Genomic DNA, 57671 nt, shown 5'->3' with positions numbered 1-57671 from the left:
ATCCGCTGACCCGTCACTATCGACGTTTACTGATCCATCAGGGGGCGCTGGCTGGCGTGCTGCTGCTGGGTGACTGCCGCAGTGCGGCAACCTTTACCGATTTACTGGCAACGGCTGCGCCCGCCCACGCGGACTGGCTGTTCGATCGTTTCACAACGCAACCGCAGGTTGCAGGACAGAACGCTATGACAAAACCTACTCTGGTGGTGGTTGGGCACGGTATGGTCGGCCATCATTTCCTCGAAGACTGCGTTAACCGCAATTTGCATCAGCAGTATCAGATTATTGTTTTTGGCGAAGAGCGCTATGCGGCCTATGACCGCGTGCATCTGTCGGAATATTTTGGCGGACGCAGCGCGGACTCGCTTTCGCTGGTGGCGGGGGAGTTCTTTGCCGATAACGGTATAGAGCTGCGCCTCTCGCAGCAGATTGTCGCTATCGATCGTGATGCACACGTTGTGCGTACCGCCAGCGGCCATGAAACCCACTGGGATAAGCTGGTGCTGGCGACCGGCTCGTACCCGTTCGTACCGCCCGTTCCGGGCAGCGATCTGCCGGGTTGTTTTGTCTACCGCACCCTCGACGATCTGGACAACATTGCGGCCCATGCGGCAGGCTCTCGCCGCGGCGTGGTAATTGGCGGCGGCCTGCTGGGGCTGGAGGCGGCGAATGCGCTTAAGCAGCTAGGGCTGGAAACCCACGTGGTGGAGTTTGCGCCGAACCTGATGGCGGTGCAGCTCGACAGCGACGGTGCGGCAATGCTGCGCAGGAAAATTGAGGCGCTGGGCGTAGGGGTACACACCAGTAAATCGACGACGGAGATTGCCACCGCAGACGACGGGCTGGTGCTGCGTTTTGCCGAGGGTGAACAGCTGGAAACGGACATGGTCGTCTTCTCTGCCGGTATTCGTCCGCAGGACGCGCTGGCGCGCAACAGCGGGCTGGCTATTGGCGAGCGCGGCGGGATCTGTATTGACGACGGCTGCCGGACCTCCGATCCGGACGTGCTTGCCATCGGGGAATGCGCGCTGTGGGAGGGGAAAATCTTTGGCCTGGTGGCCCCGGGCTACCAGATGGCGCGCGTGGCCGCCGCTGTGCTGGCGGGTGAGGAGAAGCGCTTCACCGGCGCGGATATGAGTACCAAACTCAAGTTGCTGGGTGTGGATGTGGCGTCGTTTGGCGATGCCCACGGGCGCACGCCGGGGGCGCTGAGCTACCAGTGGACGCACGGGCCGCAGCAAATCTACAAAAAAATTGTGGTCAGTCACGACAGCAAAACCCTGCTGGGTGGCGTGCTGGTGGGCGATGCCAGCGAATACGCCACGCTGGTGCAGATGATGCTTAACGGCATCAGTCTGCCAAAAGAGCCGGAAACGCTGATCTTACCCGCGTCGTCAGGCTGCACGCCAAAAGCGCTGGGCGTGGCGGCGCTGCCGGAAAGCGCGCAGATCTGTTCGTGTCATAACGTCAGCAAAGGGGATATCTGCCTGGCGGTAAGCGCGGGCGCAACGGATATCGGCGCCATTAAGCAGTGCACCAAAGCGGCGACCGGCTGCGGAGGTTGTAGCGCGCTGGTGAAGCAGGTGATGGAGTTCCAGCTTGCGGAGCAGGGCGTGGAGGTGAAAAAAGATATCTGTGAGCACTTCCCGTACTCGCGTCAGGAGATATACCACCTGGTGCGCGTCAACCATATCCGGACCTTCGACCAGCTTATCAGCCGTTACGGACAAGGGCACGGCTGTGAGATCTGTAAACCGCTGGTGGGATCAGTGCTGGCCTCCTGCTGGAACGAATACCTGCTGAAACCGGCGCATCTGCCGCTGCAGGACACCAACGACCGCTACTTTGCCAATATTCAGAAGGACGGAACGTATTCCATCGTGCCGCGCATGCCTGCCGGGGAAGTGACGGCCGACGGGCTGATCGCCATAGGCCAGATTGCGAAACGCTATAGCCTTTACAGCAAAATCACCGGCGGACAGCGTATTGACCTGTTTGGCGCCACGCTCGAACAGTTGCCGGAAATCTGGCAGGCGCTGGTGGAGGCCGGATTTGAGACCGGTCATGCGTACGGGAAATCCCTGCGCACGGTGAAATCCTGCGTCGGGTCGACCTGGTGTCGCTATGGCGTGCAGGACTCCACCGGCCTTGCGGTCAAACTGGAGCATCGCTACAAGGGGTTACGTGCGCCGCACAAAATCAAAATGGCGGTCTCCGGCTGTACCCGTGAGTGCGCAGAGGCGCAGAGCAAAGACGTGGGGGTGATTGCCACGGACAAGGGCTGGAACCTTTATCTGTGCGGCAACGGCGGGATGAAGCCGCGCCACGCGGATCTCTTTGCCAGCGATCTGGACGACGAAACGCTGATCCGCACCGTTGACCGTTTCCTGATGTTCTACATTCGCACGGCAGATCGTCTGCAACGCACCAGTACCTGGATGGATAACCTGGAAGGCGGCCTCGACTATCTGCGCGAGGTGATCCTGAACGACAGCCTTGGGATCGCCCACGAGCTGGAGCAGGAGATGGCCCGGGTGGTGGAGACCTATCAGTGCGAATGGCAAACCACCCTCAACGATCCTGATCGCCTGGCGCTGTTCCGCACCGCGGTGAATGTCCCTGCCGCGGCGGAGAGCAAGCGCTGGCAGGAAATTTGCGGCATCAATGATATCCCCGAGCAGGCGGGCATCGGCGCGCGGCTTGGCCGAAAACCGATTGCGCTGTTCCGCTTTGGAACGTCCGTTTATGCCCTGGACGACCTGGAGCCGGGCAGCAGCGCGAACGTGCTTTCGCGCGGCATCCTTGGCGATGCAGCGGGCGAGCCGGTGGTGATTTCCCCGCTTTACAAGCAGCGCATACGTCTGCGCGATGGATGTCAGGTGGAGAACGGCGAACCCGTGGTGCGCGCCTGGCCGGTAAAAATTGAAAACGGCAAGGTTTGGGTTGGAAGCCAAGAGCTGGTGATGCGTGCGGAGGCCTCATGACGGAAACCCGTACAACGTGCCCTTACTGCGGGGTGGGCTGCGGCGTGGTCGCCAGTGTGGAAGATGGCGCGGTAAGCATTCGTGGGGATGAAACTCATCCGGCGAACTTTGGTCGCCTGTGCGTAAAAGGATCTGCCCTCGGGGAAACGACGGGGTTGCAGGGACGTCTGCTGCGCCCGGTTGTTGACGGCATGGAGGTGGCATGGCCGCAGGCGCTGGGTGAAGCGGGCGAGCGGCTACGGAAGATCATCACCGAATGGGGGCCGCAGGCGGTGGCGTTTTATGCCTCCGGCCAGCTGTTGACCGAGGATTACTATGCGGCCAACAAGCTGATGAAAGGCTTTATCGGGGCGGCGAACATTGATACCAACTCGCGGCTGTGCATGTCGTCGGCGGTGGTGGGCTACAAACGCGCCTTCGGTGAAGACATTGTGCCGTGCAGCTACGAGGACGTGGAAAACAGCGATCTGGTGGTACTCGTTGGCTCAAACGCGGCCTGGACGCATCCGGTGCTGTATCAGCGGCTGGTGCAGGCAAAACGCAGCAACCCGCAGATGAAAGTGATCGTGATCGATCCGCGCAAAACCGCCACCTGCGATGTCGCTGACCTGCATCTGGCGCTTAAGCCCGGCAGCGACGCCGGGCTGTTTGTGGGATTGCTCAATCTGATTCAGGGTAGCGGCGAGTGGCCGATTCCTCACGTGGCCGCGTTTTGCGATCTGCCTTCAGACGAGATTGGCACCTTCTACGACTGGTTTGTCACTGCGCCACGCGCGATCACGCTCTACACCATGGGGATCAACCAGTCCTCCAGCGGCAGCGACAAGTGTAACGCCATCATTAACGTGCATCTTGCCAGCGGGAAGTTCAACCGTTCGGGCTGCGGCCCGTTTTCGCTGACCGGACAGCCAAACGCCATGGGCGGGCGGGAAGTGGGTGGGCTGGCGAACCAGCTGGCGGCGCACATGAACTTCGAGCCGGACGATCTTTCGCGTGTGGCGCGTTTCTGGGGAACCGAGCGGCTGGCACAAACGCCGGGGCTGATGGCGGTAGAGCTGTTTGACGCGATTGCCCGCGGCGAAGTGAAGGTGGTGTGGATCATGGGCACCAATCCTGCCGTGTCACTTCCCGACAGCCACGCGGTGTGCCAGGCCCTGGCAGCCTGCCCGCTGGTAATAGTATCTGAGGTGATGCAGGAGACGGACACCAGCCGGTTTGCTCATATCCGTTTTCCCGCCCTGGGCTGGGGCGAAAAAGACGGAACGGTGACCAATTCCGAGCGGCGTATTTCGCGCCAGCGCGCGTTTCTGCCTGCGCCGGGCGAGGCCAGACCGGACTGGTGGATCATCGCCCGGATCGCAGAGCAGCTCGGTTATGGCGATGCCTTCGCCTGGGAACACCCTCATGAGATATTTTGTGAACATGCGGCGCTGACGGCGTTTGAAAATAACGGCGAACGGGCGCTAAACCTGCGCGAACTGGCGTCGCTGTCGCGAGAGGCGTGGGACGAGCTGGCGCCTTATCAGTGGCATGCCGGTGATTTCCCGCAAAGAAATCTTGTACCGGTTGATCCTTCCTCGCATGGGGCAGGCGTCGACGAATTGTACCCCTTGATACTGAATACCGGGCGGATCCGCGATCAGTGGCACACCATGACGCGCACGGGGTATGTTCCGCGCCTGATGCAGCATATCGATGAGCCTTTTATTGAGATGAACGCAACCGATGCGGCGCGCGCGGGGCTGACTGACGGCCAGCTGGCGCGGATAAGTTCCCCGCGCGGGGTCATGGTTGCCAGAGTACGTATCTCTACCGCACAGCGTGCGGGCGAGCTGTTTGCGCCGATGCACTGGAACGCGCAGTTTGCCCGGCAGGGGAAGGTCAACGCGCTGGTGGAAGGGCGGATTGATGCCTGGTCCGGCCAGCCGGAGAGTAAACAAACCGCGGTGAGGATCCTGCCCTGGCTACCCGCCTGGCAGGGGGAGCTGTATGCCCGCGAGTTGCCAGCGCTGCCGCTGTCGGTCTGCTGGTGGCGTAAAGCCTCACGTCTGACGGTGGCGGGGGAGCAGCCGTTGCTGTCGTGGGTCATGGCGTACGCCAGCGGTCGGGGCTGGCAGTTACAGGTGGCACAGACGGGAGAACGCAGCAGCGTGCTCGCCTGGCATCACGGCGAGCTGATGCTGGGCTACTGGGAGGGCCATACGCTGCCGGCGCTGGCGCATGCGTTTATTGAACAAGCCTTTGCTGCTGCGCCCGTACAACTTGCTGAACGCCACGCGCTGCTGCACGGACAACGGCCGGGCGAAGATGCCGATCCCGGGCGAATTATCTGTAGCTGCTTTAGCGTGGGTGAAAATACGATACGTAAGGCGATAGCCGGAGGCTGTAATTCTGCCGCAGCGCTGGGCGTGAAGCTGCGTTGCGGTACGAACTGCGGCTCCTGCCTGCCGGAGCTGAAAGGGCTGTTGGGATAATAGTGTAAAGGCGTCAGGTGGCGGCTTCGCACCGGCACGAATTTGTAGGTCGGGTAAGGCGAAGCCGCCACCCGACAATTCTGTTCAGGATATTCCTGAAATTTCTGTTAAGACTGGTTTTCAGGGCTTATGGCGTTAACATAATAAGTGTTTGTTCATAAACACAGGTTCTGATTGACGACGTTGAAGGCTGTATCGTCCCGCATCCATTTTTTGCTGTTACTCCCCCTTCTTACGGCTGGAGCCGTTCACGGTGCGCCGAAATCCTTCGTGCAGCAGGCGCAAAACCCGTTTGATAATAACGGCGATAGTCTGCCGGATCTTGGTATGGCGCAACCGACTACCGAAGGCGAAAAGCACCTGGCTGAAATGGCAAAGGCCTTCGGTGAAGCCAGTATGATCGATAACGGCCTGACGGCCGGGCAGCAGGCGCGACAGTTCGCGTTTGGCAAGGTGCGGGATGCCGTCAGCGGGGAAGTCAACGAGCAGATTGAATCCTGGCTTTCCCCCTGGGGTAACGCCAATGTCAATGTACTGGTGGATGACGACGGTAACTTTAACGGCAGCAGCGGAAGCTGGTTTATCCCCTGGAGCGACAACACCCGCTATCTGAGCTGGAGCCAGCTTGGCCTGACGCAGCAGACAGACGGGCTGGTGAGCAACGTCGGGATCGGGCAGCGCTGGGTTGCCGGAAACTGGCTGCTGGGCTACAACACTTTTTACGACAACCTGCTGGAAGACAACCTGCAACGTGCCGGACTGGGCGCAGAGGCGTGGGGCGAAAACCTTCGCCTGTCGGCCAATTACTACCAGCCGTTCGCTGGCTGGCAGCCGCGTTCCGACATCCGGGAGCAGCGCATGGCGCGCGGGTACGACGTAACGGCCAAAGCCTGGCTTCCCTGGTTTCATCACCTGAACACCAGCGTCAGCTTTGAACAGTATTTTGGCGATAACGTCGATCTGTTTAACAGCGGTACGGGGTATCACAACCCGGTTGCGGTCAACCTGGGGCTGAATTATACCCCCGTTCCGCTGGTCACCCTGACGGCTGCCCATAAGCAGGGGGAGAGCGGCGTTAGCCAGAATAACCTCGGGCTGAAGCTCAACTATCGCTTTGGCGTGCCGCTGGCGAAACAGCTTTCCGCCGGGGAAGTGGCGGCGACGCGCTCGCTGCGGGGCAGCCGCTATGATTCACCTGAGCGTGATAATCTGCCCGTGATGGAATTCCGTCAGCGTAAAACCCTCTCGGTCTATCTGGCCACGCCGCCGTGGGATCTTAAGCCAGGCGAAACTGTGATGCTGAAGCTGCAAATTCGCAGCACGCACGGTATCCGTCAGATCCACTGGCTGGGTGATACCCAGGCGCTCAGCCTGACCTCACCGGCAAACAGCAACAGCAGCGATGGCTGGAGCATAATCATGCCCGCCTGGAACGACGCGGAAGGGGCGAAAAACGAATGGCGGCTTACGGCCGTGGTGGAAGATAAGGATGGGCAGCGTGTCTCCTCCAATGAGATCACGCTTTCCGTGGTGCAACCGCTCGTCGCAATGCCTGCCGACGATCCACGGTGGAAGTTGCTGCCGGATGAGTAAGTTAAAAAATGCGCTCCTGATGCACCCAGACGGCGGCTTCGACGCGGGATTTTAACTTCATTTTCTTCAGCATGTGTTTGACATGCACTTTGACCGTGCTCTCGGTGATGTCCAGACGGCGGGCGATCATTTTGTTCGGCAGACCCTGAGCAATCAGCTTCAGAATGTCGCGCTCGCGCGGAGTCAACTGGCTGACGTCACGGTCAGACGTGGCGCGGTTCGCACGCAGGCTGGCGGCCAGTACCGGCGTTAACGCTTCACTCAGCACCATCTCGCCTGCGGCAGCCTGTTGCAGCGCCTTGAGCAGATCTTCCGGCTCCATATCTTTCAGCAGATAGCCGTCTGCCCCCCGCTTGAGGGCGGTGACCACGTCTTCTTCATGGTTTGAGACGCTGAAGACCACCACCCGGCCAGAGAGGGATTTCTCCCGCAGCTTGTCGAGGGTTTCCAGGCCATTCATGCCCGGCATGTTGAGATCGAGCAAGATCAAATCAGGATCGAGCGATTCGGCAAGTTCAATACCCTGTTCGCCGTTGCTGGCTTCCCCGACGACGGTGATATCGGGCGCCATGCTGACAAGCTGTTTAACGCCAGTGCGCAGCATCGGATGATCGTCAATCAACAGGATCGATGCCGGTTCCTGATTAGTCATGGTTTTCTCCTTGAGCAGTTATGAGGGGCTTTTCGGGTATAAAGGTGACCACGACTTCGGTGCCACCTGACTCTCCCCGGCGAACCTGGCAATCACCGCGCAGGCTTTGCGCGCGGTCTCGCATGATAATTAAACCATAATGGTTCGTTCGTTCGGCATTTTCCGGCACGCCGCGACCGTTATCCTGAACCCTGAGCTTCACCTGATTATCCTGGCAACTGACGGTGACCGTAACGGCCGTTGCCTCGGCATGCTTGAGCACGTTGCTCAGGGCTTCACGGGCAATTTGCAGCACATGGATCGCCTGGTGAGAAGGGACAAAACGCGGCGGCAGCTGGTAATCCAGCTTCACCGGGAGGCCCAGCCGGGCGCTAAATTCCTGGCAGCTGGATTCAAGCGCCGGGCGCAGCCCCGGCTCGGTGAGCTGCAAACGGAAGGTGGTCAGCAGCTCGCGAAGCTGAACCCATGAGGTGTTAAGCTCGTTGCGGATCTGGCTGAGCAGCTGTTTGTTGCTTTCGGGCATGCCTTCGTCCTGCATTTGTAGGCAGCTCACCTGCATCTTCATGCAGGAGAGGGACTGGGCGATAGAGTCGTGCAGCTCGCGGGCGATGGTGGCGCGCTCCTCCATAACAATCAGCTGCTGCTGCTTCTCCTGGTGGCGATCGAGCGCGAGGGTGGCCGTGAGCTGCTCAACCAGGGTATCCACAAGCTGCTGCTGGTCGTGGCTGAGATGACGCCCGGCGGGCAGGGTTGCCAGCAGAATGCCGTACTGGGTATGGCTGTCCATCAGCCGCCACTTGAGGGTCGTGCCGCTGGTGGTCAGCGGAGGCAAGCCGCGCGGGCACAGATGACACCCTTTATCGTCGCATGAGATGTCTGACTGACAGGTAAATTCCTGGTGGTTTTCTTCGTCTTCAACGTCGTAAACCCGTAGCTCAAGATCGCGGAGCAGGGTCAGGTTTTGCAGGCCGTTCAGGACCGGCGAGAGACGCTCGCAAAGCGGCACCTGCATATGCAGGCGACGGTTCGCCTGCCACAGGAAAGAGAGGATCTCGTTTTTCTGCTCAAGCCCGGCGGTTTTCTCCTGGACGCGTTTTTCCAGTACCGCGTAGCTTTCCGAGAGTTCAGCCGACATGGTATTGAGCGCCTCGCCGAGCATCGCCATTTCGTTACGCCCGCTGATGTGCGTGCGTTGGGTAAAATCGCGCTGTGTGACGGCGCGGGCCATCGCCAGAAGCTGTTTCCAGGGGTTCAGCAGCCGCGCGCGCAGCCAGATAACCGTGAAAATCAGCAGCAAACCCATAAACAGCGCCATCGCGCGGTGAACCATCACCACACGGTCAATGCGTAACTCTGTCGTGCGATCGAAAGAGCTGACAAGATGGTCGATGCGTGACACAAACCCGGCGACATCCTGCGCGACCGTTTCCCGATTTTCCGCCCGCTTTAGCCCGGGCGCCAGCTGGGTGTGCCAGTAGCCCTGAAGCGCCTTAAGCTGAGATTGTTGGCCGTCACGAATAGCGGCTCTTTCCAGTTCAGGGCTGAATGCGGTACGCTCCATTTCGTCGATAAGCGGCTGGTCAGCCTGCGTCAGCGGAACCGACGCCAGCAGCCGGTAACTCTGCATGCGTAGCGAGCCTGCCTCGTTGATGGCATGCGCATTACCCTGTACGCCCTGTACCAGCCAGCCAGAAATAGCCATGCCGGTCACACCGATAGCGGTGGACAGCAGAACGATAAGCGCCAGCTGGTTAACCAGCGTTAGCGGAGATAAACATCTTTTTAACATAGAGTTGACGGGCTCCTGACGTGACCTGCTTGCAGGAATGGCGCTATTCTGGTGCATACCCCGGAGTATACCCATACCAATAAAGGATTACCTCTAAATTGCCGGAGGGGTAATGGTTAGTGGGTGGACGAAGCAGGGATGCGTCAGCACCGTGAAAAACCACACCTTTTTTACGTTTTGCATCTACTCATTAAGAGTGATGGCTTTTTTTTCGCCGCAAAACCTCCCACTTTTCCTTTGATTTATATCAACTTACCGCCGCCCTAAAGCCCTAATGTTTGCAGCATCATTCGAGAATCAGAGGTGTCTATGAGTCACTCTTCCGCTCCCGAAAGGGAAACTGGTGCCGTAATTACAGACTGGCGTCCAGAGGATCCGGCGTTCTGGCAACAGCGCGGCCACCGTGTAGCAAGTCGTAATCTGTGGATTTCCGTTCCATGTCTGTTACTGGCGTTTTGCGTCTGGATGTTGTTCAGTGCGGTTGCGGTTAACCTGCCTAAAGTGGGCTTTACCTTTACCACCGATCAGCTGTTTATGCTGACCGCGTTGCCGTCGCTTTCAGGCGCACTGCTGCGCGTTCCTTACGCGTTTATGGTGCCGGTCTTTGGTGGTCGTCGCTGGACGGCTTTCAGTACCGGGATCATGATCGTGCCGTGCGTGTGGCTCGGTTTTGCGGTGCAGGATACCTCTACACCGTTTAGCGTGTTCGTGATTATCTCTCTGCTGTGCGGCTTTGCGGGGGCGAACTTTGCGTCCAGTATGGCAAACATCAGCTTCTTCTTCCCGAAAGCGAAGCAGGGTGGTGCGCTGGGCATTAACGGCGGTCTGGGTAACATGGGCGTGAGCGTGATGCAGCTGATTGCTCCGCTGGCGATCTCGGTCTCCATCTTTGCGGCGTTTGGCGGCGGCGGTGTGACGCAGCCCGACGGTTCAGTGCTGTTCCTGCAAAATGCCTCCTGGATTTGGGTACCGTTCCTGGTGGTCTTTACCCTGGCGGCATGGTTCTTCATGAACGACCTGTCCGCGTCCAAAGCGTCCCTGAGCGAGCAGCTGCCGGTTCTGAAACGTGGCCACCTGTGGGTAATGGCACTGCTGTATCTGGCGACCTTCGGCTCGTTCATCGGTTTCTCCGCAGGCTTTGCCATGCTGTCGAAAACCCAGTTCCCGGACGTACAGATCCTTCAGTTTGCCTTCTTCGGTCCGTTTATTGGCGCGCTGGCACGTTCGCTGGGCGGGATGATCTCCGACCGTCTGGGCGGAACGCGCGTTACGCTGGTGAACTTTGTATTGATGGCCATCTTCTGTGCACTGCTGTTCCTGACGCTGCCTGCGGGTGGTGAGGGAGGTAACTTCTTTGCCTTCTTCGGCGTCTTCATGGTGCTGTTCCTGACCGCCGGGCTGGGCAGTGCGTCTACTTTCCAGATGATCTCTGTCATCTTCCGCAAGCTGACCATGGACCGCGTGAAAGCGCAGGGCGGGAGCGACGAGCAGGCGATGCGTGAAGCCGCCACCGATACCGCTGCGGCGCTTGGGTTTATCTCTGCGATTGGCGCGATTGGCGGCTTCTTTATTCCAAAAGCGTTCGGTATCTCACTGGATCTGACCGGCTCTCCGGCGGGTGCGATGAAGGTATTCCTCGTCTTCTATATCGCCTGTGTGGTCATCACCTGGCTGGTATATGGCCGTAATACCAAGAAAAACAAGTAAGCTTGATTATCCGTTTGCGCGGCCTGAGTGCCGCGCTTTTTTTAATCGCTAAATAGTTACAACATACTAATAGCGTTTCCCGTAGTCGCACACAGGTAACGCTGTGATCGCCATCGCTTTACAGGTGTCTCTACCCCTTAATACCTAAGATGTTAAATTTTGCTCCGCTTATTGTACGATAAATAAAATATATCCATATAAATCATTAAGTTAAAAAATATTAACAGCTACCGCTTTGGTGGTATTTGATCTAATCCCCCCCTCAGAGACCCCCCTCCGTCTTGATCGTTATCAATTCTCACCATCTTTCATAGCGTTACCTTCGCTGCAAATCAGCAATGTCGATTTAGAGAGCCACAGGCTCCACACAGGAGATACCCGATGAGCAAATTTTTGGACCGGTTTCGCTACTTCAAACAGAAGGGTGAAACTTTTGCCGATGGGCACGGCCAGGTTCTGGATACCAACCGGGACTGGGAAGACGGTTACCGTCAACGCTGGCAGCATGACAAAGTTGTCCGTTCTACCCACGGTGTAAACTGCACTGGCTCATGTAGCTGGAAGATTTTCGTTAAAAACGGTCTGGTGACCTGGGAAATGCAGCAGACCGACTATCCGCGTACCCGTCCGGATATGCCGAACCATGAACCGCGCGGCTGCCCGCGTGGGGCCAGCTACTCCTGGTATCTCTACAGTGCCAACCGTCTGAAATACCCGCTGATGCGTAAACGCCTGATGAAAATGTGGCGTGAAGCGAAAGTGCAGCACAGCGATCCGGTTGATGCCTGGGCATCCATCATCGAGGACGCCGACAAAGCGAAAAGCTTCAAACAGGCGCGTGGTCGCGGTGGTTTCGTTCGTTCTTCCTGGAAAGAGGTGAACGAGCTGATTGCGGCCTCCAACGTCTATACCGTGAAAACTTACGGTCCTGACCGCGTGGCAGGCTTCTCGCCAATCCCGGCAATGTCGATGGTCTCTTACGCCTCCGGCGCGCGCTACCTTTCACTTATCGGCGGTACCTGTCTGAGCTTCTACGACTGGTACTGCGACCTGCCGCCAGCGTCGCCGCAGACCTGGGGCGAACAGACCGACGTGCCGGAGTCCGCTGACTGGTACAACTCCAGCTACATCATCGCCTGGGGCTCTAACGTTCCGCAGACCCGTACCCCTGATGCGCACTTCTTTACCGAAGTACGTTACAAAGGGACCAAAACCGTCGCGGTGACCCCGGACTACGCCGAAATCGCCAAACTGTGCGACCTGTGGCTGGCACCGAAACAGGGTACTGATGCCGCCATGGCGCTGGCGATGGGCCACGTCATGTTGCGTGAATTCCACCTCGACAAGCCAAGCCAGTATTTCACCGATTACGTGCGTCGCTACACCGACATGCCAATGTTGGTGATGCTTGAAGAGCGTGACGGCTATTACGCCGCTGGTCGTATGCTGCGTGCTGCGGATCTTGTGGACGCGCTGGGTCAGGAAAACAACCCGGAGTGGAAAACGGTCGCCTGCAACAGCAACGGCGAGCTGGTGGCGCCAAACGGTTCTATCGGCTTCCGCTGGGGCGAAAAAGGCAAATGGAACCTGGAACAGCGTAACGGCACCACGGGTGAAGAGACAGAACTTCGCCTCAGCATGCTGGGCAGCCAGGACGAAATCGCCGATGTCGGCTTCCCGTACTTTGGTGGTGAAGGTTCCGAGCACTTCAACAAGGTTGAGCTGCAAAACGTTCTGATGCACAAACTGCCGGTTAAGCGCCTGCAACTGGCGGACGGTTCTACCGCTCTGGTCACTACGGTCTACGATCTGACCATGGCGAACTATGGCCTGGAGCGCGGTCTGAACGACGAAAACTGCGCGACCAGCTATGACGACGTGAAGGCTTATACACCAGCCTGGGCGGAGCAGATCACCGGTGTGCCACGCGCCCAAATCACCCGTATCGCCCGCGAATTTGCGGAAAACGCAGACAAAACTCACGGTCGCTCCATGATCATCGTCGGTGCCGGTCTGAACCACTGGTATCACCTCGATATGAACTATCGCGGCCTGATCAACATGCTGATCTTCTGCGGCTGCGTCGGGCAGAGCGGCGGCGGCTGGGCGCACTACGTGGGCCAGGAAAAACTGCGTCCGCAGACCGGCTGGCAGCCGCTGGCGTTTGCCCTTGACTGGCAGCGTCCGGCTCGTCACATGAACAGCACCTCCTACTTCTATAACCACTCCAGCCAGTGGCGCTACGAGACGGTGACCGCGCAGGAGCTGCTGTCTCCGATGGCGGATAAATCCCGCTACAGCGGCCATCTGATTGACTTCAACGTGCGCGCTGAACGCATGGGCTGGCTGCCGTCTGCACCGCAGTTGGGCACTAACCCGCTGCGCATTGCGGAAGCGGCGAAGAAAGCGGGCATGTCACCGGTGGACTACACCGTGAAATCGCTGAAGGATGGCTCAATCCGTTTTGCGGCAGAACAGCCTGAGAACGGCAAAAACCATCCGCGTAACCTGTTCATCTGGCGCTCCAACCTGCTGGGTTCGTCCGGTAAAGGCCATGAGTACATGCTGAAATACCTGCTCGGTACCGAAAACGGTATTCAGGGTAAGGATCTCGGCAAGCAGGGCGGCGTGAAGCCAGAAGAAGTTGAATGGAAAGACAACGGTCTGGACGGCAAGCTGGATCTGGTGGTAACGCTGGACTTCCGTCTGTCCAGTACCTGCCTGTACTCCGATATCGTGCTGCCTACCGCCACCTGGTACGAAAAAGACGACATGAATACGTCGGATATGCATCCGTTTATTCATCCGCTGTCTGCGGCCGTTGACCCGGCGTGGGAATCAAAAAGCGACTGGGAAATCTATAAAGACATCGCGAAGAAATTCTCCGAAGTCTGTGTAGGGCACCTGGGCAAAGAGACCGACGTGGTGACGCTGCCAATCCAGCACGATTCCGCTGCCGAACTGGCGCAGCCGCTTGACGTGAAGGACTGGAAAAAAGGCGAATGCGACCTGATCCCGGGCGTGACCGCGCCGCACATTATTCCGGTTGAACGTGATTACCCGGCAACGTACGAGCGCTTTACCTCTATCGGTCCGCTGATGGAGAAGATCGGTAACGGCGGTAAAGGCATCGCCTGGAACACCCAGAGCGAAATGGACCTGCTGCGCAAGCTCAATTACACCAAAGCAGACGGCCCGGCCAAAGGCCAGCCAATGCTGAACACGGCAATTGATGCAGCGGAAATGATCCTGACCCTGGCACCGGAAACCAATGGCCACGTGGCGGTGAAAGCGTGGGCGGCTCTGAGTGAATTTACCGGCCGTGACCATACGCATCTGGCGAAGAATAAAGAAGAAGAGAAAATCCGCTTCCGCGATATTCAGGCTCAGCCGCGCAAGATTATCTCCAGCCCGACCTGGTCTGGCCTCGAAGATGAACATGTGTCCTATAACGCCGGATACACCAACGTTCACGAGCTGATCCCATGGCGCACGCTCTCTGGCCGTCAGTCTCTGTATCAGGATCACCAGTGGATGCGTGACTTCGGTGAAAGCCTGCTGGTTTACCGGCCGCCAATCGATACCCGCTCCGTGAAAGCGGTGATGGGGGCGAAATCAAACGGTAACCCTGAGAAGGCGCTGAACTTCCTGACGCCGCACCAGAAGTGGGGTATCCACTCCACCTACAGCGACAACCTGCTGATGCTGACGCTGTCACGCGGGGGGCCGATCGTCTGGATGAGCGAAGCGGACGCCAAAGATCTGGGTATCGAAGATAACGACTGGATCGAAGTGTTCAACAGCAACGGTGCCCTGACGGCACGTGCGGTGGTGAGCCAGCGTGTACCAGCCGGGATGACCATGATGTATCACGCGCAGGAACGTATCGTTAACCTGCCGGGTTCAGAGATCACCGAGCAGCGCGGCGGTATTCACAACTCTGTGACCCGTATTACGCCGAAACCGACGCATATGATCGGCGGCTATGCCCAGCTGGCCTACGGCTTTAACTACTACGGCACTGTAGGATCAAACCGCGATGAGTTCGTGGTGGTACGTAAGATGAAGAATATTAACTGGTTAGATGGCGAAGGTAATGACCAGGTACAGGAGAGCGTAAAATGAAAATTCGTTCACAAGTCGGCATGGTGCTGAATCTGGATAAATGCATCGGCTGTCATACCTGCTCAGTCACCTGTAAAAACGTCTGGACCAGCCGTGAAGGTATGGAGTACGCCTGGTTCAACAACGTGGAAAGTAAGCCGGGCACCGGCTTCCCGACCGACTGGGAAAACCAGGAGAAGTGGAAGGGTGGCTGGATCCGTAAAATCAACGGCAAACTGCAACCGCGCATGGGTAACCGTGCGATGCTGCTCGGTAAAATCTTTGCTAACCCGCATCTGCCGGGCATCGACGATTACTACGAGCCGTTTGATTACGACTATCAGAACCTGCACAACGCGCCGGAAAGCAAACACCAGCCGATCGCCCGTCCTCGCTCGCTGATCACCGGTAAGCGCATGGACAAAATTACCAGCGGTCCAAACTGGGAGGAAATTCTGGGCGGCGAGTTCGAAAAACGCGCCAAAGACCAGAACTTCGAGAACATGCAGAAGGCGATGTACGGCCAGTTCGAAAACACTTTCATGATGTATCTGCCGCGCCTGTGCGAACACTGCCTTAACCCGGCGTGCGTGGCGACCTGCCCAAGCGGCGCCATCTACAAGCGTGAAGAAGATGGCATTGTGCTGATCGACCAGGACAAGTGCCGCGGCTGGCGTATGTGCATCACCGGCTGCCCGTACAAAAAAATCTACTTTAACTGGAAGAGCGGTAAGTCTGAGAAGTGTATCTTCTGCTACCCGCGTATCGAAGCCGGTATGCCGACCGTCTGCTCAGAGAGCTGCGTAGGGCGTATCCGCTACCTCGGCGTGCTGCTGTACGACGCGGATGCGATTGAAAATGCCGCAAGCACCGAGAACGAGAAAGATCTGTATCAGCGTCAGCTGGACGTCTTCCTCGATCCGAACGATCCGAAGGTGATCGAGCAGGCGCTGAAAGACGGTATTCCGCAGAGCGTGATTGACGCCGCACAGCAGTCCCCGGTGTACAAAATGGCGATGGACTGGAAGCTGGCGCTGCCGCTGCACCCGGAATACCGCACGTTGCCGATGGTCTGGTACGTGCCGCCGCTGTCTCCGATTCAGTCTGCGGCTGACGCAGGTGAACTGGGCAGCAACGGCATTCTGCCGGACGTGGAAAGCCTGCGTATTCCGGTTCAGTATCTGGCCAACCTGCTCACCGCAGGGGATACCCAGCCGGTGCTGCTGGCGCTGAAACGTATGCTGGCGATGCGTCACTTCAAACGTGCGGAAACCGTTGACGGCGTTAACGATACCCGCGCGCTGGAAGAGGTCGGCCTGACCGAAGCGCAGGCGCAGGAGATGTACCGCTATCTGGCAATCGCTAACTACGAAGATCGTTTCGTGGTGCCGAGCAGTCACCGCGAGCTGGCTCGCGAGGCCTTCCCGGAGAAAAGTGGGTGTGGCTTTACCTTTGGCGACGGTTGCCACGGGTCAGACAGCAAATTCAACCTGTTCAACAGCCGCCGCATCGACGCGATGGATGTGACCAGCAAAACGGAGCCGCACCAATGATTGAACTCGTCATTGTTTCGCGTCTGCTCGAGTACCCTGATGCTGCGCTTGTGCAGCATCAACAGGAACTCTTTGATGCACTCGCGTCATCTGAAAACCTGGATAAAGAGGATGCCCAGACGCTGGGCATTTTCCTCCGCGACCTGCTGGCGCGCGATCTTCTTGATGCGCAGGCGGACTACAGCCAGCTGTTTGACCGTGGTCGTGCCACGTCTCTATTGCTGTTCGAACACGTTCACGGTGAATCCCGCGACCGTGGTCAGGCGATGGTGGATCTGATGGCCCAGTACGAGCAGCACGGTTTGCAACTCGACAGCCGCGAGCTGCCGGATCACCTGCCTCTGTACCTGGAATATCTGGCGCAGCTGCCGAAAGAGGAAGCGCTGGGCGGGTTGCAGGACATCGCTCCCATTCTGGCGTTGCTCGGCGCACGTCTCCAGCAACGTGAGAGCAATTATGCTGTCCTGTTCGATCTGCTGGTGAAACTGGCTAACGCCTCGGTTGACAGTCAAAAAGTGGCGGAAAAAATTGCGGATGAAGCCCGTGACGACACCCCACAAGCACTGGATGCCGTCTGGGAAGAAGAGCAGGTGAAATTCTTTGCTGACCAGAGCTGTGGCGAATCTGAAATCTCCGCGCATCAGCGTCGTTTTGCCGGAGCGGTGGCTCCGCAATATTTGAATATCTCTAACGGAGGACAGCACTAATGCACTTCCTGAATATGTTCTTCTTTGACATTTACCCGTATATCGCGGGCACCGTGTTCCTGGTGGGAAGCTGGCTGCGTTATGACTATGGCCAGTACACCTGGCGTGCTGCCTCCAGCCAGATGCTGGATCGTAAAGGGATGAACCTGGCGTCAAACCTGTTCCACATCGGGATTTTGGGTATTTTTGCCGGTCATTTCCTGGGGATGCTGACGCCGCACTGGATGTACGAAGCATGGCTGCCGATTGAAGTGAAGCAGAAGATGGCGATGCTCGCCGGTGGCGCCTGCGGCGTGATGACCCTGGTGGGTGGGCTGCTGCTGCTGAAACGCCGTCTGTTCAGCCCACGCGTGCGGGCTACCACGACCGGAGCGGACATCCTGATCCTCTCCCTGCTGATGGTGCAGTGTGCGCTGGGTCTGCTGACCATTCCATTCTCTGCGCAGCATATGGACGGCAGCGAGATGATGAAGCTGGTGGGATGGGCGCAGTCTGTCGTGACCTTCCGCGGTGGTGCCTCTGAGCATCTGGACGGCGTGGCGTTCATCTTCCGCGTTCACCTGGTGCTGGGTATGACCCTGTTTGTGCTGTTCCCGTTCTCTCGCCTGGTGCACATCTGGAGTGCGCCGGTGGAGTACCTGACGCGCAAATATCAGATCGTGCGTGCTCGTCGCTGATTCGCTGTATTGATACAACCCCGCATTTGCGGGGTTTTTTTTGTCCTGGAACCAGGGTTTCGTGCGGATGCCGGGTGGCGGCTGCGCCTTACCCGGCCTACAGACCCTATTTGTAGCCCCGGTAAGCGAAGCGCCACCGGGGAAAACAGGCAGGGAAGGATTACTCCCGGCATCGAGAAATATGGAGCATTGTGCTTGAGTGAGTGCTTAAGAATCTGGAAGTGATGGTGGTGGGGGAAGGATTCGAACCTTCGAAGTCGATGACGGCAGATTTACAGTCTGCTCCCTTTGGCCGCTCGGGAACCCCACCAGGGGTAATTCATATTTTGAGGTAAAGCTGGAGATGGTGGTGGGGGAAGGATTCGAACCTTCGAAGTCGATGACGGCAGATTTACAGTCTGCTCCCTTTGGCCGCTCGGGAACCCCACCACGGGGTAATGCTTTTAACTGGCCTGCTTCCTGTTGGAAGCGGGGCGCATCATATCAAATGAGACGCCCCTGTAAAGCATTCCTTTAGGAAAATGAAGCTGTTTGCCTGCTTTTTATCCGTAAAGGCGTAAAGCTAATCAATTCATTTTCCGAAGGATTAAAGAATAATCGTTCTGTTGCCGTACACAAAGACGCGCTGAGCAAGTACCTGATAAAGCGCACGGCTCAGTACGTTCTTCTCAACGTCACGGCCAGCACGCATCATATCTTCTGCCGTGTAGGTGTGATCCACGTGGATCACGTCCTGCATGATGATTGGGCCTTCGTCCAGATTATCATTCACGTAGTGCGCGGTTGCGCCAATGATCTTCACCCCACGCTCGTACGCCTGGTGGTACGGACGCGCGCCAATAAAGGCTGGCAGGAAGGAGTGGTGGATGTTGATAATTTTGTTCGGGAAGCGCGCCACGAAGGATGGCGTCAGCACGCGCATGTATTTTGCCAGCACCACGTAGTCCGGGTTATGTGCTTCAATCGCAGCAGCCATCAGGTTGTCGTGCTCTTCGCGGGTATGACCTTCATGGCTGACCAGTTCAAACGGAATGTCGAAACGTTCAACCAGCGTACGCAGCGTCTCGTGGTTGCCAATGACGGCGGCAATTTCGACGTCCAGGCCACCGTAATTGGCTTTCATCAGCAGATCGCCCAGGCAGTGCGCCTCTTTGGTGACCAGAATGACAATGCGGCGACGACCCGCCGGGTTTAGCTCGCGCACCGAGCCTTCCGGCAGGGCGCTGTCCAGATCGGCAAGCAGGGTTGTGTCGTTGAAAATACCTTCCAGCTCGGTACGCATAAAGAAGCGACCGGTACGGTGGTCAACGAACTCGTTGTTCTGCACGATATTCAGTTCATGCTTGTAGCAAATGTTGGTAATTCGTGCGATCAGTCCTTTTTGATCGGGACAGATAGTGCGCAGAACTTTACGTTGTAATGATTGCATCGCCGGGAAATCCTGTTTATGTATTTGCGAAGTCTGAGTTGTCAGGCATTACTGCCGCAACACTTTTTAAATTTTTTTCCTGAACCACAGGGGCAGGGATCGTTACGACCGAATTGCGGACGTGTGCCGTCAATATAATACCATTGCCCGCTGTCCTTTAAGAACCGTGAGCGTTCAATGATGGCGCCGGGTTTGTTTTGTTCGCTAAAGCGGGCGACAAAACTGACATAGCCCTCGTTGGCATCGCGGCCGGGAGCGGCATCAAAGACGGTAAGGCCCAGCCAGACGGTGTTGGCAAATCCGGCTTCAATCTCTTGCCGAAAATCGGCAGCATCACAGGACGGATGCCAGGTTTTAATCAGGTAGTCTGCGTTTTTGATCACAAAAGCAGTATACCGCGAGCGCATAAGGTGTGACGGGTCTGGTGCAACCTGCTCGCCAGAAAGATATCGCTGGCAACATAGGCTATACTCCAGAGCGCTACCACAGGGGCAGAGTTGAGACACGATTCTCTTCCTGGAACAAAAAATAAGGCGTTAAACGCTTAAGGTAGCAATATGTTAACTGAGCAGGTGCGTTGACGCTATGTCGGGAATCCAGGGGAAGTAAAACAGGGCTAATGAGAAAGGTAAAAATTGGACTGGCGTTGGGCTCAGGTGCAGCCCGGGGTTGGTCACATATTGGCGTTATCAATACCTTAAACCAGATGGGGATTGACGTTGATATTGTCGCAGGATGTTCTATCGGGTCGCTGGTCGGATCCGCGTACGCCTGCGGTAAGCTCCCGCAGCTTGAAAGCTGGGTGCGCTCCTTTAGTTACTGGGATGTACTGCGCCTGATGGATCTCTCCTGGCAGCGTGGCGGCCTGCTGCGCGGCGAACGCGTATTCAATCAGTTTCGTAAGATAATGCCCCTCGCTGACTTCAGCCACTGCCAAATGCCTTTCGGTGCCGTTGCAACCAACCTCAGTACGGGCAGGGAGTTATGGCTCACCGAAGGGGATATTCATCTCGCCGTTCGCGCATCCTGTAGCATGCCTGGGTTAATGGCGCCTGTGCCTCATAATGGCTACTGGCTCGTTGATGGTGGCGTGGTGAATCCTGTCCCCATCTCTCTGACGCGCGCCATGGGGGCAGATATCGTCATTGCAGTGGATTTACAGCACGACGCTCACCTTATGCAGCAGGATTTGATGCCGGTTAATCTTCAGAGCGATGATGCGGAAGAAGAGAAACTTGCCTGGCATGCGCGTTTACGCGGCAGAATAGGGCGCCTGACTGCCCGTCGCACGGTGACCGCGCCGAACGCCATTGAAATCATGACGACCTCCATTCAAATTCTTGAGAATCGCCTGAAGCGAAACCGTATGGCTGGCGATCCTCCGGATATTCTTATTCAGCCCTATTGTCCACAAATCTCTACCCTTGATTTCCACCGGGCTGAGGCCGCCATAGCAGCGGGCTCGTTAGCCGTCGAAAAGAAAATAGATGAACTGTTGCCTTTTGTGCGTACAGCACGTTAAGCACTTTTTTGATTACTTCAGCAAAATCTGACAGGCGATAGTACCAATAGCATGCCACTATTGAGTAACTGTCAGCCAGGGGAGGAACCATGACACAGCCATTGGCCGGAAAACATATTTTGATAGTAGAAGACGAGCCCGTTTTCCGATCGCTACTGGATTCGTGGTTATCCTCACTGGGTGCAACCACGTCCCTTGCCGAAGATGGCGTCGAGGCACTGGAAAAAATGGCCAGCATGGCGCCTGATCTGATGATCTGCGATCTCGAGATGCCGCGCATGGACGGATTAATGCTGGTGGAAAACCTGCGTAACGAAGGTTATCAGACACCGATACTGGTGATCTCGGCAACCGAAAATATGGCGGATATTGCTAAGGCGTTGCGTTTGGGTGTGCAGGATATCCTGCTCAAACCGGTTAAAGATTTAAACCGACTGCGTGAAACGGTGTTGGCCTGCCTGTATCCCAATATGTTTAATTCCCGGGTGGAAGAAGAAGAACGTCTTTTCCAGGACTGGGATGCTTTAGTCAGTAATCCGCTCGCGGCCGCGAAGCTGCTTCAGGAACTTCAGCCGCCGGTGCAGCAAAATATCTCTCATTGCAGAGTAAATTATCGCCAGCTGGTAGCGGCTGACCAGCCTGGACTGGTGCTGGATATTGCGCCGCTATCAGATTCCGACCTCGCTTTTTATTGCCTGGATGTTACCCGAGCGGGAGATAACGGCGTTCTGGCGGCCTTATTACTCCGTGCGCTGTTTAATGGATTGCTACAGGAACAATTATCCCATCAGGGGCAACGACTTCCTGAGTTAGGCAGTTTACTAAAACAGGTCAACCAACTTTTTCGCCAGGCCAATTTGCCGGGGCAGTTCCCGCTTCTGGTTGGCTATTATCACAGCGGGTTGAATAACCTTATTCTGGTCTCTGCTGGATTAAATGCCACGCTGAATACCGGCGAACACCATATACAGGTGAGTAACGGTGTGCCGTTGGGAACGTTGGGTAATACTTACCTTAATCAAATTAGCCATCGCTGCACCTCCTGGCAGTGCCAAATTTGGGGTGCCGGTGGGCGGTTACGCTTAATGTTGTCCACGGAGTAAGCAGTCAGATTTTATTTTTCAGATTGCTTTACCTGTGTTTTTGCTGGCAGTGCTACTATCGCTGCAAGTTTCATGCGTATTTGTCTTAATTGATCGGCAACGCGTTCTTTTCAGACCCGTATTAGTGGCTGAGACTGTATACTCAACGCGTTATTCAATGCATAAAAGTTCAAAACTTGAACAGTTCAGGAGAATTTCAATGGCTGCCCTAAATTCGAAAGTCAGAAAGGCCGTTATCCCGGTGGCGGGATTGGGTACCAGGATGTTGCCAGCGACGAAGGCAATCCCAAAAGAGATGCTGCCTCTGGTTGATAAGCCATTAATCCAGTATGTCGTGAATGAGTGTATTGCGGCAGGTATCACCGAAATTGTGCTGGTGACGCATTCATCTAAAAACTCTATCGAAAACCATTTCGATACCAGTTTCGAACTCGAAGCAATGCTGGAAAAACGCGTAAAGCGCCAGCTGCTGGAGGAAGTGCAGTCTATTTGCCCTCCACACGTTACCATTATGCAGGTTCGTCAGGGCCTGGCGAAGGGCCTGGGACACGCAGTATTGTGTGCACATCCGGTAGTGGGTGATGAGCCGGTCGCGGTTATTCTGCCCGACGTGATCCTTGATGAGTATGAGTCCGATCTTTCCCAGGAAAACCTGGCGGAAATGATTAAACGCTTCGACGAAACCGGCAGCAGCCAGATTATGGTTGAGCCAGTCGACGATGTGACTGCTTACGGTGTGGTTGACTGCAAAGGTGTTGCCCTGCAACCTGGTGAAAGCGTACCAATGGTTGGCGTTGTTGAAAAACCTAAAGCGGACGTCGCGCCGTCTAACCTTGCTGTCGTTGGCCGTTACGTACTGAGTGCTGAAATCTGGGCGCTGCTGGCCAAAACGCCTCCGGGTGCGGGCGATGAAATCCAGCTGACGGATGCTATCGATATGCTGATCGAGAAAGAGACCGTGGAAGCCTACCATATGAAAGGTAAGAGCCATGACTGCGGTAATAAGCTCGGTTATATGCAGGCATTCGTCGAATATGGCATTCGCCATAACAGCCTGGGTGAAGAATTTAAAGCCTGGCTCAAAGGTAGCGTGGGTATTAAGTAATAAACTCACGGACCAGTGAACAAGACCGGTGTGGCGATGCCCACCGGTTTTTTTATGCCTGTCGATCCGTAATTGGCTGGAGATTGTCAAGGACGTTAAATAGTGAGCCAGGCAATATGACAGAATGTAAGGAGATGTTTGGGGAATATTATGGGCATAAAAAATCCCGCATTAAGCGGGATTTTTCAGAATCTTTCCAGATTAATCCTTGATCAGGAAGTCATCCAGTTGTTTACCTTGTTCGTCCATAGCTTTCTTGATTACAGCAGGAGTACGACCCTGGCCGGTCCAGGTTTTCTCTTCGCCGTTCTCGTCGATGTAGCTATATTTAGCAGGACGTGCTGCGCGTTTTGCTTTGGTACCGGTTTTAGCCGCAGCCATGCTGTTCAGCAATTCGTTTGGATCGATACCATCGGCAATCAGCATTTCGCGATACTGTTGCAGTTTACGTGTACGTTCTTCGATTTCAGCCGCTGCTGCGCTTTCTTCTTCACGACGTTCGTTAACGACAACTTCTAATTTTTCGAGCATCTCTTCAAGCGTTTCAAGGGTACATTCTCTTGCCTGCGCACGAAGAGTACGGATGTTGTTCAGAATTTTAAGTGCTTCGCTCATTGTAGTAATCTCAAACTTATAATGGGGGTGGGTTTGTTGTCCTAATAATAGAGCGTTAATTTCACTTGTGCAATAGGTTGGAATGTAAGGAATTCAAAAAATACAAAATTAATGACGCTATTATTAATTACGCTAACTTAAATTTCATTGTTTGCTGGGGCGATGAGATATCGTTTCAAACGGCAAAAGCGCGTCATTTGCATGTTTGTTTTGTGACTTTTACCTCAGGAATTATAGTTGCGGTTGATAAATATCAGCCTTTCGTATTACTCCGGCTAAGCGCAGCGAACAGAAGAATAGTTAATAAATAGTGAATTTTAAAGATTGCAGAAGCCACTATAAAAAGAAGTGTTATCTCCGGTGTCGAGCTCGCCTTATTGTCCGTGCTAAAAGCCTTTACTGTCTGTTTTAACGCATTATTTTGCGCTATCAACGAAGAGTTTATTGGTGCAGAACAGCCTGGAGCACGCAGCCCGCCGCTGATGACAATACAAAATATGGTACAATGATCCATCGGGAATATTACACATTGATTAGGGTTCTTCGGCCAATGGCACAACTTTATTTCTACTATTCGGCAATGAATGCAGGGAAATCGACGGCGTTACTGCAATCCTCATACAATTATCAGGAGCGGGGGATGCGTACCGTTGTTTATACCGCCGAAATCGACGATCGCTTTGGGGCAGGGAAGGTAAGCTCAAGAATAGGGCTCTCGTCGCCTGCAAGGCTGTTTAACCCTGAAACGGACCTGCTTGAGGACATTCGTGCCCAGCATGCCTCTAAGCCTGTCCATTGCGTGCTGGTAGATGAAAGCCAGTTCCTGACCCGCGAGCAGGTCCATGCGCTTTCAGAGGTCGTTGATGAGCTGGATATTCCCGTTCTTTGCTATGGATTACGCACTGACTTTCGCGGTGAGTTATTTGCCGGTAGCCAGTATCTGCTCGCCTGGTCGGATAAGCTGGTTGAGCTGAAAACTATCTGCTTTTGTGGCCGCAAGGCAAGTATGGTTCTTCGCCTGGACCAGTCGGGCAAGCCTTATGCTGATGGCGAGCAGGTGGTGATAGGGGGCAATGAACGTTATGTCTCGGTCTGCCGCAAGCATTATAAAGAGGCGCTGGCTGTAGGCTCGCTGACGGCGTTACAGGGCGACAATCGCAAATAAAAAAAATGTCTTACGGATCCTCAGATATAAAAAAACCCGCCAGCGGCGGGTTTTTTTTCACACTGTCAATCAAGCATTTTTCTTCGCTTTCTTGTCAGCCTTTACAACTGCGGGGATGTCAACTTTTACGGCAGCGACATCGCTTTCAGTGAAGTTACGACCGTAATAGGTATCCAGCAGGATCTGTTTCAGTTCGGAAATCAGTGGGTAGCGCGGGTTAGCACCAGTACACTGGTCATCGAATGCATCTTCAGACAGCTTATCTACGTGAGCGAGGAAGTCAGCTTCCTGAACGCCTGCTTCGCGGATAGATTTAGGAATACCCAGTTCAGCCTTCAGGCTTTCCAGCCATGCCAGCAGTTTCTCGATCTTCGCTGCAGTACGGTCGCCCGGTGCGCTCAGACCCAGGTGGTCTGCGATTTCAGCGTAGCGACGACGAGCTTGCGGACGGTCGTACTGGCTGAATGCAGTCTGCTTGGTTGGGTTGTCGTTGGCGTTATAGCGGATAACGTTGCTGATCAACAGGGCGTTCGCCAGACCGTGAGGAATGTGGAACTGTGAACCCAGCTTGTGCGCCATGGAGTGACAGACACCCAGGAAGGCGTTAGCAAATGCAATGCCCGCGATGGTTGCCGCACTGTGTACACGTTCACGAGCTACAGGGTTTTTCGAACCTTCGTTGTAAGAAGCTGGCAGGTTTTCTTTCAGCAGTTTCAGTGCCTGTAAAGCCTGACCGTCAGAGAACTCAGAAGCCAGTACGGAAACGTAAGCTTCCAGGGCGTGAGTTACCGCATCCAGACCACCGAACGCACACAGTGATTTCGGCATTTCCATGACCAGGTTGGCGTCAACGATAGCCATATCTGGAGTCAGTGCGTAGTCAGCCAGCGGATATTTCTGACCCGTTGCGTCATCAGTCACAACAGCAAATGGCGTCACTTCTGAACCGGTACCGGAAGTGGTGGTGACGGCGATCATTTTCGCTTTCACGCCCATTTTCGGGAACTTGTAGATACGTTTACGGATATCCATAAAGCGCAGCGCCAGTTCTTCGAAGTGGGTTTCCGGATGCTCGTACATGACCCACATAATTTTCGCGGCGTCCATTGGGGAACCGCCACCCAGTGCGATGATCACATCAGGTTTGAAGGAGTTAGCCAGTTCAGCGCCTTTACGTACAACGCTCAGGGTTGGGTCAGCTTCAACTTCAAAGAAGACTTCAGTTTCGACGCCAGAAGCTTTCAGAACAGAGGTGATCTGGTCTGCATAGCCATTGTTGAACAGGAAACGGTCAGTCACGATGAGCGCACGTTTGTGGCCATCAGTAATCACTTCGTCCAGCGCGATTGGCAGAGAGCCGCGGCGGAAGTAGATAGATTTCGGAAGTTTGTGCCACAACATGTTTTCAGCTCGCTTAGCAACGGTTTTCTTGTTGATCAGGTGTTTTGGACCAACGTTTTCAGAGATGGAGTTACCACCCCAGGAACCACAACCCAGAGTCAGGGAAGGTGCGAGTTTGAAGTTATACAGGTCACCGATACCACCCTGAGAAGCAGGGGTGTTGATCAGAATACGTGCCGTCTTCATCTTCTGACCGAAGTAAGCAACACGCTCTGGCTGGTTATCCTGGTCGGTGTACAGGCAAGAGGTGTGGCCGATACCGCCCATCGCCACCAGCTTCTCTGCTTTTTCTACCGCGTCATCGAAATCTTTCGCACGGTACATTGCCAGTGTCGGGGATAGTTTCTCGTGAGCAAACGGCTCACTTTCATCAACGACTTTCACTTCACCAATCAGAATCTTGGTGGTAGCAGGGACGCTAAAGCCGGCGAGTTCAGCGATTTTATACGCTGGCTGACCTACGATAGCTGCGTTCAGTGCACCATTTTTCAGAATCACGTCCTGAACGGCTTTCAGTTCTTTACCTTGCAACAGGTAGCCGCCGTGGCTGGCGAAACGTTCACGAACGGCGTCGTATACCGAATCAACCACGACAACAGACTGTTCAGATGCACAGATAACGCCGTTATCGAAGGTTTTTGACATCAGCACAGAGGCAACTGCACGCTTGATATCTGCCGTTTCGTCGATCACAACAGGAGTATTACCTGCGCCTACGCCGATGGCTGGTTTACCGGAGCTGTATGCTGCTTTAACCATACCAGGACCGCCGGTCGCCAGGATTAGGTTAATGTCCGGGTGATGCATCAGGGCATTGGACAGTTCAACAGAAGGTTGGTCGATCCAACCGATCAGATCTTTTGGCGCACCCGCAGCAATGGCAGCCTGAAGCACGATATCCGCTGCTTTGTTGGTGGCGTCTTTCGCACGTGGATGCGGGGAGAAAATGATTGCGTTACGTGTTTTCAGACTGATAAGAGATTTGAAGATGGCGGTAGAGGTTGGGTTAGTGGTTGGAACGATACCGCAAATAATGCCGATGGGTTCAGCGATAGTGATGGTGCCAAAAGTGTCGTCTTCTGACAGCACACCGCAGGTTTTCTCATCTTTATAGGCGTTGTAGATATACTCTGAAGCAAAGTGGTTTTTGATCACTTTATCTTCAACGATACCCATACCGGATTCGGCAACGGCCATTTTAGCGAGAGGGATTCGAGCATCTGCAGCAGCCAGAGCGGCCGCGCGGAAGATTTTATCAACCTGTTCTTGGGTGAAATTGGCATATTCACGCTGGGCTTTTTTCACGCGCTCGACGAGGGCGTTCAGTTCAGCGATATTGGTAACAGCCATAATGCTCTCCTGATAATGTTTAAACTCTTTTAGTAAACCAGCGCTCGATACGTCTGACAGTATAGTCAGAGCCGATCCCACTTGCGTAACACACAGTAAAACAAAGGATTACTCACTGCTTCCGCTCACTAATTTACTAAAAGAGCCTTACCTTAGCATCATACCTTTTTGATAGGTGATCTCCCTGGCGGCGTAATCAAGATTACTCACTTCTGAGTACGAAAATTATGATCAAGATCAATTTTGTCCTAAGCTGATACCTTTCAGCAGGGTTATTTTGTGCTAATTATTCCAGTGTTAAATAATTAAGTAACTATTGGAAGTGGCGCTATCATTGAGTATACAAATGTTTAACATCATGAATTGATAACGTTTTAGAACAGATTTCTGGTGAAGTGTGCGGCTAAAAAGCGTATCTTCAGCGCGGATTTATCATTACACGCTGTCTCTCCCTGACCATGCTCAATTGCGGAGCTTAATGTGATTCAAACGCTCTTTGATTTCCCTACATATTTCAAGTTTTTTATTGGCTTGTTTGCCCTGGTCAACCCGGTAGGGATTATCCCTGTCTTCATCAGTATGACCAGTTATCAGACAGCCGCCGCGCGAAATAAAACCAACCTGACGGCAAACCTGTCGGTGGCGATTATCTTGCTTACGTCTCTTTATCTGGGGGACGCCATTCTTCAGGTCTTCGGCATCTCGATTGATTCGTTCCGAATAGCAGGCGGGATCCTGGTGGTGACGATTGCCATGTCGATGATCAGCGGCAAGCTGGGGGAGGATAAACAGAATAAGCAGGAAAAATCAGAGACAGCTATCCGCGAGAGCATCGGCGTGGTGCCACTGGCACTGCCGCTGATGGCGGGCCCGGGGGCAATCAGCTCTACCATTGTATGGGGAACACGCTATCACAGCCTGATGCACCTGATTGGCTTCTCTGTCGCCATTGCCCTGTTCGCACTTTGCTGCTGGGGCGTATTTCGTATGGCACCATGGCTGGTTCGCTTGCTGGGACAAACGGGCATCAACGTGATTACCCGTATCATGGGTCTGTTGTTAATGGCGTTAGGCATCGAATTTATCGTTACCGGTATAAAAAGTATATTCCCCGGATTAGTACACTGACTTTCGTTTGAAAGAGCGGAGCCAGCGGCTCCGTTTTTTTACGTGAATATCAGCAAATCATATCAATAAAGTTGAAATACGCACCAGCCATAATAAGTTCTACTAATAACCCTCTTTTGTTGATTTTCAAGAGGTTGTTTATTTTCAGTTTGCTTCTCTGCCCATAAATCCTTCAAACGCTCTGTTATTTTACTCACATGATACTCTGGGGCTTGCTGACAGATAACCGAAATGATATTAGTAATTTCGACGCTGACCCAGACGAATGTGCTAAATAATAACCAGATGTTAAATTTTCGTGAAAAATCGTTCGAATTTGTCATGTCATCGCACCAGTCCCGAGAGAACTCTACAACTGAATGTATTGTAAGGGTTTTACTTGTTTTTGGCGTGAAAGGTGGTCGGCGGCATAGCTACGCCTGACTCCGTAAAAGAGAAATGCTTAACAAATTTGCAAAATGTATTGGCGAGAGTTGGCACCATTTGGTACTTTCCGGCCTTATATTTTGCGGCATTAAACAAGTTGATGAGAACTATTTTCATATAGACCTCACTTAAGCTTTCCAGCACACCTCACTGACAGGGGAGAGGTGTAAAGAATCGACGCAAGATCGCCGTACGAGCGGTCAGTAATAATGAAGTCGATGATAGCAAGAAGTAAAAAAAGAACCTGACAGCAGCAAAAAAAACTCCTGCGCTGTACAGGCCCCAACAGGGGATTACACAACTGGCGAAGGCCAGTCATAATAATGAGTGGAGTATCAACACAATGTCCATCATCACAAAAAAAAGTCTGGTAGCGGCGGGGATTTTTACTGCGCTAATCGCGGGCAACGCTGCAATGGCTGCGGACGTTCCTGCTGGTGTTCAGCTGGCTGAGAAGCAAACGCTGGTACGTAATAACGGTGCGGAAGTGCAGTCTCTTGATCCGCACAAAATTGAAGGTGTTCCAGAGTCTAACGTTAACCGCGATCTGTTTGAAGGTCTGCTGGTGACTGACGTAGACGGCCACCCGGCTCCGGGCGTGGCGGAAAAATGGGACAACAAAGATTTTAAAGTCTGGACCTTCCATCTGCGTAAAGATGCCAAATGGTCTGACGGTACGCCGGTTACCGCCGAAGATTTCGTCTATAGCTGGCAGCGTCTGGCGGATCCGAATACCGCCTCCCCGTACGCGAGTTACCTCCAGTATGGCCATATCGCCAATATTGATGACATCATCACGGGTAAAAAGCCAGTAACCGACCTGGGCGTAAAAGCCATCGATGCCAACACTTTTGAAGTGACGTTGAGCGAACCTGTTCCGTACTTCTATAAGTTGCTGGTTCACCCGTCCGTTTCTCCGGTACCAAAATCCGCGGTAGAAAAATTTGGTGAAAAATGGACGCAGCCTGCGAATATCGTGACCAACGGTGCATATAAGCTGAAGGACTGGGTCGTTAACGAGCGTATGGTGCTGGAGCGCAACCCGCAGTATTGGGATAATGCCAAGACGGTTATCAATCAGGTCACCTACCTGCCAATCTCTTCTGAGGTAACGGACGTAAACCGCTACCGCAGCGGCGAAATCGACATGACCTATAACAACATGCCGATTGAACTGTTCCAGAAGCTGAAAAAAGAGATCCCGAAAGAAGTTCACGTCGATCCGTATCTGTGCACCTACTATTATGAAATTAACAACCAGAAAGCACCGTTCACCGACGTACGTGTTCGTACCGCACTGAAGCTGGCTCTGGATCGCGACATTATCGTGAATAAAGTGAAGAATCAGGGCGACCTGCCGGCTTACAGCTACACCCCGCCTTACACCGACGGTATGAAGCTGGTTGAACCTGAATGGTTCAAATGGTCCCAGGAAAAACGTAATGAAGAAGCGAAAAAGCTGCTGGCTGAAGCGGGCTATACCGCCGACAAGCCGCTGACGTTTAGTCTGCTGTACAACACCTCCGATCTGCATAAAAAACTGGCTATTGCCGTCGCGTCAATCTGGAAGAAAAATCTCGGCGTGAACATGAAGCTGGAAAATCAGGAATGGAAAACCTTCCTCGATACGCGCCATCAGGGAACCTTTGACGTGGCACGTGCAGGATGGTGTGCGGACTATAACGAACCGACCTCATTCCTGAACACCATGCTCAGCGACAGTTCGAACAATACCGCACACTATAAGAGCCCGGCGTTTGATAAGCTGATTGGCGATACCCTGAAAGTGGCAGATGACGCCCAGCGCGCCGATCTGTACGCGAAATCAGAACAACAGCTCGATAAAGACTCTGCGATCGTTCCGGTTTACTACTACGTTAACGCCCGCCTGGTGAAACCATGGGTAGGGGGTTATACCGGTAAAGACCCGTTGGATAATATTTCCGTTAAGAATCTTTATATTATCAAGCATTAATGGCAATACGTGGGGCGAGCGAGCTTGCCCCACTGTGTCTATTTTGTAACATTCATCAGGCACACGCCAGAAGGTACGGGCAATGTTGAAATTTATCCTGCGTCGCTGTCTTGAAGCGATTCCAACGTTATTTATTCTAATTACAATTTCCTTCTTTATGATGCGTCTTGCGCCGGGCAGTCCTTTTACCGGTGAACGCACGCTTCCGCCAGAAGTTATGGCCAACATCGAAGCGAAATATCATTTAAACGATCCTATCACCACGCAGTACTTCAACTATCTGAAGCAACTTGCACACGGTGATTTTGGTCCGTCATTCAAATATAAAGACTATTCCGTTAACGACCTGGTGGCGTCCAGCTTCCCGGTATCGGCTAAATTAGGGGCTGCTGCATTTATCCTGGCCGTTGTTCTCGGTGTCACTGCGGGCGTTATCGCCGCACTAAAACAAAATACCCGATGGGATTACGCCGTAATGGGGGTCGCAATGACCGGGGTGGTTATCCCCAGCTTCGTTGTCGCGCCGTTGCTGGTCATGATATTCGCGATAACCCTTAAATGGCTGCCCGGGGGCGGCTGGAATGGCGGGGCGCTGAAGTTCATGATATTGCCGATGGTGGCATTATCTCTGGCCTACATTGCCAGTATCGCCCGTATTACGCGTGGTTCAATGATTGAAGTCCTGCATTCGAACTTTATCCGTACCGCCCGAGCGAAAGGGTTGCCGATGCGCCGGATTATTTTCCGTCACGCTCTCAAGCCTGCACTGTTACCGGTGCTCTCCTATATGGGTCCTGCATTCGTCGGCATTATTACGGGTTCAATGGTGATTGAAACCATTTATGGCCTGCCGGGCATCGGGCAGTTGTTTGTTAACGGGGCGCTTAACCGAGACTATTCGCTGGTGCTGAGCCTGACGATCCTCGTGGGCGCGCTGACCATTCTCTTTAATGCCGTTGTCGATGTGCTGTATGCCGTTATCGATCCGAAAATCCGTTACTAACTGGAGCACGCCATGATGTTGAGTAAGAAAAACAGCGAGGCGCTGGAAAACTTCAGTGAAAAGCTGGAGGTCGAAGGTCGTAGCCTTTGGCAAGACGCCCGCCGTCGTTTTATGCATAACCGTGCCGCCGTTGCCAGCCTGGTCGTGCTGGTGCTTATCGCGCTGTTCGTAACCCTGGCACCAATGCTCTCTCAGTTCACCTATTTCGATACGGACTGGGGCATGATGTCCAGCGCGCCGGATATGGAATCCGGGCACTATTTCGGTACCGACTCCTCCGGGCGTGATTTGCTGGTGCGTGTGGCGATTGGCGGCCGTATCTCCCTGATGGTTGGCATCGCAGCGGCGCTGGTGGCGGTAATTGTCGGCACGCTTTACGGTTCGCTTTCCGGTTACCTCGGCGGGAAAGTGGACTCCGTGATGATGCGTATGCTTGAAATCCTGAACTCCTTCCCGTTCATGTTCTTCGTCATTCTGCTGGTGACCTTCTTTGGTCAAAATATCCTGCTGATCTTCGTGGCGATCGGGATGGTGTCCTGGCTGGATATGGCGCGTATTGTGCGCGGCCAGACGCTGAGCCTTAAACGTAAGGAGTTTATCGAAGCCGCACAGGTTGGTGGCGTTTCTACCGCCAATATTGTGGTGCGTCATATCGTTCCTAACGTGCTGGGCGTGGTGGTGGTATACGCCTCCCTGCTGGTGCCAAGTATGATCTTGTTTGAATCTTTCCTGAGCTTCCTGGGATTAGGTACGCAAGAGCCGTTGAGTAGCTGGGGCGCTCTGTTAAGTGACGGCGCAAACTCCATGGAAGTGTCACCGTGGTTACTGCTGTATCCGGCGGGCTTCCTGGTCGTCACCCTGTTCTGTTTCAACTTTATCGGCGATGGCCTGCGTGATGCCCTCGACCCGAAAGACCGTTAAGGAGCGCCGTCATGACCATTATTGAAACGGCAACCGCGCCACAGGCGCAACAGCGGACCAGCGCACTGCTGGACGTTAAAGACCTCCGCGTGACGTTTAAAACCCCCGACGGTGATGTGACTGCCGTTAACGATCTCAACTTCGACTTGCGTGCCGGTGAAACGCTGGGCATTGTGGGCGAATCCGGTTCCGGTAAATCCCAGACCGCATTCGCGCTGATGGGCCTGCTGGCGTCAAACGGCGTGATAGGGGGTTCGGCGACGTTTAACGGGAAAGAGATCCTGAATTTGCCGGAACATGAGCTGAACAAACTGCGCGCCGAGCAGATTTCAATGATTTTCCAGGATCCGATGACCTCCCTGAACCCCTATATGCGGGTGGGTGAACAGCTGATGGAAGTGCTGATGCTCCACAAGGGGCTGGGCAAAGCCGAAGCGTTTGAAGAGTCCGTCAAAATGCTGGATGCGGTGAAAATGCCTGAAGCACGCAAGCGCATGCGCATGTATCCGCACGAGTTCTCCGGCGGTATGCGTCAGCGCGTCATGATCGCGATGGCATTGCTTTGCCGGCCAAAACTGCTGATCGCTGATGAACCAACCACCGCTCTCGACGTGACCGTCCAGGCGCAGATCATGACGTTGCTGAACGAGCTGAAGCGTGAGTTCAACACCGCCATCATCATGATCACCCACGATTTAGGCGTCGTTGCCGGGATCTGCGACAAAGTGTTAGTCATGTATGCAGGCCGCACGATGGAATACGGTAATGCCCGCGATGTGTTCTACCAGCCAGCCCACCCGTACTCTATCGGGCTGCTGAATGCCGTACCGCGCCTCGATGCGGAAGGGGAGTCGCTGCTGACTATCCCGGGCAACCCGCCAAACCTGCTGCGTTTGCCAAAAGGCTGCCCGTTCCAGCCACGCTGTCCGCATGCGATGGAAATCTGTAACAGCGCACCGCCGCTGGAAGCGTTTGCCCCAGGCCGTCTACGCGCCTGCTTTAAGCCGCTGGAGGAGCTGGTATGAACGCAATCGACGAAAAAAGAAATGTGCTGCTCGAAATCGCTGACCTGAAGGTCCATTTCGATATCAAAGGCGGTAAACAGTGGTTCTGGCAGCCTGCCAAAACCCTGAAAGCGGTGGATGGCGTCACGCTACGCCTGTACGAAGGGGAGACCCTGGGCGTGGTGGGCGAATCCGGCTGCGGCAAGTCGACATTTGCGCGTGCGATCATCGGCCTGGTGAAAGCCACCGACGGGAAAGTGGCCTGGCTTGGCAAAGATCTGCTGGGGATGAAGCCGGATGAATGGCGCAATGTGCGCAGTGATATCCAGATGATTTTCCAGGATCCTCTGGCGTCCCTGAATCCGCGTATGACCATTGGCGAAATCATTGCCGAGCCGCTGCGCACCTATCATCCGAAGATGCCGCGCCAGGAAGTTCGCGATCGGGTGAAAGCGATGATGCTGAAGGTGGGTCTGTTGCCTAACCTCATCAACCGCTACCCTCACGAGTTTTCCGGCGGTCAGTGCCAGCGTATCGGTATCGCACGCGCGTTGATCCTTGAACCGAAACTGATTATCTGTGATGAGCCGGTTTCGGCGCTGGACGTTTCCATCCAGGCCCAGGTGGTTAACCTGCTACAGAAACTGCAACGGGAAATGGGGCTGTCGCTGATCTTCATCGCCCACGATCTGGCGGTGGTAAAACACATTTCAGACCGTGTGCTGGTCATGTATCTGGGCCACGCCGTGGAACTGGGCACGTATGATGAGGTGTACCATAATCCGCTGCACCCTTATACCAAAGCGCTGATGTCTGCGGTTCCCGTTCCGGATCCCGATCTGGAAAAAAATAAAACCATTCAGCTTCTGGAAGGTGAACTGCCTTCGCCAATCAACCCGCCTTCAGGCTGCGTATTCCGTACGCGATGCCCAATAGCCGGGCCGGAATGTGCAAAAACACGGCCGGTTCTGGAGGGCAGTTTCCGACATGCGGTTTCCTGCCTGAAAGTAGACCCGTTATAATCGCAAGGGCTGACATGATGTCAGCCCTTATTTTTTCGAGGTTAATGTGTCGCGATTATTCACGTCGGCCCGTCAGCGGCTTTATCACCTTTTATTTGATCCAGAAACGGTTTCCGGTCGCCGTTTCGAGGGTCTGTGTGGCTTATTTGCACTGATTAGCGTCATTATTATCTTTATCGAATCCGGTGCCGGAACGCAGTACCACATGACGTATGAGGAGTGGCACGTTTTTGTCTGGCTGGAATTGATCGTCACGCTGGTGTTTACCGCAGAGTATGTGCTGAGGGTCATTAGCTGGCCAAATCCGGCGAAATACGTTTTCAGCTTCTGGGGATTTATTGATTTAGCCACTATCCTGCCGCTGTATGTCATGTGGCTGTGGCCTGAGATCAGCCTGAATTATGTGTTTGCCTGGCGCGCAATGCGGGCGATTCGTGTGTTACGAATTTTGAAGCTGCTGCGCTTTATGCCGTCGCTGAGGGTTTTTTGGGTCGCCATTGTCAGCGCCCGCCACCAGCTTATTCTCTTCTATTCGTTTATTGCTATCGTGATGATCGTTTTTGGCTCCCTGATGTATTTAATCGAAGGGCCAAAATACGGGTTTACCACGCTTAATGCGTCGGTTTACTGGGCTATCGTCACGGTGACCACCGTGGGCTATGGCGATATTACACCGCATACGCCGCTCGGACGTATTGTGGCATCGATTCTTATTCTGATCGGTTATTCGGTAATAGCGATACCGACGGGGCTAATTACCACCCATATGAGCAGCGCCTTCCAGAACAGCAAGCAGCAACGCAAATGTCCGAATTGTCAGCAGGGAAATCATGAACCCGGGGCGCGGTTTTGTCACCGCTGTGGAAATGCCTTGCCGGATTAAATAAAAAAGGCTGCGCGGGCAGCCTTTTTTATTATTCGCGCCAGAGAATATGGCACAGCTTATGGTCTTTCTCGCGGCACAGCAGGACGCGGGCAAAGATGTCGTTAATTTCTCCGCCGTCTTCATCTGCCAGGCCAATTACCACCTCAGCGAAGAAGTCCGGGTTGAGATCAAAATCGACGTGTTCGGCCCAGTCTTCAGACGGATCGAACAGCTCAGCACCGCCACGCTCTTCAAATTGCAGGTTGAAAAGAATGACGTCAGCAGGGTCGAGATTATCGACCGCCAGCTCGAGAAAAATATCGTAGGCCTGTTCGAGCGTTTCGTCTTCGGTCAGGCGATTGTTCAGATCCATTTCCATGATGACTACCTGTTAAACATCGTTGGGCACGTTTTACAGCAACGGACTAAAGAAGTAAAACAGTCGTTCGGCAATTCGCTGCCACAGCGGACGTTTCGCCCACAGTCTGGCGTCCAGCAGGCGTGAGCGGGAGATATAATCATCCTGAACCGCCGCCAGATCGCCGCCGAAACCGGCGTCATCAATGACCAGCGTAATTTCAAAATTCAGCCACAGACTGCGCATATCGAGGTTGACGGTACCCACCAGGCTCAGCTCTCCGTCTACCAGCACGCTCTTGGTGTGTAACAGACCGCCTTCGAACTGATAGATTTTAACGCCCGCGGCCAGCAGCTCACTAAAGAACGCGCGACTTGCCCACCCGACCAGCAGCGAATCGTTCTTGCGCGGCATAATAATGCTCACATCCACTCCGCGCTGTGCCGCTGTACAGATGGCGTGCAGAAGGTCGTCGCTGGGGACGAAATAGGGCGTGGTCATGATCAGATATTCCCGCGCTGAGTACGCGGCGGTAAGCAGTGCCTGATGGATCAGATCTTCCGGGAAGCCAGGACCGGAGGCGATAGTGTGGATAGTGTGCCCGCTGGCTTCCTCAAACGGCATGATATTGCCATCCGGCGGCGGGGGAAGAATGCGTTTACCGGTTTCAATTTCCCAGTCGCACGAATAGACGATGCCCATAGAGGTTGCCACCGGGCCTTCCATGCGAGCCATCAAATCGATCCATTGCCCCACGCCGGAATCCTGTTTAAAGAAGCGGGGGTCGACCATGTTCATGCTGCCGGTGTAGGCGATATAGTTATCGATCAGAACCATTTTCCGGTGCTGACGAAGATCCATGCGGCGCAGAAAGACGCGCATAAGATTCACTTTCAGCGCCTCGACCACCTCGATACCGGCGTTGCGCATCATGCCTGCCCACGGGCTACGGAAAAAGGCCACGCTGCCGGCGGAGTCCAGCATCAGGCGGCAGTGGATACCGCGACGTGCAGCGGCCATCAGCGATTCGGCGACCTGGTCCGCCATGCCGCCCGGCTGCCAGATATAAAACACCATCTCGATATTATGCCGGGCGAGCTGGATATCACGGATCAGCGCCTGCATCACGTCATCGGAAGAGGTCATCAGTTGCAGCTGATTGCCTTTTACCCCAGCAATGCCCTGGCGGCGTTCGCACAGCTTGAACAAAGATGCGGCCACGCTGCTGTTCTCTTCGGCGAAGATATGCTTGCAGGCTTTAAGGTCGGCAAGCCATTTTGCCGTGGAGGGCCACATGGCACGGGCGCGTTCGGCCCGGCGTTTACCCAGATGAAGTTCACCGAAAGAGAGATAGGCGATGATGCCCACCAGCGGCAGAATGTAGATAATCAGAAGCCAGGCCATGGCGGAAGGCACCGCTCTGCGTTTCATCAGAATGCGCAACGTCACCCCGGCAATTAACAGCCAGTATCCTAAAATGACCAGCCAACTCACCACGGTGTAGAAGGTTGTCATAAATAAAAAATCCTTTTGAAAGCGTATTGTTATGAGTTTACGCATCAGGATTCATCTGGCAAATAAAAACGGCAGATAAAAGCGCTGGTTTGCCGCCTGCTTAGGCATATAATGGCATCTCTGTTAGAGAAAGAGTTGTAGACATGAAGCGCAGTAGAACTGAAGTAGGGCGCTGGCGCATGTTGCGACAGGTGAGTCGTCGTAAGGCTCGTTGGCTGGAAGCACAATCCCGCCGCAATATGCGTATCCACGCCATCAGAAAATGTGGCCTGAACAGACACCGTAACGCGCTGCTGTTCGCGGTCCAGGATATCTGAAAAGCATGAGGGGCACCGTAAAGGTGCCCATTAAACATCCAGACTATTAATCTTTGCAGTCTCCTCCCGTCTGCTTTCCACGATATACTACGTCCCCATAACGTCATGATATTAAAAGATGAATCCTTATCTCTGGATTTTTATTGCACTTTTGGCGCTGGATGCGCTCAGGGAAGGTTTAGGACTTTCGTCATTTTCCTCATTGGCAGATTATGTTTTTGCGTGGGGAATACATTGGCTTTATTAAAGGAAAAAAGGATGAACGTAAAAGTGATGGCAGCACTCTTCGGGATTGCAGTATTAAGCGGTTGTGCCAGTAGCAAAACCTCACCCGAACGGCACGCGTTTTATTTCGTGTCGCATCAGTCCAGCTTTACTGGCGGCAATTACACCTCCAGCGTGCAGAAAAATTATCACCTGAACGTAGCGCAGTTCCGCGAGCTTTATGCCCGGGGCAAAGCTGACCGTGCGGAAGGGCGGACTCAGGCTGAAGCCAGTGAATACGCGCAAAGCATTCGCGATCAGCTGAAAGAAAATGCGAAGTCGCAGGAATTGTACGCAGGCAACGCGAAGGATAAATGGTCTTCGGACATGGACAGTAAAGACGCCATATTATTTGGTAACGAACTGGCCGCGACTTATCTTGATGGTTATAACGGCGTACAATAGCGCAACTGATTCAGGGGATACCGTAATTACCGGTATCCCCGCTGTTTTTGAGCAAAAGGAGTGAGACGTGTTTGCGGAGTTTGGTGTACTGAATTTCTGGACCTATGTTGTCGGCGCATTTTTTATCGTGCTGGTTCCAGGACCGAACACCTTGTTTGTGCTGAAAACAGGGATTGGCCACGGCGTTAAGAAAGGCTATCTGGCAGCCACCGGTGTGTTTATTGGTGATGCCGTGCTGATGTTTCTGGCCTGGGCGGGCGTTGCCGCGTTGATCCAGACCACTCCGGTATTATTTAATATTGTCCGCTATCTTGGGGCGTTTTATCTGCTGTGGCTCGGCGGAAAAATGCTCTGGTCCGTTATGACACGTCAAAAAAATGCGCACGAAAGTAGCGCCGAACCGGCAAGCGCGATCCTTAAGCGTTCGCTGGTGCTGAGCCTGACGAACCCGAAAGCGATTCTCTTTTACGTATCGTTCTTCGTGCAGTTCATTGATGTCAATGCGAAGAATACCGGCACGTCGTTCCTGATCCTCGCCACAACGCTTGAGCTAATCAGCTTCATGTACATGAGCTTCCTCATTTTCTCAGGCGCGTTTGTCACGCGTTACCTGAAAACCAAAAAGAAACTGGCGAAGCTGGGGAACGGGTTGATAGGCCTGCTGTTTGTTGGATTTGCGGCGAGGCTGGCGTCGCTGCACTGAATGAAGAAAAGGCTCCTGAGGGAGCCTTTCATTTCAGAACACTTTTTTATACGGGCGAACCGTGACTTTCTCGTACACGCCGGCTGCGACGTACGGGTCTGCTTCTGCCCAAGCCTGCGCGGCTTCCAGAGATTCAAACTCGGCAATCACCGTGGAGCCGGTAAAACCCGCTGCTCCCGGATCGTTGCTGTCAACGGCAGGCATCGGGCCTGCGGTCAGCAACCGACCTTCATCCTGTAGCAGCTGTAAACGCGCCAGATGGGCAGGGCGAACGGAAACACGTTTTTCCAGAGAATCAGGTACATCTTCAGCGTAAATCACATAAAGCACGGCAAAGCTCCTTAACCGGTAAAAGTGACATTTACGTTATGTGAAAGCACAAATGACTGCAATGTAAAGATAATAACAATGTTAAAACCCTGATCTGGATGCCCCTTTTTTGCCCTCTTATACGCTTAAATTGCGCCAGGACAAAGTGTCTTATTGAATATGATTGCTATTTGCATTTAAAATCGAGGTTCGGTTTTTTAACGTTGATGATTATGACTTCGATGACCCTTGATTTACCTCGCCGCTTTCCATGGCCGACGCTGCTTTCCGTCGTTATTCACGGTGCTGTCGTGGCGGGTCTGCTCTATACCTCGGTTCATCAGGTTATTGAAATGCCAGCGCCAGCGCAGCCAATTTCTGTGACCATGGTATCGCCCGCGGATCTTGAACCGCCGCAGGTTGCGCCGCCGCCGCCACAGCCCGTTGTTGAACCCGAGCCGGAACCCGAGCCGATTCCTGAACCGCCAAAAGAAGCGCCGGTGGTGATCCATAAGCCAGAGCCGAAACCTAAGCCGAAGCCAAAACCCAAGCCGGTCAAAAAGGTGGAAGAGCGTCCGAAACGCGAAGTGCGTCCGGTTGAGCCACGCACCACGCAGCCGGTTGAAAATGCCGCCCCGTCACGTCCGCTGATGAGTAACACCACGACCGCGACAAAACCGACGGTAACGGCGCCAGCGGGCCCGCGCGCGCTGAGCCGTAACCAGCCGCAGTATCCGGCACGTGCTCAGGCGTTACGTATTGAAGGGCGTGTACGGGTGAAATTCGACGTTACGGCTGATGGACGTGTGGATAACGTGGAAATCCTGTCCGCACAGCCGGCGAATATGTTTGAACGCGAAGTTAAATCGGCCATGCGCAGGTGGCGTTATGAAGCCGGTAAACCCGGCAATGGGTTGATTGTAAATATTGTCTTCCGCCTGAACGGCGGGGCACAGATGGAATAAAAGAAGCCTCCGCAAGGAGGCTTTTTTTTACCTGAGGATCAGCTCCGTGGGAGCTGGCGGGGCTTACCGTCGCTATCCACTGCCACGTAGATGAACAGGGCCTCCGTCGCCTTATAGCGCTGACCAATCGGTTCAGAAGAGACTTTTTTCACCCATACTTCAATGTTAATGGAGATAGACGTATTGCCGCGTTTTACGCAGCGTGCGTAACAGCACACCACGTCCCCCACCGCGACAGGGCGCAGGAAGGTCATGCCATCGACCCGGACGGTTACCACGCGCCCGTGTGCAATCTCTTTTGCCAGGATTGCACCGCCCATATCCATCTGCGACATTAACCAGCCGCCAAAAATATCGCCATTGGCATTCGTATCCGCAGGCATTGCCAGTGTGCGTAAAACCAGTTCGCCCTGTGGGGCGTCATTTGTTGTCATTGTTTTTAAACTCGTAACTGAAGACTTCAGGCGGGATGCTACTATGATTTCTGGCTGGAGAGAATAGGGTTAGCGCCCGCAGCGCGGGCGCCTGAAGGTCAGAAGGACATGGTTACGCCAGCGTAATAGGCGCGGCCCGGTTCGTTATAGGTAGATGCACCGTCATTTTCACGGTAAATCTGCTTGTCAAAGAGGTTGCTGATGCCGGCGTTCAGGCGCAGGTTTTTGGTCAGCTGATAGTTACTGCCGATACCCACGATGGAATACGCGCCGATCTCTCTGTTGGACATCGCATTTTCCTCTTTGCGGATTTCAGCGTTTTCTCTGGGCTTCTGGCGGCCGTACATCGTCCAGCTTACGTTGGCTGAAAGCTTGCTGTTAACCTCCCAGTCCAGCATGGTGTTGACGGTATATTTGGGGATAATCGACAACGGATTACCGGTGTCTTTACTTTCAGACTGAATCATATACGTCGCATTAGTACGCCAGGTTAGCGTGTCGCGAATAACAGGGACGGTGAGGTTGCCTTCCAGCCCTTCAACAACGGCCTTACCGCCGTTCTCCCATTGCAGGATATTTGCGCCGCTGCTTGTCTGCCCCAGCACGTCCGTTCCTGAAACGATCTTGTTTTTGTAATCATTGCGGAACCAGGTAATTCCAGCCTCGTAGCCTTCCAGGGCAAAGGCCAGGCCGATCTCTTTGTTCACGCTTATTTCCGGATCCAGATCCGGGTTACCTAACAGGTAACAGCTTCCTTCGGAAACGTTATTCGGGCAGCCATTACCGCGGGTGGAAAGCAGATAGCCTTCGCTGGATTGATACAAGTTTGGCGCTTTAAATACCCGAGCGATACCCGCTTTAACCTTGAACATATCACCCAAATCCTGAGAGAGGTTCAGGCTCGGACTCCAGTTGCTGCCAAATTGATTGTGATAATCAAAGCGGAGCCCTGGGATCAGGTTGGTGCCCTGACGCGCTTCAATATTGTCCTCAAGATAGATGCCGGTGAGGTCAGCGCTGTTTTTGCTGTTGCGCTCAGAAGCCGTGCCGGGAACGCCGTTAATCACTTCTCCCGACACATTTGTCGACTGCATTGAGGCCGGATCGTTCAGTTCATCACGGTTCCATTCTGCACCCACGGTTAGCGTCTGTTCGACCAGCCAGAAGAAAGGAATGTTCAGTTCACCCGTTGAACGGTATGATTCCAGCCGGCTGGTATCGTATTTATCGCTATTGATCATCCCTTCAACTTTGCCCGTAGAGCCTTCTTCCAGTCGGGTGTTGTTGGTCTTTTCATAATAAACCCCGAACTTTGACTGACCCCAGTCCCAGATGCCGTTGTGCGTAATGCCATAAGACTGGCGGTACATTCGGTTGGTTTCGTGACCATACAGGGACGACACCAGACCGTCAGGGCTGACGTTGCTGTTGCTGTATTGAGTATCACCCGCGTAGATATTGCCCTGGCGGCTGTAGCTGTAGTCGAAATCGATAATCTGCTGTGGCGTGAGTTTCCAGGAGAGCAGGGCATTAATGTCCTTGTTACGTACGCCCTCTCGCCCGGCGGCGTAAGAGCCGTTTTGCGCGGTGTTGATGTCCTGAGCATCTGCGTCGGTTTTGTTGATGTTCCCGTACAGGCGCATCGTTAACGCATCGCCCGCGAGGGGGCCGCTCAGATCAAAATTAGCGCGTTTCGTCGCCCCCTCTTTATCATTTTCAGGCTGGTTAGTGTACAGGGAGAGGGAGCCGTGCCAGTCGTTGGACGGGCGTTTGGTAATGATGTTGACGACGCCGCCGGCAGCCCCCGAACCATAGCGGGCGGCAGCTGGTCCCCGGAGCACTTCAATACGCTCAACCATCTCTGGCGGAACCCAGTTGGTGTCCCCGCGGGTGTCGCGCTCCCCGCGCCAGCTGTAGCGCACCGAGTTACGTGACGTCACCGGCACACCGTCAATCAGAATCAGCGTGTTCTCTGGCCCCATACCGCGGATGTCGATCTGACGGTTGTTACCACGACTGCCTGTCGCGCTGTTTCCGGTGAGGTTAACCCCGGGCATTTTGCGAATAATTTCCGAAAGATCGTTAACCGGTGGATCCTTTTCTATGTCCTTTGCCGTGATGATGGAAACCCCCGGCTGTTGCTTTAGGGCCTCTTCAGCGGTTGCCTGAACGACCATTGTTTCACCATCGGCGAGAGGATCTTCCGCTGCGTGCGCGCTCTGGTATAGCGTTGAAAGAATGGCGAGCGTAAGTGTAGCCGGGGCAAATCTTATTATGTTATTCATCAACTCATTTCCATTTGTTAAAAATGCGATGAAGAATATTAATGATAGTGATTCTCATTACAATAAAGCGACAGCAATCTCCATAAAATCTTCATGATTCAGTCATTTTCGCAGGAAGGTTGTGGAGAAAAGGGAAGGCGGGAAAAGAGGCCAGACCGCGTGACGATCTGGCCAGAAGGATCAGTGCTTGTCATCCTGCGGCATGTGGCGATAAATATAAACGCCGCTGAGTAGGGTGAAGATAAGGGTCAGCGCCGTCAGGCCAAACACCTTGAAGTTGACCCAGATATTCTGCGGCAGCCAGAATGCGATATAGATATTCGCCAGACCACACAGAATAAAAAATAGCGCCCAGGCGATATTCAGACGCCCCCACACAGCCTGCGGCAGCGTCAGTTCTTTCCCCAGCATGCGCTGGATCAGCGGCTTCTTCATCACCCACTGGCTGATGAGCAGCGCGCCCGCAAACAGGCCGTAAATCACTGTGACCTTCCATTTGATAAATTCATCATTGTGGAAGAACAACGTCAGACCACCAAACACCGCCACCATCAGGAAAGTGATGAGCGCCATCTTTTCAACTTTGCGATAGCGAACCCAGCTGTAAATCAGCACCACAGCCGTTGCCACAATCAGCGCCAGCGTGCCGGCATAGATGTCGTACAGCTTATAAAAAGCGAAAAATACGATCAGCGGTAAAAAATCAAGAAACTGCTTCATTCTGCGATCCCGGTTACTGACGAATTAACATGTACAGGCGGAACAAATAGACCAGCAGTACAGCTGAAATCAGATTGCTCAGCGTATTGGCGACAACCGCGCCGACGTTTGGCGTTAATACCGCAAAATTCGGCGCAAACAGCAACAGTAGAGTCTTGGCCAGCAACCAGCTGATAACGGCCGGGGCGACCAGACGCATATTCGCCCACGCGAGCCTTATGCTGCTGCGCATGGCGGTGAAAATACCCATTTTGTCCTGCACAACCATTACTGGCGCAAATGAAAGCACGATAGCCAGCAGCACGCCCGGAACGACAACCAACATTATCCCCATCTGGACCAGCAGCGTGGTCAGGAAGATGAGGATAAACAGTTTCGGCAGCACCGGAGCACTGGCCCCGATGGCACGTAACGCGCTGACGCGTTGGCCGGCAGACACCAGCTGGATCATCAGCAACACGCCACCCGCCAGAATGGCGTTGCCGATCAGCCCCGAGAAGGTAGATGCCGCAGATGCACGCAGCAAGATTTGCTGTTGCTCTGGCGTCATATTCTGCACAAGGTCAAATAACCCTGCGCTGCCTGCAAGATGATCCCCCTGGCTCAGCGAGGCAATCTGTTCATCACTGGGTGAGAACGCATGACCCAGCACCACCGTAATAAAGGCGCACAACAACGCGATCAGTAAAAAAGTAACGAACTGATTGCGGAAAAAATTTCCCGTGTCACGGTAGACAGACTTCGCCGTGATAGACATGCACTCTCCTTGAGTATTGCAGGTGTTAATTAGCCGGCAATTGTACACCGGATAACACGCTGGTGGCAGCATCAAGGCTTGTATGGAAAAGCATATCTTTGTAAAGCGGCGGTAATCCATAGCGGGCGCGGGCGCGATTGCATGCCTCATTGACCTGTCCATCCTCTCCCGACATCGCGAAAGTGCGGCACGGGCTGGGGCGATCCGCGTAAATGGAACAGCGGGTGGATACCCCAGGTTCACCTTGCAGTGCCACACAGCGGCTCTGTTTTTGGTTGGTGCCGCGCATGCAACGCAGGAAAGGGGTCAAGGGTTCAGTGAGATCAACCGGAACGGTGCCGCCGCCATCGCTGGCTTCAGCCCAGTAGAAAGAGACTCGAAAATACGCACAACAGGCTCCGCACGTCATGCACGGGTTATGATCACTCATGGCACACCTGCAAAAGTAGAACGCATCAAATCAGATTGTGAGAGCGATAAATTATCCAGCCGCTACAGGAAGCGCAAGAGAGGAAAAACAGAAAATTTTTTAACTATGAAATGCCAAAAATTGACGCGGTAACAACTTATTGCTTTATGAGGCGTCACCAAAAATTAACCTAGATCAATGAATGTTAACTTACTGGTTTTAATGTGATCTGTGTTAGATCACTTATTACTCATTTGTGAGTATATTCTCCTCCGCAATTAAAACCACAACGATGGAGCGGATATGAAAAAATTAGCGGTGGCAGCCCTTATCTTAAGCAGTCTCTCTGGCGGCGCGTACGCGCATGAAGCAGGTGAATTCTTTATTCGTGCCGGTTCGGCAACGGTGCGTCCAACGGAAGGTTCCGACAATGTACTGGGTATGGGCGGGTTTAGCGTCAGCAATAACACCCAGTTAGGCCTGACATTCACGTATATGGCTACGGATAACATTGGCGTTGAGCTTCTGGCCGCCACGCCATTCCGTCACCGCGTCGGTTTAGGGCCGACCGGGGACATTGCTACGGTGCACCATTTACCACCAACCCTGATGGCGCAGTGGTACTTCGGCGATTCCAGCAGCAAGTTACGCCCTTATATTGGTGCAGGCGTTAACTACACCACCTTCTTTGATGAGAAATTTAACGATACCGGTAAAGAGGCTGGGCTATCCGATCTCAGCCTGAAAGACTCGTGGGGCATGGCGGGGCAGGTTGGTCTGGATTATCTGATTAACCGTGACTGGCTGATCAACGCCTCGGTCTGGTATATGGACATTGATACAGACGTGCGCTTTAAAGCTAGCGGTGAGCAGCAGAGTATCAGTACCCGTCTGGATCCGTGGGTATTTATGTTCTCAGCGGGTTATCGTTTCTGACAGAAGATATATCCCCGGTCAGCCGGGGATTGCTGTATGGTGGTTGTTCCACATACCTGGCTGGAGGGGATATCCCCAACATCAAATTTGAATGTCCGGTTTGTGCAGGTAAACAGTTTCAGTTCACGACGTTCAGCCCAGCACATAGCCTACCTCACGGTGCTATCTGTTCCGTTTGCGGAACACGTCTCACCACTCATTCATGCCTGCCGAAACTCAGACGACGACGGTGGCCAAAGCCAGTAAACTAGATAAGGCCTCTGAGAGGCCTTTTTCGATCGTGAAATCACTTCTGAATTAAATAACGAATCGTTGGTCCGTCCTGCTGGATATCCAGCACGGTATAGCCGTGATTTTTGGCATCAAGCGGAATGTTATTGATCGACTGGGGGCAATCGCTCACCACTTCCAGAATTTCACCTTTCTTAAGCTGCGGTAACGCCTCAAGCGTGGCAACGGCCGGGTAAGGGCAGGGTTCACCCACCATATCGAGACGATAATCAGGCACGATCTCTTTCATGCGGCATTCTCCTGAGTTTCAGTTTTGACGGTGGCACGCCGGAAGAAGCGCTTTTCTTGCGCAATAACCAGTAAGAAGGCGATAAGCAGCAGGGCGTAGGTCACCATGAGCCCCCCGAGTGGACCAAAGGTATTCAGCAAATTGACCCTGTCCCAGTTGGTTGCCAGTACTGGAGAGACGTCATCCCAGTAGTACGCCAGGAGGGTTGAGCCAATCACGTTACCCAGACCAACCCACCAGTAATGCACCTGGCCTTCCACGGCGCGATACATCCAGCCAGTTTCGCACCCGCCCGCCAGTACGATGCCAAAACCAAACAGCAGCCCGCCAATGACCGCATTAGGACCGGCCCACATGATTTTCGGCTCAACGCCGAGCTGAACATAGCTAAAGATCCCGATCGCGCTCACGGCCATCCCGGCAATAATGGCTTTCGCCATCATGGTACGTCCGGTGATCCACATATCGCGAAACGCGGAGGTAAAGCAGATCTGCGCGCGTTCAATCAGCAGACCAAAGCCGACGCCGAACAGCATGGCCAGACCGAGTTTGGGCTGATTCATCGCCGTGCAAATCGCCCAGGCAACCATAGCAAAAAAGACCAGCATACCGAGGCGGAAGCGACGACGCGCCTGATCGGGTTTTTGCGTTAACGGAGATGCAGCGCTAACTTTCGTCATTTTCACCGGAATGCGGAACAGTGGCAGCAGGGTGAACTTTGCACCGAAATATGAGCCTATGGCGGTGGCGACGGCAAAGAACCAGGCATGCAGCGAGAACTGCGGAATACCGGTAAAGAACGCGGCCAGATTACAGCCCATCGCCAGGCGGGCGCCAAACCCGGCAATGATACCGCCGACCACGGCCTGCATAATGCGGATGCGGCTTTTCGGCATGCGCAACTTAACGTTGTTGGCCCACAGCGCGGCCGCAAAACATCCGCCAAACATGCCAATGATCATCATTCCGTCGATGCGGGTCAGCGGTGAGCCCTCAAGATGGATCAGTTTGAAGTAACCCCACTCTTCGGCATGAACGCCTGCCAGCTGTAATAGCTGCCCACCCCAGCGGGTAAACTCGCCCGTAACAGCCCAGAAGGTGCCGGTAATACCGAAATAATAGGTAGAGAGAATGCCTGCCGCGATAACGGCCGGAACAGGTGACCAGAACTTAACCAGGTAAGTCTGTTTGAAGGAATGCCAGGACATGAATAACCTCTGAACTCAGAAGGGTAACGCTAAAAAGAGCCCAGATCATACGCTTACGCGAAAGTTTGAAAAGTCATTCACACCGAAAATATCGACAGGATCAATTTTGACCTGCTTCTTTCAGGAAGAGATAAGGGAAAACCGCCTGACGCCGGGGCCAGACGGTGTTAACGGTTACGCCTTGTGTGTGGCCGCTTTCATGGATGTGACGAATGCGTGTAACTCAGCCAGCATCTGCTCTGGCTTATCCACATTCTTCTCGATGATTTTCACGATAGCCGAACCGGAAATGGCCCCGGCGGCTTTCGCGTCAATCGCCGCAGTAACCTGATCCGGAGAGGAAATCCCAAAGCCCTGAAGCGGCGGTGCAGCATGGTATTCTGCCAGCTTCTCCACCAGATGATGCAGCGGAAGCGCGGCTTTGTTTTCCGCACCGGTGACGCCCGCACGGGAGAGCAGGTAAGTGTAACCCCGTCCGTAAGAGGCAATCTGGCGCAACAGATCGTCATCAGCATTCGGTGGACAGATGAAAATCGGCGCGACGTTGTGGCGCATCGCCGCCTGACGGAACGGCGCAGACTCTTCAACGGGCACGTCAGCCACCAGCACGGAGTCAACGCCCACGCGGGCGCACTCTGCGTAAAACGCATCAATACCGCGGCTGAACACCAGGTTGGCGTACATCAGCAGGCCGATCGGAATGGTCGGGTGCTTCTGGCGGATCGCCGCCAGCATTTCGAAGCACTGGCCCGGCGTCACGCCCGCAGCAAACGCGCGAAGCGTCGCATTCTGGATTGTCGGGCCATCCGCCAGCGGATCGGAGAACGGAATCCCCAACTCCAGCGCGTCGGCACCGGCGTCAATCAGGGTATCGATAATCTTCAGCGACAGCTCCGGACCGGGGTCGCCCAGCGTCACGAAGGGAACGAAAGCGCCTTCCTGGCGGGCTTTCAGTTGTGAAAATGCGTTGTCGTAGCGTTCCATCAGATTTCCCCTCGTGCTTTCAGAATATCGTGAACGGTGAAGATATCTTTGTCACCGCGACCGGAAAGGTTTACCACCAGCAGCTGCTCTTTTTCCGGGTTTTCCTTCATCATTTTCAGCGCGTGCGCCAGCGCGTGGGAAGACTCCAGCGCCGGGATGATCCCTTCATTGCGGCACAGCGTTTTGAAGGCCTCCAGCGCTTCGTCATCGGTGATGGAGACATAATCCGCGCGGCCGGTGCTGTTGAGGAACGCGTGCTGCGGCCCTACGGACGGGAAATCCAGCCCGGCAGAGATTGAGTAAGACTCCTCAATCTGCCCTTCATCGGTCTGCATCATCGGGGCCTTCATGCCGAAGTAGATCCCCACGCGGCCATGCTTCAGCGGCGCACCGTGCTCACCCGTTTCAATGCCGTGGCCGGCAGGCTCAACGCCAATCAGCCCAACGCTGGTTTCGTCGATAAAATCGGCAAACATGCCGATGGCGTTAGATCCGCCGCCAACGCAGGCGATCACCGCATCCGGCAGGCGACCCTCTTTTTCGAGGATCTGCGCTTTAGTCTCTTCACCGATCATGCGCTGGAATTCACGCACGATGGTCGGGAACGGGTGTGGGCCTGCCGCGGTACCGAGCATATAGTGGGCGGTTTCGTAGCTGCCAGACCAGTCGCGCAGCGCTTCATTACAGGCATCTTTCAGCGTGGCAGAACCGCTGTGCACAGGGATCACTTCCGCCCCCATCAGACGCATACGGAACACGTTAGGCGACTGGCGTTCAACGTCTTTCGCCCCCATATAGATGCGGCACTTCAGGCCGAGCAGGGCGCTGGCGAGGGCAGAGGCCACGCCGTGCTGGCCCGCGCCGGTTTCGGCGATAATTTCGGTTTTACCCATACGTTTGGCGAGCAGAGCCTGGCCAAGCACCTGATTAGTTTTATGCGCGCCGCCGTGCAGCAGATCTTCACGTTTAAGGTAGAGCGTGGTTCTGGTGCCTTCGGTCAGGTTGCGGCATTTGGTCAGTGCCGTCGGACGACCGGCGTAGTTTTTCAGCAGGTCAGTAAACTCCGCCTGAAACGCCGGATCTTTCTGCGCGCTCACGAACGCTTCTTCCAGCTGGCGCAGCGCGGGCATCAGGATTTGTGGGACGTACATCCCACCAAACTCACCAAAATACGGGTTAAGTAATGTCGTCATCTTCTCTTCCTTAATATGCACGTAGAGTTTTAAATACCGATGCCAGCTTGCTGGCGTCTTTTATGCCCGGTTGGGACTCTACGCCTGAATTGAAATCGAGGCCGGCGCAGCCGGTTTTGGCTGCTTCCACACAGTTATCGGGGCTTAATCCCCCCGCCAGCAGGACATTGTCCAGCACTTCGCCACGCAGCAGTGACCAGTCGAAACGCTGCCCCGTGCCGCCCTGGCCGTTGTCGAGCACGTATTTATCAACATGCGTAAGGTTACGCGCGGGCAGGATGGCGCCAACGCTTTGCGCTTTCCAGATCTGAACCTGAGGTGCCAGAACATGTCGCAGAGCATCGATGTATGTCTGATCTTCATCGCCATGTAGCTGAACCGCGCTCAGGGATAACGCGTCCGCTTTCGCCGCAACGTCGTTAATATCCGCATTGCGGAACACGCCCACGTAGCTCAGTGGCGCAGCCGCAATCACCTTGCGCGCCTGTTCTTCATTAACGGCGCGAGGAGAGGACTCAACAAAGATCAGACCACCATAGATTGCGCCCGCCTCATACGCCGCCTGCGCATCCTGTTCACGGGTCAGGCCGCAAACTTTGTTCTCACCCAGCAGCACACGGCGCACGGCCGCATTAAGATCGTCGTGTTCCATCATCGCGGAACCGATCAGGAAACCGTTGGCAAAGTGGCTGAGTTCGCGCACCTGAGCGTAGCTGTTGATTCCGGATTCGCTGATCACCGTGACGCCCGCACCCAGACGCGGCGCAAGCTGGCGCGTACGGTTGAGGTCAATCGACAGGTCGCGCAGGTCGCGGTTGTTAATGCCGACCACTTTGGCTTCCAGCGCGATGGCGCGCTCCAGCTCCTCTTCGTTGCTCACTTCGGTAAGCACGCCCATATTCAGGCTGTGCGCGACGGCGGAGAGCTGGCGATACTGTTCGTCATCCAGCACGGAGAGCATCAGCAGGCAGGCATCGGCCTGGTAAAAGCGCGCCAGCCAGATCTGATACGGGTCGATAATAAAGTCTTTGCACAGAATCGGCTGCGGCGCGATGCCGCTGACTACGGGCAGAAAATCGAAGCTGCCCTGGAAATATTTCTCATCCGTCAGCACAGAAATGGCAGACGCATGATGCTTGTAGATACCGGCAATACGCGCCGGGTCGAAATCGTCACGGATCACGCCTTTGGACGGAGACGCTTTTTTACACTCCAGAATAAACGCGGTACGCGCGCCCTGGAGGGCATCATAGAAACGACGGCTGCTCGGAACGACGTCATTCTGAAAACTGGCGAGCGGCTGCTGTTGCTTACGGGCTTCCACCCAGATGGCCTTATCGGCGACGATTTTCGCTAAAACGGTCTGCATTATTTACCCTCTTGCCGCAAGTGCGGTAACGCGATCGTAAGCTGCACCGGAGCGCAGTACGTCCAGAACTTTTTGGGCGTTGGCTTTCAGATCTTCCTCGCCATGTAAACGCATCAGCATGGCTACGTTGGCCGCCACGGCGGCCTCATGGGCGGCCTCACCTTTACCTTGTAATAAGCGCGTGAGAATGTCACGGTTTTCTTCCGGCGTGCCGCCCGCCAGGGCGTCCTGATGGTACGGGGTCAACCCGAAATCAGCGGCCTCAAGCTGATAGTTCAGCACTTCGCCGTTATTCAGTTCGGCCACCAGCGTGGGCGCATGCAGGGAAACTTCATCCATCCCGCCGCTGTGTACCACGGCGGCGCGTTGGTAACCGAGGACGCGCAGCGTCTCCGCAATCGGCAGGACCAGCTCCGGACTGTAAACGCCAATCAGCGCCAGCGGCGGGTGCGCCGGGTTAATGAGTGGACCGAGCACATTAAACAGCGTCCGGGTTTTAAGCTGCTGGCGAACGGGCATCGCGTGGCGGAAACCGGTGTGATACTTCGGCGCAAACAGGAAACAGACGCCCAGGTCATCCAGCGCTTCACGGGAACGCTCGGCGTTCATGTCCAGGTTGATACCGAAAGCCGCCAGCAGGTCGGACGATCCGGAACGGCTGGACACGCTGCGGTTGCCGTGCTTCGCCACTTTCAGTCCGCATGCCGCCGCCACAAAGGCGCTGGCGGTCGAAATATTGATGCTGTTGCTGCCGTCGCCACCGGTCCCAACGATATCGGCAAACGGATAGTCCGGGCGCGGGAACGGGGCGGCATTTTCCAGCAGCGCGGTTGCCGCACCGGCGATCTCCTGCGGGCTTTCGCCGCGCACTTTCATGCTCACCAGCGCAGCGGCCAGCTGCTCAGGCTTCAGCTCGCCGCGCACGACGGCGGAGAAAAGCTGGTGGCTCTCCTGCTGGCTCAGGGTCTGGGCCTGATACAGTTTTTCCAGAATCGGTTGCAGGGTGTTGGTCTGCTCCAGCTTTTGCAGCGCCCAGTTGAGCGTTTGCTCCAGCAGGCGCGCGCCGTTAGACGTCAGGATAGATTCCGGGTGGAACTGCATCCCGCAGACGCGATCCGCATCGTGACGCACCGCCATCACCATCCCTTCAAACGAGGCGTTAATCGTCAGCCCGGCCGGAATATTGCTGCCGACCAGCGAGTGGTAACGCGCTACCGGAAGCGGGTTCGGCAGACCGGCAAACATCGCCTGACCGTCATGTTCAATGCTTGACGCTTTACCATGCAGGATCTCCCCCGCCTGACCCACGTAACCACCGTAGGCTTCGACAATCGCCTGGTGGCCGAGGCAGATGCCGATAATCGGCAGCTTGCCGCGCATACGGGTCAACAGCTCAGGCATACAGCCCGCTTCGCTCGGTGCGCCTGGCCCCGGGGAGAGCATCAGCACCGGGTTTTGCATGGTCGCCAGACGGTCAATCAGCGTCTGGGCCGGAACGTGGTTGCGATAGATAACGACGTTGTGCCCATTCGCACGCAGCTGATCTGCCAGGTTGTAGGTAAAGGAATCGATATTATCGAGCAGCAGAATGTCAGCCATCAGAAAATCTCCTGTGCATGGTGTGCGGTAGCAATGGCGCGCAGTACCGCGCGCGCTTTACTGCGGGTTTCGTCGGCTTCCGACTGCGGAACAGAATCCAGCACAATCCCGGCCCCGGCCTGGACGGTAGCAATGCCGTCCTCAACGTAGGCGGAGCGAATCACGATGCAGGTATCGAGGTCACCGTGAGCGGTGAAATAGCCCACCGCGCCACCGTAGCTGCCGCGACGGCGGCCTTCAGCTTCGGCAATCAGCTGCATGGCGCGGACTTTCGGCGCGCCGCTCAACGTGCCCATGTTCATGCAGGCGCGGTAGGCGTGCAGGACGTCGAGGTCGTGGCGCAGCTCACCCACCACGCGGGATACCAGATGCATGACGAAGGAGTAGCGGTCGACTTTGGTCAGGTCTGCCACATAGCGGCTGCCCGGCGTACAAATACGCGCCAGGTCGTTACGTGCCAGGTCAACCAGCATCAGGTGTTCGGAGAGCTCTTTGTGGTCGGTACGCATTTCCAGTTCGATGCGGCTGTCGAGATCGCGGTCCAGGGAGCCATCGGCACGACGGCCGCGTGGACGGGTTCCCGCTATCGGGTAGATCTCAATCTGGCGGCTGGTGGCGTCGTACTTGAGGGAGCTTTCCGGTGACGCGCCGAACAGAGTGAAATCATTGTCCTGCATAAAGAACATGTACGGGCTTGGGTTGCTCTTTTTCAGCACATCGTAAGCCGCCAGCGGCGACGGGCAGGGCAGTGAAAAGCGACGGGACGGCACCACCTGGAAAATCTCCCCGGCACGAATCGCTTTTTGCATCTGACGGACCACCGCGCCGTACTGATCGTCGGTCTGACTCACCTCGCAGGTCATCTTTTCAACACGCTGCACCGGGAGCGCGGGCGGTGCTTCTGACATCTGCTGTTGCAGTTGGGCGATGCGCTGCGCGAGGCGATTTTTCTCAGACACAGATGGCGTGAACAGGCTTGCCTGAATGCGGGTGTATTTTTTCTGATGATCGATCACCAGCAGGGTTTCGGCCAGGTAGAAGCAGTAGTCCGGGCAGCGGTTACCCTGCTCGGTTTCCGGTAAATCTTCAAAGCCAGCAACCAGGTCGTAAGCAAACAGCCCGCCAAAGAACATTGCTTCGCGCTCATCTTCCGGCACATTGACCAGATTTTGCAGCAGGCGGAAGGCGTCGAAAACGGAGAGTGAGCAGAGGCGGGCATCTTCATCCAGCAACTGGCTTACCGGCGGGAAATGCAGAATTCGCAGGTCCGGATGACGCTCATTTTCAATGCCTGAAGGCAGAGCCGCATCCAGCAGCGGCAGCAGCGACGCGCCATTCTCGGATAACGCCTTAATAGTGACAGTGTCACCCGATGCGGTAATGCGCAGCGCGCTGTCAACCAGCAGCAGGCTTTTGAGATCGTCCTTGCTGTCGATATCAGCAGATTCCAGCAGCAGCGTCGCAGGACGTGCACCGCACACCTGATGAAAGAGCGCGGTAGGGTTATGGCGATAGGCCGCCTCGCAGGTTAGCAGTTCGAGGTGGGGTTTGGCTTTTTGCATGTTGTTATTCTCATATTCTGTTCAAAAAAAAGCCCGCTTGGGAGCGGGCCGGGTATCTGTTTGCTTTTCGCAGACGCGTGACACTGCCCGAAGATCAGGAAGTACGCCACCAACCGTGCAGAGCGAAATGTGCTGTCATTTTCAGATACCTTTCTTGTGTGAACTTGCGTACTAGTTAACTAGTTCGATGGCGTGTTGTCAACCCCTGATTTCAGTATTTCGCGGTAAGTCGGTATCATAGGTGCTTCAGATGTCTCCAGACTGTTATGGGAAGTGCTTTGAGCGATACCACCTACGCCGTAATTTATGATTTACACAGCCATACGCAGGCTTCAGATGGCCTGCTGACGCCCGAAGCCCTGGTCCATCGCGCCGTTGAAATGCGTGTCGGCACGCTGGCAATAACCGATCACGACACAACAGACGCCATCCCCGCCGCGCGCGCCGAGATTGCCCGAAGCGGGCTGGCGCTAAATCTGGTGCCCGGGGTCGAGATCTCCACGCTCTGGGAAAACCACGAAATTCATATCGTTGGCCTGAATATTGATATAGAACATCCGGCAATGTGCGCATTTTTGCAAGAACAAAAAGCACGACGCAATCAACGCGCGGAGTTGATAGGCGAGCGTCTTGAGAAGGCGCATATCCCCGGTGCGCTGGAAGGCGCGCGCAAGCTGGCGAACGGTGGGGCGGTCACGCGCGGCCATTTCGCCCGTTTTCTGGTTGACGCCGGTAAAGCGACGACCATGGCGAATGTGTTTAAAAAGTATCTGGCTCGCGGGAAAACCGGATACGTTCCTCCCCAGTGGTGTACAATAAAACAAGCTATTGATGTGATTCATCATTCTGGTGGTAAGGCCGTATTGGCCCATCCGGGGCGGTATAATCTTTCTGCTAAATGGCTGAAAAGGCTGCTGGCCCACTTTGCCGAATCCGGCGGTGAGGCGATGGAAGTTGCCCAGTGTCAGCAGGCACCCAATGAGCGTTCGCAGCTCGCGACCTACGCCCGTCAGTTTGGCCTGCTTGGGTCACAGGGTTCAGATTTCCATCAGCCCTGCGCGTGGATTGAACTGGGGCGCAAGCTCTGGTTACCCGCTGGCGTTGAGCCCGTCTGGCAGCTCTGGGAACAGCCACAGCAAATTGAAGAGAGGGAAGTATGAGTCAGTTTTTCTATATCCATCCGGATAACCCACAGCCACGTCTGATTAATCAGGCTGTGGAAATCGTCCGTAAAGGTGGCGTTATTGTCTACCCAACCGATTCTGGCTACGCGCTGGGCTGTAAAATCGAGGATAAAGGGGCGATGGAGCGCATCTGTCGCATCCGCCAGCTGCCAGACGGCCACAACTTCACCCTAATGTGTCGCGATCTCTCTGAGCTGTCGACCTATGCGTATGTCGACAACGTAGCCTTTCGCCTGATCAAAAACAACACGCCGGGTAACTACACCTTCATTCTGAAAGGGACAAAAGAGGTGCCGCGTCGTCTGTTGCAGGAAAAACGTAAAACCATCGGCATGCGCGTGCCGTCGAACCCGATTGCCCAGGCGCTGCTGGAAACCCTCGGCGAGCCGATGCTGTCTACCTCGCTGATGCTGCCGGGCAGTGAGTTTACCGAGTCCGACCCGGAAGAGATCAAAGATCGTCTGGAGAAAGTGGTGGAGCTGATTATTCATGGCGGCTATCTAGGCCAGCAACCTACCACCGTGGTGGATCTCACCGAAGATGCGCCAGAAGTGATTCGTGAAGGCGTAGGCGATGTAAAGCCTTTCTTGTAGTTTAAGCAGATAAACTACGCGGCCATCAAAGCAGGGCGCCGCCCTGTTTTTGACCTGATTCGACGCCTGTGAAGGCGCACAAGATAAATATTAAACGCTTTATAATCAGTGAGTTAATATATCTCGATTAATGGTTGTTACCAGCTTGTGTGACAGCCATTAGCCACATTGCGACTCTCATCATGTATGTACACCTTTCCCTGCCGTTAATGGCTTCATTGGTACAGCTCCGTTATGGGTATTAATACCGAGGGGCTTTATGGCTTCTCTTTTCCAAAATCTGTTAGTTGCGCGTTTTCTGCACCCTGGTTAACCTAAGATTAATCCTAATGAATCAAGGGTGAGCTTGGCTATCGGGAACAGACAGATTCAAAAAGGAATCACCCAAAGAAAAGTTAGATCGCTTGCTGGATGAGCTTGCATTCACAAAGGAGCAACGGGATTTTATAGAATCCATGCGGCAAGATAACGTGGATAAAAACAACGAGGAGTAGTGTCTATGGCGTGGATCTGTGAAGTTAGCAGCCGTAGTACTGCCGATATTGCTGTTTGTGTAGTCGGTTCAAGATCAGTAGCCGATCTGTTGGTTTGTAGAGTTGAGTCGCGCAGTGTGTCTCAAGGTATGGATGGGCTATGGTGTGAGGTAACGTCTCGAAGTGTTGCTTCATCGAAAGTGAAGTTTGAATCGCCACGGATAATCTAGACACTTCTGAGCCGTTGATAATATAGGTTTTCATATTCAGCCGGTGGCATCTGCTCGCTCGAACCATGCCGACGCTTACTGTTATAAAACATTTCGATATAATCA

General features: G+C 54.5%; 50 protein-coding genes, 2 tRNA genes and 1 other annotated feature (1 of these 53 running past the window's edge). Of the genes, 28 read left to right on the top strand and 24 right to left on the bottom strand.

Annotation, left to right across the window (positions count from 1 at the left end; translation table 11 throughout):
• From nirB to ACOTXC_RS04910, 3 genes are all read left to right on the top strand, one after another.
• Nucleotides 1-2984, top strand: partial view of a nitrite reductase large subunit NirB gene (nirB, locus tag ACOTXC_RS04920; protein WP_421767452.1) — the 3' portion only. It extends 1003 nt beyond the left edge of the window; 2984 of the gene's 3987 nt are visible here — the last part of the coding sequence; its start codon lies off the left edge, out of view; its stop codon occupies nucleotides 2982-2984.
• A complete protein-coding gene (locus ACOTXC_RS04915; RefSeq protein ID WP_421767451.1) occupies nucleotides 2981-5458 on the top strand; it encodes a molybdopterin-dependent oxidoreductase in 2478 nt (825 codons plus the stop codon). The genes nirB and ACOTXC_RS04915 overlap by 4 nt, the downstream gene beginning before the upstream one ends.
• 174 nt (nucleotides 5459-5632) lie before the next feature.
• On the top strand, nucleotides 5633-7051 hold the full coding sequence (locus ACOTXC_RS04910; protein ID WP_063841128.1) for a YchO/YchP family invasin: 1419 nt from the start codon (nucleotides 5633-5635) through the stop codon (nucleotides 7049-7051).
• A gap of 1 nt (nucleotide 7052) precedes the next feature.
• Here the strand turns inward: ACOTXC_RS04910 and narL are convergent, their stop codons facing one another.
• Together narL and narX are read right to left on the bottom strand one after the other, a co-directional pair.
• Complete coding sequence (narL, locus tag ACOTXC_RS04905; RefSeq protein WP_003856701.1) at nucleotides 7053-7703, bottom strand: two-component system response regulator NarL; 651 nt, start codon at nucleotides 7701-7703, stop codon at nucleotides 7053-7055.
• Nucleotides 7696-9492 (bottom strand): nitrate/nitrite two-component system sensor histidine kinase NarX, encoded by a 1797-nt coding sequence (narX, locus tag ACOTXC_RS04900; protein WP_421767450.1) that lies wholly within the window; start codon nucleotides 9490-9492, stop codon nucleotides 7696-7698. Before narX ends, narL begins: the two co-directional genes overlap by 8 nt.
• A gap of 309 nt (nucleotides 9493-9801) precedes the next feature.
• Here narX and ACOTXC_RS04895 point away from each other — a divergent pair, with 309 nt between their 5' ends.
• From ACOTXC_RS04895 to narI, 5 genes are all read left to right on the top strand, one after another.
• Nucleotides 9802-11199 carry a NarK family nitrate/nitrite MFS transporter gene (locus ACOTXC_RS04895; RefSeq protein ID WP_421767449.1) on the top strand — a complete coding sequence of 466 codons (1398 nt, stop codon included), beginning with the start codon at nucleotides 9802-9804 and terminating at the stop codon, nucleotides 11197-11199.
• Nucleotides 11200-11580: 381 nt separating this feature from the next.
• A complete protein-coding gene (locus tag ACOTXC_RS04890; protein ID WP_023300281.1) occupies nucleotides 11581-15324 on the top strand; it encodes a nitrate reductase subunit alpha in 3744 nt (1247 codons plus the stop codon).
• A complete protein-coding gene (gene narH / locus ACOTXC_RS04885; RefSeq protein WP_032624103.1) occupies nucleotides 15321-16856 on the top strand; it encodes a nitrate reductase subunit beta in 1536 nt (511 codons plus the stop codon). The genes ACOTXC_RS04890 and narH overlap by 4 nt, the downstream gene beginning before the upstream one ends.
• Nucleotides 16853-17563 (top strand): nitrate reductase molybdenum cofactor assembly chaperone, encoded by a 711-nt coding sequence (gene narJ / locus ACOTXC_RS04880; RefSeq protein ID WP_022648360.1) that lies wholly within the window; start codon nucleotides 16853-16855, stop codon nucleotides 17561-17563. The genes narH and narJ overlap by 4 nt, the downstream gene beginning before the upstream one ends.
• Complete coding sequence (gene narI / locus ACOTXC_RS04875; RefSeq protein ID WP_022648359.1) at nucleotides 17563-18240, top strand: respiratory nitrate reductase subunit gamma; 678 nt, start codon at nucleotides 17563-17565, stop codon at nucleotides 18238-18240. The genes narJ and narI overlap by 1 nt, the downstream gene beginning before the upstream one ends.
• A 225-nt stretch (nucleotides 18241-18465) precedes the next feature.
• Here the strand turns inward: narI and ACOTXC_RS04870 are convergent.
• From ACOTXC_RS04870 to ACOTXC_RS04855, 4 genes are all read right to left on the bottom strand, one after another.
• Nucleotides 18466-18550, bottom strand: a tRNA-Tyr gene (locus ACOTXC_RS04870).
• Between the two features lie 34 nt (nucleotides 18551-18584).
• A tRNA-Tyr gene (locus ACOTXC_RS04865) sits at nucleotides 18585-18669 on the bottom strand.
• A gap of 157 nt (nucleotides 18670-18826) precedes the next feature.
• On the bottom strand, nucleotides 18827-19669 hold the full coding sequence (gene purU / locus ACOTXC_RS04860; protein ID WP_003856715.1) for a formyltetrahydrofolate deformylase: 843 nt from the start codon (nucleotides 19667-19669) through the stop codon (nucleotides 18827-18829).
• 41 nt (nucleotides 19670-19710) lie between these two features.
• Entirely contained in the window at nucleotides 19711-20175 is a 465-nt protein-coding gene (locus ACOTXC_RS04855; RefSeq protein WP_022648358.1) for a YchJ family protein, read from the bottom strand.
• Between the two features lie 113 nt (nucleotides 20176-20288).
• Here ACOTXC_RS04855 and rssA point away from each other — a divergent pair, with 113 nt between their 5' ends.
• The 3 genes from rssA to galU all read left to right on the top strand — a co-directional run bounded on the left by rssA (nucleotide 20289) and on the right by galU (nucleotide 23399).
• Complete coding sequence (gene rssA / locus ACOTXC_RS04850; protein WP_022648357.1) at nucleotides 20289-21191, top strand: patatin-like phospholipase RssA; 903 nt, start codon at nucleotides 20289-20291, stop codon at nucleotides 21189-21191.
• Between the two features lie 89 nt (nucleotides 21192-21280).
• A complete protein-coding gene (gene rssB / locus ACOTXC_RS04845; RefSeq protein ID WP_003856721.1) occupies nucleotides 21281-22294 on the top strand; it encodes a two-component system response regulator RssB in 1014 nt (337 codons plus the stop codon).
• 199 nt (nucleotides 22295-22493) lie between these two features.
• Nucleotides 22494-23399 (top strand): UTP--glucose-1-phosphate uridylyltransferase GalU, encoded by a 906-nt coding sequence (galU, locus tag ACOTXC_RS04840; RefSeq protein ID WP_022648355.1) that lies wholly within the window; start codon nucleotides 22494-22496, stop codon nucleotides 23397-23399.
• A gap of 201 nt (nucleotides 23400-23600) precedes the next feature.
• Here the strand turns inward: galU and hns are convergent, their stop codons facing one another.
• A complete protein-coding gene (gene hns, locus ACOTXC_RS04835; protein ID WP_003856724.1) occupies nucleotides 23601-24014 on the bottom strand; it encodes a histone-like nucleoid-structuring protein H-NS in 414 nt (137 codons plus the stop codon).
• A gap of 550 nt (nucleotides 24015-24564) precedes the next feature.
• On the opposite strand from hns, the gene tdk reads away from it, so the two are divergent.
• Nucleotides 24565-25179, top strand: coding sequence for a thymidine kinase (gene tdk / locus ACOTXC_RS04830; protein ID WP_032622434.1), 615 nt, complete (start codon nucleotides 24565-24567; stop codon nucleotides 25177-25179).
• A 69-nt stretch (nucleotides 25180-25248) separates the two neighbouring features.
• On the opposite strand, the gene adhE is transcribed toward tdk, so the two are convergent.
• Nucleotides 25249-27930, bottom strand: a complete 2682-nt coding sequence (adhE, locus tag ACOTXC_RS04825) for a bifunctional acetaldehyde-CoA/alcohol dehydrogenase (RefSeq protein WP_032624107.1) — start codon at nucleotides 27928-27930, stop codon at nucleotides 25249-25251.
• Between the two features lie 480 nt (nucleotides 27931-28410).
• On the opposite strand from adhE, the gene ACOTXC_RS04820 reads away from it, so the two are divergent.
• The 7 genes from ACOTXC_RS04820 to ACOTXC_RS04790 all read left to right on the top strand — a co-directional run bounded on the left by ACOTXC_RS04820 (nucleotide 28411) and on the right by ACOTXC_RS04790 (nucleotide 36292).
• A complete protein-coding gene (locus ACOTXC_RS04820; protein ID WP_017384236.1) occupies nucleotides 28411-29058 on the top strand; it encodes a YchE family NAAT transporter in 648 nt (215 codons plus the stop codon).
• A gap of 769 nt (nucleotides 29059-29827) precedes the next feature.
• Complete coding sequence (gene oppA, locus ACOTXC_RS04815; RefSeq protein ID WP_421767448.1) at nucleotides 29828-31459, top strand: oligopeptide ABC transporter substrate-binding protein OppA; 1632 nt, start codon at nucleotides 29828-29830, stop codon at nucleotides 31457-31459.
• A gap of 82 nt (nucleotides 31460-31541) precedes the next feature.
• Complete coding sequence (gene oppB / locus ACOTXC_RS04810; protein WP_003856738.1) at nucleotides 31542-32462, top strand: oligopeptide ABC transporter permease OppB; 921 nt, start codon at nucleotides 31542-31544, stop codon at nucleotides 32460-32462.
• A gap of 12 nt (nucleotides 32463-32474) precedes the next feature.
• Nucleotides 32475-33383, top strand: coding sequence for an oligopeptide ABC transporter permease OppC (gene oppC, locus ACOTXC_RS04805; RefSeq protein WP_015570372.1), 909 nt, complete (start codon nucleotides 32475-32477; stop codon nucleotides 33381-33383).
• 11 nt (nucleotides 33384-33394) lie between these two features.
• Nucleotides 33395-34408 (top strand): ABC transporter ATP-binding protein, encoded by a 1014-nt coding sequence (locus tag ACOTXC_RS04800; protein ID WP_017384234.1) that lies wholly within the window; start codon nucleotides 33395-33397, stop codon nucleotides 34406-34408.
• A complete protein-coding gene (gene oppF / locus ACOTXC_RS04795; RefSeq protein ID WP_421767447.1) occupies nucleotides 34405-35409 on the top strand; it encodes a murein tripeptide/oligopeptide ABC transporter ATP-binding protein OppF in 1005 nt (334 codons plus the stop codon). The genes ACOTXC_RS04800 and oppF overlap by 4 nt, the downstream gene beginning before the upstream one ends.
• Before the next feature lie 46 nt (nucleotides 35410-35455).
• Nucleotides 35456-36292 carry an ion transporter gene (locus ACOTXC_RS04790; RefSeq protein WP_022648350.1) on the top strand — a complete coding sequence of 279 codons (837 nt, stop codon included), beginning with the start codon at nucleotides 35456-35458 and terminating at the stop codon, nucleotides 36290-36292.
• Between the two features lie 31 nt (nucleotides 36293-36323).
• Here the strand turns inward: ACOTXC_RS04790 and ACOTXC_RS04785 are convergent, their stop codons facing one another.
• Both ACOTXC_RS04785 and cls read right to left on the bottom strand, forming a co-directional pair.
• Nucleotides 36324-36653, bottom strand: coding sequence for an HI1450 family dsDNA-mimic protein (locus ACOTXC_RS04785; protein WP_006810881.1), 330 nt, complete (start codon nucleotides 36651-36653; stop codon nucleotides 36324-36326).
• 33 nt (nucleotides 36654-36686) lie between these two features.
• Complete coding sequence (gene cls, locus ACOTXC_RS04780) at nucleotides 36687-38147, bottom strand: cardiolipin synthase (RefSeq protein WP_022648349.1); 1461 nt, start codon at nucleotides 38145-38147, stop codon at nucleotides 36687-36689.
• Between the two features lie 143 nt (nucleotides 38148-38290).
• Between cls and ACOTXC_RS04775 the strand changes: the two genes are divergently transcribed.
• The 4 genes from ACOTXC_RS04775 (at nucleotide 38291) to leuE (ending at nucleotide 39836) form a co-directional block, all read left to right on the top strand.
• Nucleotides 38291-38464 (top strand): YciY family protein, encoded by a 174-nt coding sequence (locus ACOTXC_RS04775; protein WP_017384232.1) that lies wholly within the window; start codon nucleotides 38291-38293, stop codon nucleotides 38462-38464.
• Between the two features lie 118 nt (nucleotides 38465-38582).
• The gene (locus ACOTXC_RS04770; RefSeq protein ID WP_209662595.1) at nucleotides 38583-38711 is read left to right on the top strand and encodes a KPN_01571 family protein; all 129 of its coding nucleotides are present in this window, start codon (nucleotides 38583-38585) and stop codon (nucleotides 38709-38711) included.
• A gap of 11 nt (nucleotides 38712-38722) precedes the next feature.
• Entirely contained in the window at nucleotides 38723-39133 is a 411-nt protein-coding gene (locus tag ACOTXC_RS04765) for an Exc2 family lipoprotein (RefSeq protein ID WP_022648348.1), read from the top strand.
• A gap of 67 nt (nucleotides 39134-39200) precedes the next feature.
• Nucleotides 39201-39836, top strand: a complete 636-nt coding sequence (leuE, locus tag ACOTXC_RS04760) for a leucine efflux protein LeuE (RefSeq protein ID WP_006810877.1) — start codon at nucleotides 39201-39203, stop codon at nucleotides 39834-39836.
• A gap of 33 nt (nucleotides 39837-39869) precedes the next feature.
• Here the strand turns inward: leuE and ACOTXC_RS04755 are convergent, their stop codons facing one another.
• Nucleotides 39870-40166, bottom strand: a complete 297-nt coding sequence (locus tag ACOTXC_RS04755; protein ID WP_063849113.1) for a YciI family protein — start codon at nucleotides 40164-40166, stop codon at nucleotides 39870-39872.
• A 221-nt stretch (nucleotides 40167-40387) separates the two neighbouring features.
• On the opposite strand from ACOTXC_RS04755, the gene tonB reads away from it, so the two are divergent.
• Entirely contained in the window at nucleotides 40388-41110 is a 723-nt protein-coding gene (gene tonB / locus ACOTXC_RS04750) for a TonB system transport protein TonB (protein ID WP_032622462.1), read from the top strand.
• A 38-nt stretch (nucleotides 41111-41148) separates the two neighbouring features.
• On the opposite strand, the gene yciA is transcribed toward tonB, so the two are convergent.
• From yciA to ACOTXC_RS04725, 5 genes are all read right to left on the bottom strand, one after another.
• Nucleotides 41149-41544 carry an acyl-CoA thioester hydrolase YciA gene (gene yciA, locus ACOTXC_RS04745; RefSeq protein WP_022648341.1) on the bottom strand — a complete coding sequence of 132 codons (396 nt, stop codon included), beginning with the start codon at nucleotides 41542-41544 and terminating at the stop codon, nucleotides 41149-41151.
• Between the two features lie 98 nt (nucleotides 41545-41642).
• Complete coding sequence (locus tag ACOTXC_RS04740; RefSeq protein WP_045622002.1) at nucleotides 41643-43829, bottom strand: TonB-dependent siderophore receptor; 2187 nt, start codon at nucleotides 43827-43829, stop codon at nucleotides 41643-41645.
• Nucleotides 43830-44009: 180 nt separating this feature from the next.
• Complete coding sequence (locus ACOTXC_RS04735) at nucleotides 44010-44549, bottom strand: septation protein A (protein ID WP_003856762.1); 540 nt, start codon at nucleotides 44547-44549, stop codon at nucleotides 44010-44012.
• Nucleotides 44550-44562: 13 nt separating this feature from the next.
• On the bottom strand, nucleotides 44563-45306 hold the full coding sequence (locus tag ACOTXC_RS04730; protein ID WP_023300270.1) for a YciC family protein: 744 nt from the start codon (nucleotides 45304-45306) through the stop codon (nucleotides 44563-44565).
• 25 nt (nucleotides 45307-45331) lie between these two features.
• Nucleotides 45332-45736, bottom strand: coding sequence for a YkgJ family cysteine cluster protein (locus ACOTXC_RS04725; RefSeq protein ID WP_017384228.1), 405 nt, complete (start codon nucleotides 45734-45736; stop codon nucleotides 45332-45334).
• A 282-nt stretch (nucleotides 45737-46018) separates the two neighbouring features.
• Between ACOTXC_RS04725 and ompW the strand changes: the two genes are divergently transcribed.
• Entirely contained in the window at nucleotides 46019-46651 is a 633-nt protein-coding gene (gene ompW, locus ACOTXC_RS04720; RefSeq protein ID WP_022648338.1) for an outer membrane protein OmpW, read from the top strand.
• A 286-nt stretch (nucleotides 46652-46937) separates the two neighbouring features.
• Here the strand turns inward: ompW and yedF are convergent, their stop codons facing one another.
• From yedF to trpL, 8 genes are all read right to left on the bottom strand, one after another.
• Nucleotides 46938-47171, bottom strand: coding sequence for a sulfurtransferase-like selenium metabolism protein YedF (yedF, locus tag ACOTXC_RS04715; protein ID WP_003856774.1), 234 nt, complete (start codon nucleotides 47169-47171; stop codon nucleotides 46938-46940).
• A complete protein-coding gene (gene yedE, locus ACOTXC_RS04710; RefSeq protein ID WP_038416165.1) occupies nucleotides 47168-48379 on the bottom strand; it encodes a selenium metabolism membrane protein YedE/FdhT in 1212 nt (403 codons plus the stop codon). Before yedE ends, yedF begins: the two co-directional genes overlap by 4 nt.
• Nucleotides 48380-48553: 174 nt before the next feature.
• Entirely contained in the window at nucleotides 48554-49363 is an 810-nt protein-coding gene (gene trpA / locus ACOTXC_RS04705) for a tryptophan synthase subunit alpha (RefSeq protein WP_063146359.1), read from the bottom strand.
• The gene (gene trpB / locus ACOTXC_RS04700) at nucleotides 49363-50556 is read right to left on the bottom strand and encodes a tryptophan synthase subunit beta (RefSeq protein WP_022648334.1); all 1194 of its coding nucleotides are present in this window, start codon (nucleotides 50554-50556) and stop codon (nucleotides 49363-49365) included. Before trpB ends, trpA begins: the two co-directional genes overlap by 1 nt.
• A gap of 10 nt (nucleotides 50557-50566) precedes the next feature.
• The gene (trpCF, locus tag ACOTXC_RS04695) at nucleotides 50567-51925 is read right to left on the bottom strand and encodes a bifunctional indole-3-glycerol-phosphate synthase TrpC/phosphoribosylanthranilate isomerase TrpF (protein WP_032624116.1); all 1359 of its coding nucleotides are present in this window, start codon (nucleotides 51923-51925) and stop codon (nucleotides 50567-50569) included.
• Between the two features lie 3 nt (nucleotides 51926-51928).
• Nucleotides 51929-53524, bottom strand: a complete 1596-nt coding sequence (gene trpD / locus ACOTXC_RS04690; RefSeq protein WP_022648332.1) for a bifunctional anthranilate synthase glutamate amidotransferase component TrpG/anthranilate phosphoribosyltransferase TrpD — start codon at nucleotides 53522-53524, stop codon at nucleotides 51929-51931.
• On the bottom strand, nucleotides 53524-55086 hold the full coding sequence (locus tag ACOTXC_RS04685; protein WP_421767446.1) for an anthranilate synthase component 1: 1563 nt from the start codon (nucleotides 55084-55086) through the stop codon (nucleotides 53524-53526). Before ACOTXC_RS04685 ends, trpD begins: the two co-directional genes overlap by 1 nt.
• Nucleotides 55087-55109: 23 nt before the next feature.
• Nucleotides 55110-55204 (bottom strand) — a sequence feature (Trp leader region).
• On the bottom strand, nucleotides 55181-55225 hold the full coding sequence (gene trpL / locus ACOTXC_RS04680) for a trp operon leader peptide (protein ID WP_071524153.1): 45 nt from the start codon (nucleotides 55223-55225) through the stop codon (nucleotides 55181-55183). (Overlaps the previous feature by 24 nt.)
• A 139-nt stretch (nucleotides 55226-55364) precedes the next feature.
• Here trpL and rnm point away from each other — a divergent pair, with 139 nt between their 5' ends.
• The 3 genes from rnm to ACOTXC_RS04665 all read left to right on the top strand — a co-directional run bounded on the left by rnm (nucleotide 55365) and on the right by ACOTXC_RS04665 (nucleotide 57566).
• Nucleotides 55365-56246 carry an RNase RNM gene (gene rnm, locus ACOTXC_RS04675; protein ID WP_155024835.1) on the top strand — a complete coding sequence of 294 codons (882 nt, stop codon included), beginning with the start codon at nucleotides 55365-55367 and terminating at the stop codon, nucleotides 56244-56246.
• The gene (locus ACOTXC_RS04670) at nucleotides 56243-56863 is read left to right on the top strand and encodes an L-threonylcarbamoyladenylate synthase (protein ID WP_003856793.1); all 621 of its coding nucleotides are present in this window, start codon (nucleotides 56243-56245) and stop codon (nucleotides 56861-56863) included. Before rnm ends, ACOTXC_RS04670 begins: the two co-directional genes overlap by 4 nt.
• 499 nt (nucleotides 56864-57362) lie before the next feature.
• Nucleotides 57363-57566: a DUF6150 family protein gene (locus tag ACOTXC_RS04665; protein ID WP_421767445.1), complete on the top strand. Its 204-nt coding sequence runs from the start codon at nucleotides 57363-57365 to the stop codon at nucleotides 57564-57566.
• Nucleotides 57567-57671 lie beyond the last annotated feature (105 nt).

This window comes from Enterobacter cloacae complex sp. IR5428, from assembly GCF_049238585.1.
In the GTDB taxonomy this organism is placed as follows: Bacteria; Pseudomonadota; Gammaproteobacteria; order Enterobacterales; family Enterobacteriaceae; genus Enterobacter; species Enterobacter intestinihominis.
This window is presented reverse-complemented; position numbering and strand designations above follow the sequence as displayed.

Coding starts and splice junctions, on each gene's coding strand:
- ACOTXC_RS04915 (WP_421767451.1), top strand. CDS start 2,981: ATGACGGAAACCCGTACAACGTGCCCTTACTGCGGGGTGGGCTGCGGC.
- narL (WP_003856701.1), bottom strand. CDS start 7,703: ATGACTAATCAGGAACCGGCATCGATCCTGTTGATTGACGATCATCCG.
- narX (WP_421767450.1), bottom strand. CDS start 9,492: ATGTTAAAAAGATGTTTATCTCCGCTAACGCTGGTTAACCAGCTGGCG.
- ACOTXC_RS04895 (WP_421767449.1), top strand. CDS start 9,802: ATGAGTCACTCTTCCGCTCCCGAAAGGGAAACTGGTGCCGTAATTACA.
- ACOTXC_RS04890 (WP_023300281.1), top strand. CDS start 11,581: ATGAGCAAATTTTTGGACCGGTTTCGCTACTTCAAACAGAAGGGTGAA.
- narH (WP_032624103.1), top strand. CDS start 15,321: ATGAAAATTCGTTCACAAGTCGGCATGGTGCTGAATCTGGATAAATGC.
- narJ (WP_022648360.1), top strand. CDS start 16,853: ATGATTGAACTCGTCATTGTTTCGCGTCTGCTCGAGTACCCTGATGCT.
- narI (WP_022648359.1), top strand. CDS start 17,563: ATGCACTTCCTGAATATGTTCTTCTTTGACATTTACCCGTATATCGCG.
- purU (WP_003856715.1), bottom strand. CDS start 19,669: ATGCAATCATTACAACGTAAAGTTCTGCGCACTATCTGTCCCGATCAA.
- rssA (WP_022648357.1), top strand. CDS start 20,289: ATGAGAAAGGTAAAAATTGGACTGGCGTTGGGCTCAGGTGCAGCCCGG.
- rssB (WP_003856721.1), top strand. CDS start 21,281: ATGACACAGCCATTGGCCGGAAAACATATTTTGATAGTAGAAGACGAG.
- galU (WP_022648355.1), top strand. CDS start 22,494: ATGGCTGCCCTAAATTCGAAAGTCAGAAAGGCCGTTATCCCGGTGGCG.
- hns (WP_003856724.1), bottom strand. CDS start 24,014: ATGAGCGAAGCACTTAAAATTCTGAACAACATCCGTACTCTTCGTGCG.
- tdk (WP_032622434.1), top strand. CDS start 24,565: ATGGCACAACTTTATTTCTACTATTCGGCAATGAATGCAGGGAAATCG.
- adhE (WP_032624107.1), bottom strand. CDS start 27,930: ATGGCTGTTACCAATATCGCTGAACTGAACGCCCTCGTCGAGCGCGTG.
- oppA (WP_421767448.1), top strand. CDS start 29,828: ATGTCCATCATCACAAAAAAAAGTCTGGTAGCGGCGGGGATTTTTACT.
- oppB (WP_003856738.1), top strand. CDS start 31,542: ATGTTGAAATTTATCCTGCGTCGCTGTCTTGAAGCGATTCCAACGTTA.
- oppC (WP_015570372.1), top strand. CDS start 32,475: ATGATGTTGAGTAAGAAAAACAGCGAGGCGCTGGAAAACTTCAGTGAA.
- ACOTXC_RS04800 (WP_017384234.1), top strand. CDS start 33,395: ATGACCATTATTGAAACGGCAACCGCGCCACAGGCGCAACAGCGGACC.
- oppF (WP_421767447.1), top strand. CDS start 34,405: ATGAACGCAATCGACGAAAAAAGAAATGTGCTGCTCGAAATCGCTGAC.
- ACOTXC_RS04785 (WP_006810881.1), bottom strand. CDS start 36,653: ATGGAAATGGATCTGAACAATCGCCTGACCGAAGACGAAACGCTCGAA.
- cls (WP_022648349.1), bottom strand. CDS start 38,147: ATGACAACCTTCTACACCGTGGTGAGTTGGCTGGTCATTTTAGGATAC.
- ACOTXC_RS04775 (WP_017384232.1), top strand. CDS start 38,291: ATGAAGCGCAGTAGAACTGAAGTAGGGCGCTGGCGCATGTTGCGACAG.
- ACOTXC_RS04770 (WP_209662595.1), top strand. CDS start 38,583: ATGAATCCTTATCTCTGGATTTTTATTGCACTTTTGGCGCTGGATGCG.
- ACOTXC_RS04765 (WP_022648348.1), top strand. CDS start 38,723: ATGAACGTAAAAGTGATGGCAGCACTCTTCGGGATTGCAGTATTAAGC.
- tonB (WP_032622462.1), top strand. CDS start 40,388: ATGACCCTTGATTTACCTCGCCGCTTTCCATGGCCGACGCTGCTTTCC.
- yciA (WP_022648341.1), bottom strand. CDS start 41,544: ATGACAACAAATGACGCCCCACAGGGCGAACTGGTTTTACGCACACTG.
- ACOTXC_RS04740 (WP_045622002.1), bottom strand. CDS start 43,829: ATGAATAACATAATAAGATTTGCCCCGGCTACACTTACGCTCGCCATT.
- ACOTXC_RS04735 (WP_003856762.1), bottom strand. CDS start 44,549: ATGAAGCAGTTTCTTGATTTTTTACCGCTGATCGTATTTTTCGCTTTT.
- ACOTXC_RS04730 (WP_023300270.1), bottom strand. CDS start 45,306: ATGTCTATCACGGCGAAGTCTGTCTACCGTGACACGGGAAATTTTTTC.
- ACOTXC_RS04725 (WP_017384228.1), bottom strand. CDS start 45,736: ATGAGTGATCATAACCCGTGCATGACGTGCGGAGCCTGTTGTGCGTAT.
- ompW (WP_022648338.1), top strand. CDS start 46,019: ATGAAAAAATTAGCGGTGGCAGCCCTTATCTTAAGCAGTCTCTCTGGC.
- yedF (WP_003856774.1), bottom strand. CDS start 47,171: ATGAAAGAGATCGTGCCTGATTATCGTCTCGATATGGTGGGTGAACCC.
- yedE (WP_038416165.1), bottom strand. CDS start 48,379: ATGTCCTGGCATTCCTTCAAACAGACTTACCTGGTTAAGTTCTGGTCA.
- trpA (WP_063146359.1), bottom strand. CDS start 49,363: ATGGAACGCTACGACAACGCATTTTCACAACTGAAAGCCCGCCAGGAA.
- trpB (WP_022648334.1), bottom strand. CDS start 50,556: ATGACGACATTACTTAACCCGTATTTTGGTGAGTTTGGTGGGATGTAC.
- trpCF (WP_032624116.1), bottom strand. CDS start 51,925: ATGCAGACCGTTTTAGCGAAAATCGTCGCCGATAAGGCCATCTGGGTG.
- trpD (WP_022648332.1), bottom strand. CDS start 53,524: ATGGCTGACATTCTGCTGCTCGATAATATCGATTCCTTTACCTACAAC.
- ACOTXC_RS04685 (WP_421767446.1), bottom strand. CDS start 55,086: ATGCAAAAAGCCAAACCCCACCTCGAACTGCTAACCTGCGAGGCGGCC.
- ACOTXC_RS04670 (WP_003856793.1), top strand. CDS start 56,243: ATGAGTCAGTTTTTCTATATCCATCCGGATAACCCACAGCCACGTCTG.
- ACOTXC_RS04665 (WP_421767445.1), top strand. CDS start 57,363: ATGGCGTGGATCTGTGAAGTTAGCAGCCGTAGTACTGCCGATATTGCT.